Below are 43,246 nucleotides of genomic sequence, written 5' to 3' on the forward strand. Positions count from 1 at the left end.
ACCTCAATGAACATACCTACTTTGCCAAAGTTCACTTGACCTACGCAGACTCGGAGTATACCGTCGATTCACGTCCAAGTGACGCCATCGCCCTTGCGCTTCGGACCCAAGCTCCGATTTTTGCGAGTGAGTCCGTGATTCGGAAGCAGAGCTCGGAAGAACTCGATCAGTGGCTGGAAAACCTGAAGCCCGAAGACTTCGGAAAGCTGGACTCCTGACATACTCTCGTGATTGTGATATGGAAGAGCACGCGCCTCAAACGACCGAACCATTGATACAACTTGAGGTCAATCGAGTCGTAGAAGACTCGACGACGGACACGAGGATCGTCGTCCTGACCCGAGCCGACGGCGCGTCAGACCTGTTCATGGTATGGGTGGGAGCATCGGAAGGTGAAGCGATCAGACGTGCCCTGGATACCTCGACGACGCCACGACCGATGAGCCACGATCTGATCAAGAGCTTCGGCGAACACCTCGGCGTCAAGATGGAACGAGCGGTCCTCACGGATGTCAAGAGCAGCACCTACTATGCAACCGTCTTCCTCGAAAACAAGGGAGTCGTGCGCACCATCGACTCCAGGCCGAGCGACGCGTTTGCCTTGGCGCTCCGCTGCCGCGCGCCGATTTATGTGACGCAGGACGTGTGGACGCGACGCAGTGGTCAGAATCTGGATGCGTGGCTGTCCAAACTGGAAACGAAGAATATCGGGGCCCAAGAAGTCTAACTCTCAAACGACCGGCAACATTGCAACGGTGGAGAACACGATGATGACGTATTTCGAAAATCCGACTCAAGTAAAAGAAACCTGGCATCTGGTGGACGCTGAGGGGAAAACCCTAGGTCGGTTGGCGGCTCGAGTCGCGAGCATCTTACGGGGGAAACATCGCCCGACCTTCACGCCGAATGTCGATATGGGTGATCATGTGGTCATCGTGAATGCGGAGAAGATTCAATTGACCGGCGACAAGATGGACACCAAACTGTACCACCGTCATACAGGGTATCCGGGAGGGTTGAAAACCGCCTCCGCCGCGCACGTGTTTCGGAAAGACCCGACGCAGCTCCTGACCAAAGCGATCAAGGGCATGCTTCCTAAGACCCCACTTGGCAATGGCATGGCGCGGAAGCTCCGCGTGTATGTCGGGTCCGATCATCCCCATCAGGCCCAACGTCCCCAATCTATTTCTCTCTAGCAGGTTGCGGAAAAACTCAGTTGATGCCGACAATTATGGCGGAAACTTTTCGTATGGTGCTAACGCAAGAATAACTTCAGGATGCCCAAACAGGCGGTCCGCAGCGAGTGAAGAGGCGAGGCATACGCTTCGGTACGTTGAGCCTCTGAGCGATGCGATCTGCCTCGCGAAGCCGCTTCGGCAATGCGGGAACGCCGACGGCGGACTTCTTCAGCATCCTGCCGGAGCCATGTCCTCAAACAGAAGGAGACGAGTCGTATGGCAGTGGTGACACAATACGCAACGGGACGGAGAAAGTGCGCAGTGGCCAGAGCCTGGGTCACTGGCACCGAAGGCGATATTACCGTGAACGACAAGCCGTTGGAGAAGGCGTTTCCTCGTCTCACCCTCCGGCAAATTATCCAGCTCCCGCTTGAAATGGCCGGCCTGATGGGGAAGTACTCAATCAGCGCGACCGTCTATGGCGGTGGCCCGACCGGACAAGCCGGCGCCCTCCGTCACGCCATTGCGCGAGCGCTCGTGGCGATGACTCCGGCAACCCGCGGCCCCCTGAAGAAAGAAGGATTGCTCACTCGGGATTCTCGCGTGAAGGAACGCAAGAAGTACGGACAGAAGGGCGCGCGCAAGCGGTTCCAATACTCCAAGCGCTAGGGACCGGGGCCGACGATTCGACAAGGGGAAGGCTCCACGCCTTCCCCTTTTTTATGCCATCCTTATGAGCGTGGATGGTGGTCCAAGACATCGATGGTAGCCCATGAATAAAACATTTCGAATCGCCATTGCCGGAGCCAGCGGATATGCCGGTGCGGAACTTGTTCGCCTTGCGGCAGCCCATCCTTATTTCACCATCGCTGCCGTGACGTCGGAAAAGTCCGCGGGCCAGTCGGTTTCATCCGTATTTCCGAGCTTCAAGGGAATTATCGACCGTCAATTTGAAGCCTTGGCGCCGGAAGCCCTGACGGAGCGAGCGGACGCCGTTTTTCTCGCGCTGCCCCATACAAAATCGCTGGACCCCGTTGCGGCCTGTATCAAAGCAGGCAAACCTGTCGTCGATCTTAGCGCGGATTATCGGCTGAAAGACGCCGGCACCTACGAGAAGTGGTATCACACTTCGCATAGCCATCCACATTTGCTCCGAGACGCGGTATATGGATTGCCGGAACTCCATCGAACCGCCATCACCACATCGAAACTCGTTGCTTCGCCCGGATGTTATCCCACGGCCGCAGTCCTCCAATTGGCACCCCTTTTCGCCGAAAGACTCGTGCAACCGGAGACCATTGTGATCGATGCAAAGTCCGGCGTTTCAGGAGCGGGACGGAGTCCGGCCCTGGCCTACCATTTTCCAGAAGCGCATGAATCCTTAGAGCCCTACAAAATCGGCCAACATCGCCATATTCCCGAGATTGAACAGGAACTTTCCGGACTGATGGGCACCGTCGGTTCCGTGACCGTGACATTTACGCCCCATCTTGTACCGATGAACCGGGGGATCCTGAGTACGGCATACTGTAAACTGACGCGGAACATGCAACTGCCTGACCTTCGAGCCTTATACCGAGAGCACTACAAAGGGGAACGGTTCATTCGGCTCTTCGAAGACGTGACGCCCAATCCGCGTTACATTAAGGGAACCAATTACTGCGACATCGGCGTGTACGTGGATTCACGGGCCGGCTGGGTCGTCACCGTGGCGGCGGTCGACAACCTCGTCAAGGGGGCTGCCGGTCAGGCCATTCAAGCCATGAATCTCATGCTCGGTATTCCTGAGGAAACAGGGCTGACGGCTCCCGGCAGTTACCCATAATTGCAACCATTCAACCATCGCCGCAAGCCGCCGTCCCGTACGCTGCGCATCATCTTATGAAATCAAAGACCGTGGGTATCACTGCACCGCTGGGGTTTCAAGCCGCTGGAATCCATTGTGGGATCAAGAAATCAGGCCTGCTCGATTTGGCCCTCTGCGTCTCCGACGTCAGCGGGCCGATCGCCGGAGTCTTCACAAAGAATCGTGTTGCGGCCGCACCGGTGCTCCTGGATCGGCGCCATCTTCGGTCGCGTCGCGGGCGAGCCATCATCGTCAACAGCGGAAATGCCAATGCCTGCACGGGTGAACAAGGGCTGGGGGCGGCGAAGGCAATGGCGACGGCCGTGGCACAACAGCTCTCCATTCCCACGCACCAGGTATTCGTGGGGTCGACCGGCGTGATCGGTCGTATGCTGCCGATTGATCGCATCACCACGGCCGTCCCAACCTTGATCGCACGTCTCAGTATTTCAGGAAGTGAGCAAGCCGCACAGGCGATTTTAACCACGGACTTGAAGCCTAAAACCGTCGCGGTACAAAGACCCATCGGCGGTCGCGTCGTCACCATCGGCGGCATGGCCAAGGGTTCCGGCATGATCCATCCGAATATGGCCACTATGCTGGCCTATTTAACGACGGATGCAGCGATCGCCCCGGCTGCCCTCCAGCAGGCATTGAGAGCGGCAACCAATCAATCCTTCAACTGCATGACGGTGGATGGCGATACCAGCACGAACGACACAGTTCTCTGTCTGGCGAATGGCCTGGCCAAAAACCGACCGATTCAACAAGATACCAAGCCCTATCGCGACTTCGAGCGACTCTTGACTGATGCCGCGCAGGAATTGGCTCTCATGATCTGTCGCGACGGAGAAGGGGTCACCAAGGTCGTCACGATTCGAGTGCAGGGAGCCAGCACGACGGCGGCGGCAAAACGAGTCGCAGACACCATTGCGACATCAAATCTGGTCAAGACCGCGTTGTTTGGGGAGGATGCCAATTGGGGAAGGGTCATGGCTGCCATCGGACGATCGGGCGTTGCGATCGATCCTGACAAAGTGACGGTGCGATTCGATGACATCGTCATGGTACAACGCGGGATAGGAATGGGACTGGAAGCGGAGCAGAAGATCGCGCAGGTCTTCAAACGGAAGGAGTTTACGATCACCGTCCAGCTTGGGCAGGGGCGCGCCCATGCCCACATGTGGACAACAGACCTCTCGTATGACTATGTCCGTATTAATGCAAGTTATCGATCTTAGCGCAAAGGTAGCTTGAAACCTCCGCAGGACTATGGTAGCGTCCCCGGTCTGGGTCAGATAGGGGGTTGGGTTTGGCATACAGCGAGAACCGCCCCATTCAATAAAATAACCATCAGCGTCGATACGCTGCGCGGCTTGAGATTAAGGGAAGCGATTCCCTCGCCCCATGTTTGGGCGCTCTGCAAGCTTTGAAGGGAGGTGAAGGCATGGGAGTAGTGGCGATTAAGGAGTTGTTAGAAGCAGGCGTTCATTTCGGGCACCAGACCAACCGCTGGAATCCCAAGATGAAGAAGTTTCTATTCGGCGAACGCAGCGGCATCTATATCATCGATCTTCAACAAACCCTCTCGCGGATGGAGCAGACCTATGCCTTCGTCCGAGACCTTGTGGCAGCGGGAGAGTCCGTCTTGTTCGTCGGCACGAAGCGGCAAGCTGCGGAAATCCTCGAAGAAGAAGCCAAGCGGGCCAACATGTATTTCATCAACCAGCGTTGGCTGGGTGGGATGTTGACCAACTTCCAGACCATTCGACGAAGCATCGATAAGATGAAGAAGATGGAGACGACGCTCCTCAACCCCAGCGAACATGGTCTCAAAAAGAAAGAAATCCTTCTCATGCAGAAGGATATCGCGAAACTCCAAAAATATCTGTCCGGCATTAAGAACATGCGCAGCCTTCCGGGAGCCGTCTTTGTCCTGGACACGAGGATCGAGAAAATCGCCGTGCAGGAAGCGAAGCGGCTCGACATTCCGGTCATCGCTATTTTGGACAGCAACTGCGACCCGGACGACATCACCTATCCGATTCCTGGAAACGACGACGCGATTCGCTCGATCAAGCTGATTACATCCAAAATTGCCGATGCCTGTATCGAGGGCGCGCATGTGAAAGCCCAGCGCGAAGAAGCGGAGTTTCAGGCCGCTCCCGTCGGCGGCGACAGGAAGCCCGGCATGCGTGTTCAAAATGTTCCCGTGTCGTAAATTAACCCGATTGATCCATCAACGGCTCATCCTCAGCGACAGAGCGAAGGAATAACGAAATCATGGCAGGATCCAGTCAGCTCGTGAAAGAGCTTCGTGAAAAAACAGGCGCCGGTATTCTGGATTGTCAGAAGGCCCTCAATGAGAACGGGAATGACGTCGAAAAATCCATCGATTATCTGCGGCAAAAAGGACTCGCGGCGGCGGCCAAGAAAGCGGGGCGGGAAACCAACCAAGGGCTGGTCCATGCCTATATTCATATGGGCGGCAAGATCGGCGTCTTGATCGAGGTGAATTGCGAAACCGATTTCGTCGCACGGAATGAAGAATTCAAAGCGTTCGTCAACGACCTTGCGCTTCAGGTCGCGGCCGCAAAGCCGTCATTCGTGAAGCGCGAAGATGTTCCGGCTGAGCTGGCCGAGAAAGAGAAAACGATCTACGAAGGGCAGGCCAAGGAAATGGGCAAGCCTCCCGCCGCATGGCCGAAGATCGTCGAAGGCAAGCTTGAAAAGTTCTACCAGGAAAATTGCCTGTTGGAACAATCATTCATCAAAGATCCGGCCGTCACCATCAAGGATCTCCTCGCTCAGAAAATTTCCAAGATCGGCGAAAATATGAACGTCCGCCGGTTCACCCGCTATCAATTAGGCGAAGCATGAGCTCTGCCAAATACCACCGTCTCCTTCTGAAAGTCAGCGGGGAGATGTTGGCTGGCGAGCAGGGTTACGGCATCCAACCATCCATTCTGGAAAACCTCGCGGAAGAAATTGCCTCCGTCGTCGCCCTTGACGTTCAAGTGGCGGTCGTGATCGGCGGAGGCAATATTTTTCGTGGAATCGCGGCGAGCGCATCCGGCATGGAACGAGCCTCGGCCGATTACATGGGAATGCTGGCGACCGTGCTCAATGCGCTGGCGCTCCAGAATGCGCTGGAGCGGGTCGGAATCATCACCCGTGTTCAATCCGCCATCGAAATGCGCCAGCTCGCGGAGGGGTACATCCGACGAAGGGCAATCCGCCATCTTGAAAAGAGCCGCGTGGTCATTTTTGCCGCCGGCACGGGCAACCCCTATTTCTCGACCGATACGGCCGCCGTCTTGCGCGCGATGGAGATCAGCGCGCAAGTGATCATGAAGGGAACGAAAGTTGACGGCATCTATGATGCCGATCCCGTGACCAATCCATCGGCTAAAAAGTATGAGAGGATTTCATTTCTGTCCATTCTCAATCAGAAGCTCAAGGTCATGGATTCCACCGCGATCAGCCTCTGTATGGACAACAAATTGCCTCTCGTCGTATTCAACCTGAAAGTCAAAGGCAACTTTAAACGCGTGGCATTAGGCGAGCAGCTCGGAACCCTGGTGACGAGCAGCGATCACTGATCCCATTACGAGGTGTCTTCATGTCCAACGCAGTCCAGGTTCGGCAGTCTTTCATCTCGCATATGGACCAAGCGGTCGAACACTTACGGAAAGATCTATCCGGCCTCCGAACAGGGCGGGCTTCCGTCGCATTGCTCGACGGCATTCGCGTCGACTACTATGGAACCATGACGCCGCTGAAACAGATCGCCAGCGTCTCCACCCCCGAAGCGCGGCTCATCACCATTCAGCCCTGGGAGCCGAAACTGATCAAAGAGATTGAAAAATCCATCTCCAATTCAGGGTTGGGTGTGACACCTTCAAACGACGGCAAGGTGATCCGAATCCCGCTCCCCCCCCTGACGGAAGAGCGCCGCAAGGAGCTGACGAAGATCTGTAAAAAGCATGGCGAGGAGACGAAGGTCCAGATTCGAGGTTTCCGCCGGGACGCGAACGAAGAGTTAAAGAAACTCCAAAAAGATGCCGCACTCACCGAGGACGAACTGCGTAAGGCCGAGCAAGAGACCCAGAAGCTGATTGAGCAATATGGTCAGAAAATCGACGACGTGATCAAGAAAAAGGAGCAGGAAATCATGGAAGTCTGATTCCGACTTCCTGATTCTCACGTCTTCGCGTGCCGATTACGCCAACCTTTCTCCCAACCGTCGCCACCGTAGATCTGTCGGCGCTTGCACACAATCTCTCCCGGTTTCGTCGGATTCTCTCCCCTGGATGCGAAGTCATGGCGGTCGTCAAGGCCAACGCCTATGGTCATGGCGCGATCGAAACGTCGAGGACATTGATACAGCATGGCGTCACTCGCCTAGCCGTCTTTTCGACGGACGAAGGGACGGCGCTTCGGCAAGCCGGCATCATGGTACCGATCGTCGTCCTAGGGCCGGTCTTCCAAGAACAATTCGACGACCTCGTCCACCACCGTCTCACCCCGGTGGTAAGCGATCCGTCCGTACTCACGGGGCTGTCGCAGGCTGCGGCATTGCGCGAGACGATCCACCCGATCCATCTCAAAATTGAAACCGGCATGGGTCGGCTGGGTCTGACACAGAATGAACTGGCATCGCTGATCAGTGCTCACAGGTTTCCTCCCTGCCTGCGATTGGAAGGACTCATGACTCATTTGGCCGATGCCGACGGATCCGATTCCGACGCGACCGAAGAGCAAATCCGCCGTTTCCAGAACGCGCTCAAAGTCGTTCTGAAAGGCGGGTTTCAGGTTCCCCTCGTTCATGTATCCAATAGCTGTGGAGCGGTTCGTTTTCCATCCGCTCACTTTTCCCTCGTGCGGCCCGGCATCATGTTATACGGATACCACACTTTTCCCGGCTCGGTTGAGGCTCCGGATCTAAGACCGGTACTCTCACTGAAGACTCGCATCGCCCAGCTCAGGACCATCCAACCAGGAGAAACGGTCAGCTACAATCGGACCTTCACCGCGAGACGCCCCACACGCATTGCCGTGCTCCCGATCGGCTATGCCAGTGGCTTGAGCCGACGGCTTTCGAATCGAGGCTCTGTCCTTATTCGAGGACAACGAGCTCCCATCACGGGATTGGTCTGTATGGATATGGTGATGGTGGATGTCACCGAAATCCCCGGCACCGCCGTGGGTGATGACGTGATACTTATCGGGCGACAGGGCGATGACGAAATCACGGCCTCCGAGATCGCCCAGTGGACGGATACGATTCCCTACGAAGTCCTGTGCGCGATCAGTCCCCAGATTCCGAGACTCTACTGTTCTTCCTGAATCCTTCCCTACGAGTGAGATGCACGGCCTTGACTAGAAACCGATGCGGACGGAAAGCCCACCGGTGTGCGCGGTGTTTTCGTAGAACCCATTGACTCCTGCTCGAATCCCGGTATTCCCCTCGACAGTTCTGGGCTCATAGAGCGACACCTGGTACGACAGGTCCACACCGATGGTTTTCGCTTTTACCGAGCCGATTCCAAGATTGCCGCAGGCTCCCAATCCAAAAAGCGATCCATTCCCCTTACAGAGGAAACCGACTCCCGTTGAAATAATATGAAGGTCGGCCGATGGAGTCGCCGGATTGAAGGTGGAGTCTGGGATTTGTGTTTGCAAATTCGAATAGCCGCCTCGCACTGCTACCTCCCACCCTGGCAGTCGATCCATCTTCAACCATCGATATTCGGTTCCGACTAGGATGGCATAGGTACTTTTCCAATTTTGTGGCTGTTGAAGAATGACCGTTCCGTCAGGTCGTCGAAGATCTAAGTTTCTGACCGATTTCCAGCCTATATAGTCGACATTCAATTCAAGTTTCCACTCGCGTTCAGTATTTCTGATCGGCCACACTGCAAGACCACCGGTGATGACTTGTGGCAGCACCAAGGTTGTCGTCGTATCCTGAACCTTCACGCCGTTGGCCAACTGCACTCCATCCAAATGGAGCGTGGCCTGGCTTCGGTAGACAACGGCAACGTTCACAAGCGGTAATCCATCTGCGTTCCGCAATGCGGTATACAACGTGCCGATGTTAAAGCCAAGGGCTGTATCTTTCCCATTCAACTCAACCCGATTCCCGGGGGGCAGGATTCTTTGGAATTCGGCATGCCCCTCTCCGAACAGGCCGGAAAAGGTGTATATGTCGACACCCGCCCCAATCGAAAGATCCGGAAGAAGCTGATACGCGAACGTCGGCTTGATATCGAACAACGGCAACGCGCTGAATGTCGTGACCGAAGCAAACGGACTCGTGCCCGGCCATCTTGTAGCTGAACCGAACGGAGTCGTGACCCCGACCCCTACCGTGAGCTTGTCAAGCAGGGGAATTCCAAGGCCTTGGAGATTCGCCGTAACATACGTATGCGCCGGGGGCGGCCACGCGACCACGCCATCGTGATCACCGGCCGTTGTGGTCCCGTGGGGACTTCTATGGTTGAACGGCCCACCGACAAGGAGCCCTCCCGCCATGATTTGCACACCACGGAGCTGGGTCATGCCGGCTGGGTTGTAATGCAACGCGGACGGATTGTCGGCCTGAGCGGCAAACGCATTTCCCATCCCGGACGCAGCGGCTCCCTGTCCTTGAATGCGGGGAACCTGAGCGAGCGTCGGTGAAGAGCGCCAGGTGGTGCTGAGAAGAATCAACAGCAGGAAGACCACGCTTATGATGAACTGTCTCGATGGGAACGGACGTCGAATCTTCCGGACGAGCCCGCAAAGGTCATGCACGTCGGAACCACCGCTCCATGGTTTGCTGAAGCTGGCCCGCGTCGAACGGTTTGAGCAAGTAGGCTTGGGCTCCCAACCCAATGGCCTTCACGGCAAGTTCCAGAGATCCCGACGCCGTAATCATGATAATCGGAAGGCGTTGATCCGTGAGACGCACCCGTCGTAGCACTTCCAGGCCGTCGATTTGGCCGATTCCGATGTCGAGGATCATCCCATCGAACGCCCGTGACTCAAGAAGCGTCAACGCGTGACGGCCGTCGAACGCCGAAAACGTCTGGTAGCCTCCGGCCTTCAGTCGGTCATGAAGCAGTTGTTGAATGTCGGTATCATCATCCACGACCAGGATGTGTTGGCCCATCAGGCCGGATTCAAGCAGCGGCAGCGCCTTGACCGCATGGATCGGGATCGTGAAGGACAGTTCTGCGCCGCCCTCGGGACGATTACGGGCCGCTACCTCCCCTCCTTGCAGTTCCACCAGCGTCCTCACGATTGACAATCCCAATCCCAACCCTTTGGGAGCTGTGCGCTGGCCTTGTTGGATGCGGAAGAACGGGTCAAAAATCCTGTCCAGGTATTCCGGAGCAACACCGGGACCGGTGTCCCGCACCAGGACCGTTGCCGTACGGTGATTCGACACCTCGCATGCCACCGACACGGCTCCACCCGGCGGGGTGAACTTGATGGCATTTTGCACGAGATTGACGACCGTCTGAATCAAACGATCGCGATCCGCCCAGACAACGATTTCAGCGTCTGCAGATCGGAAGTCCAATGATTGCTGTTTTGCCTGGGCCAACGGTTTCAACTGTTCGATCACTTCGGCGAGACAGGAGTCAAGCTCGACATCGGCCGGATGCACCTCCAACCGACCCGTCTCGATCCTGGTGCGATCGAGGAGATCCTCGATCATCCGAACCAGCCGATCTGAATTTTCAGACATACGCACGAGATAGCGCTGCTGCTTCTCATTCAGCGGCCCGGTCAGTCCGTCCAGCAGATTTTGAATGAATCCCTTGATGGACGTCAGCGGTGTTCTCAGTTCATGGGACACATGGGAAAGGAATTGCGCGCGCAAACGGTCGGCCCGCTCGAGCGCTTCGGTACGTTCTTTGACCTTGACCTCCAACCCCTGATTCCATTCTTCGATCTGCTGGTAGGCTGAGGCGTTGTCCAACGCGATGGAGACTTGACTCGCGACGGTCGTCATCAGTTCCAAATCATCTTCCGTCACGCTTTGATTGTGTGAACGATCGACCGTCAACATTCCCCAGATACGGTCTTTGGTCTTGATGGGAACCACGACCAAGGCTTTGGTACCGCTCAATTCGGCCAACCGTTGATTGAGGGGGTGGAGGCGGTGCCGTATGGACTCGATGTCCTTGACCAACAGGGGGCGTCCTTGAAGGATCACTGTTCCTTCGGGACTCTCGCAATCAGTGATCGGAATCCGACAGGATTGAGCGAACGTTTCAACCTCCGGAGGCGCGCCGATCAAACGGATATGCTGGACGGCATTCTCACAGGGATCAAACATGGATACCATGGCGCTGTTGTAATTGAGCTCGTGAGTCAGGGTTTCCAAGACCTGGTGCAAGAGCGCATCTCGTTCGAAGGTCGAGCTGAACGAGAGCCCTGCTCGATGGAGCGCCGTGAGTTGAGCGACTTTCCGGCGCAACTCTACCCGCATCTGCTCTTGTTCCAAATAGGCTTCGCGCAATTCCTCATGACGGGATTCGACGAACGTAATCTGTTCTTGGATCAAGGCCTCGCGTCGCTCGCTCTCCCGAAGCAGCCGTCGATTGATCATGATGCCGACGGCGAGGATCGGGCACAGTCCGACTAACAGGACTTCGCCGAGGCTCACGATGGGATTCAGCACACCGACTCCCGCCATGAGAGCGAGCCCCACCACCCCTCCCCATAACAGCCATGTAAAACTCTCTTGTGCCTGGGGCAAGGACTCAACGCGGGCCGCCGCCGAAGAATGTGCCCCCTGGGCATCCTCTACGCCGGCGACTGACCCGCTGCCCAGTCGAGTCGGACGTGTCTGTTCAAGAGGTGAGATCGCTCGCCAGAAACGCTTTCGATACCGGCTTTCGTCCTGCCATCGGATCGTCCATTGACACCAGTCATCGTCATTGCCGATGCAGGACGTCTCGATCGCTTCCGCCTGAGAAAGGCCGTGGATACGGTTGGCCATCGCAACCATGATGCCTTGCGCAGATTGACATACCAGGCAGGCACATCGCCTGCGATACGATCCGAATTGCCGAAGCGTCCGGTCGGTAAACCGCATCCCCACCGCAGCCGTGCTGCTCGTGACTTCCACCACGCGGAACTCCACCGATCCGGACGTAAACTTATTTCCAAAATAGGGAAACATCGTGTAGATCTGCGACAGCGAAAAAGGGCGGGTCAGGGCCAGCATGATGGGAGACACCTTCTCCGCCCCGGCTTTAAAGGCAAAGCGGGAATCGCCCGAGATCCGTTCACAGAACTCATAGAGATATGACGTAAATTCGTACGAGTAGCTGTTCCATGGATTCTTCAACAGCTCCGGAGTCACATGATAGATCGGATCCTTGATGCGATCATTTAAGAAGCTGCACAACCGCTCGACCGCTTCTTTTCCCGCCGACGCTCCTCCCGCGGATGTCACTAACTTCTCCAAAAAAACCGTCACCGCTCTGATGCTGACGCCGCTGAGATCTCGGATCGTGTGCCCCTGTTCATCCAAACCGAACGGGCGAAACACCATGGCGCCCTGTTCAAGAATGGTGCGATCTTTGGGCAACAGTTCGATGCTCGGGAGAGACTTGACCTCGATGCTGTCGAGCGTGCTGCTTGTCATGGCATCATCCCCTCACACAACGGGTCCATGGAACGGAACCGTGCGTGGCATTGAGCGCAGTCAGTCGGTACGGAGGCCAAAAGATTGCACAGCGCCGGAGGTGTTGAGTACCTGCACAGTTCACCTACGGAAATAGCACGTATGGCTCGCGGAGTATATCGACGACTGCGTAAACTTTGCAATACGAAGGTTAAGCCCCTTCCCTCTGTGGGGAGAAACCGGTCAAAAGATGGGATCGTTCTATGAGGGGGAAGGCATAGCTGGGGAGCTGATCATCTCAGGTCGCGGGACAGGGTCTCGGCAGAAGGCCATGGGGCGCCCCTCCTATTGCCTCACGGCTCGCTTGAGCTTCTTTTCAACGCTGCTCACCTTGCTCTGGAGGCGTCCGGAAGAGCCCTTTCGGTAGTCGATTTTGATCGTGCAGGAAATGCGATTGCAATCCTTTTTCATCCGCTCATAGCATCGCTGCACGACGGAGAAGACTTGCTCCCATTCGCCTTCTAAGACCGTTCCCATCGGGTTCAACCGATACGGGACTCCGCTCTTATCGATAATATCGAGAGAACGGGCCACATACTTCCCGACACTCTCACCCTTTCCCAAAGGCGACATGCTGAATTCCAGTAGGACCATCGTTTCTCCTATTGTGGTTTGGCATCAGGTTGCGCATTCGCCGCCGCCTGAGACCGCCTTTCCAACCATACGTTGGGATATCTGACCTTGCCGAGAAGACGAAAACCGTCCAGCGCGTCACGGAGCAGCGCCCGCCGCTTCTCGGCATCCGGCTCGTTCGCCTTGGCCTGTTCACGCAGCTGCCCGAGCCATTCGACGAATTCGATGAATTCCGCATCGAGGATCTGTTCCAGATCCTCCTTCATGAATCCGGACAGGGCCGGCGCCACTCCGCTTGTACTGATCGCGACTCGCACATGTCCCGCTGCCACGACCGCCGGCATCGTGACACTGCTTGCCGCCGGATAGTCGACCGACCAGAGCAGCACCCGCTTTTCTCTGGCTTGAGCCGACAGCATCTGCGCAAAGTCGCGGTCACCGCGAACGGTATTGAGAATGAGAACGGCATGCTCGAGATCCGTGTCGCGAAAATGCCGCCCGCGATGGATAATCTTCCCTGAAGCCGCAAGCAGGCGCAGCGGTTCATTCAGCGTGGGACTGATCACTGTGACTCGCGCGCCGGACTCGAGCAAGCGTTGGGATTTTTCAGCGGCCTCCTCATCGCCGCCGATTACGAGGACCGGCCAGCCCCGGACATCCAAGACCAAGGGAAAACCAGGATTCGCAGCCATGACACCACTCCTGTTTCAAGCAAGTGCCTCAGTATCCGGGAATGTACCTCCATCATGCAAGAAAGATTTCAGGCCTCGTTTCCCATTTTGATCACTCCGCCGCTATAATGCTGGGCACTCGAACGGCTGACATGATTTCATGCACGATGTTGGGAAAATTCCGGGAGAGATCGGTGCGGATCGAATGGCAGCTGTCGATCGTTTTACGCCCGCGCGCTAGGTATCGGCCGGATCTGCATCCAGCTCCATATTCCAATAAAGATAATCGCGCCAGCTTTCCGGCGTGTTGCGAATGCCGATGGTGATGGTAATGACCGGGCTCCATCGAGGTTTCATGGGCCGTTTCTTCAACTTCATGCCGGCTTCTTCCGGCGTGCGCCCGCTCTTCCGATTGTTGCATCGCCAGCATGCCGTGACGATATTTTCCCACGTCTTTTTCCCGCCCTTCGCGATGGGCACGACATGATCGAAGGTCAACTCTTCCGTCCGAAACCTGTGGTGACAGTATTGGCAGCAGTACCCGTCTCGCGTGAAAATATTGATGCGGGAAAACTTGACGGCGCGGTGGCTGTCTTTCAACTTCACCAGCCTCAGCAGTCGCATTACCGCTGGAAGCTTGATCGACAGCGAAATCCCATGGATTTCCCTGTCATAGACTTCCAAGACTTCGACTTTCCCTTGCCAGAGGAGGGCGATCGCTTTTTGCCAATGTACGACCCGGAGGGGTTCATAAGTCGCGTTGAGCAGGAGGGTCATTTCCATATAGGAACCTCATCCCCAATCGGGCCTCCAGATCGCTCAAGGAGCCCATCCGCGGGGGCATGGCTACTCGCAGCTAGTTCTATGCCATAAGGTGGCGTTGAAATCAAGCAAGCGCCCTTCTGATACCGTCTTCGGCGAATCGAGGGAGAAAGACCCATGACGAACGATTTCGTCCGAGTGGCCTTCACGCATGAGATTCCACCCGGCTCGGGACGCACCGTCGAGATCGATGGGATCTGGATTGCCGTCTTCAACGTGGACGGAACGTTTTATGCCATTGATAACGCCTGTCCCCACGCGGGCGGCCCGCTCGGAGAAGGGAAACTGTGCGAAGCAGTCGTCGAATGCCCTTGGCATGGCTGGAAATTCAGTGTCATCTCAGGAGAGCGCGTCGGTAATCCGAACTTTCAGGTGGCCTGTTGCGAGGTTCGCATCCAAGGAGATGAAGTTCAGATCGCCATCCCACCGGCGCTCAGAGAACCGGTCTAACGTTTTGACGAACCAGGCGGTGGGGGCGCCGTTTCTTCATCGACATCAGGGGCTTTCGGCGTGACTCCGTCCGCCGGCAACGAGGCCGCATTGACCTTCTTGAGTTCCAGATGGGCATGCCAAATGAACTCTCGTTCGAACCATTGGCCGCGCACCCCTTGATCGCGAAGCTGCACACGGATCTCATAGATATCGCCCTCGACATGCTTCACCCGCCATTCACCAAGCCGAACCCCCTGCCCACGATCCTTCATCGTACGGACATGCTCATTCATGGCCTGTAGGATTGTCGGGTGGCCGATCGCCTGATGATTCTGCACCAAGGCCAGCGCCTCAGTCTCTCGGCTGTCTCTCGACGGAGGGGTCGACGGCAGTGTGGTCCAGGCATAGTAGAGTCCCCCCGACAGCAGAACTGCGACGACGGCATAGCGGATAACACGAGTGCCGAGCGATTGCGAGAAGGTAGAATTATTGGTCATGTTCACGTGAGGAGTCAGTGGAGAAAGCTCATGTCGTGGAACCGGATTGGTCGCACGGCATCTTAAGAAGGCCTCAACGCCATGTCAATGCAGTATAGAAAGTGGTCCTGCCGTGGGCCGCTTGTCTGGTGAAAAGCCGGTGTGTTACAAGTACACATAGGATTTCAGACGATTTGGCATAGAACGAGTACGGTGCATGAAGTTCTTTTTGTACGGCGATCTCCTCAATCCCTCGCAACTCAAACGGCGAGCCCCGGAACACAGATTTCTCCACCTCGCGACCATCTCGGACCATACCATCAAATTTTGCCGATGGTCGTCACAATGGCGCTGTGGACTGGCCAGCATCGTGCCCTCACAGGGTGAAACGACCTGGGGGGGCGTGTTTGAACTCACCGACGAAGATGTGACGCTCATGGATCGGTTCGAGCAGGATGTGCCGCAAGGCGCGTACCGCCACCTCCAAGTCACCGTCTCGACCGAGCGCGGAGAGAAGGAACTCGTCACCACCTACGCAGCCAACCCGATCGGCAAGTTTAAGCCCAAAGACCACTACGTGGACTGGGTCTTGAAAGGGCTCAAGCAGTGGAAGCTTCCTGAGGAAGTGATCCAGGAGTGGGAGTCCTATCGGCCGCGGTAAATGTGCCGCAGCCAGCAGCTCCATGTTTCATCTCGACTATCATTGAGGAGATTATGCCAAAACCAAAATATCATATCCTTGTCTGTACCAATTCTCGTCCTCCCGGCCATCCCAAACCCTCTTGCGGGTCGGCCGGCGCGGCCCAGCTACTGATGGCGTTCAATATGGGACTGATGCAACGATCCGTTCAACCGGGAGAGGTGTTGGTGAGCGCAACAGGCTGCCTGGGTCCCTGCGAACAGGGTCCGACGGTCGTTGTCTATCCCGACAATACGTGGTATTCCAAAGTCACTGAGGCGGACGTCGCCACCATCCTAGATGAACATGTCGCGAAAGGGACACCAGCCGCGAAGCTCAACCCAGACTCCGTGTGGAAATAAGGTCAGCCACTGGCGGTCGCTTCGAGCGGTCAGGTGAGGCTCCAGCTTGATCGCTGCAGCGGATAGTTGCTCGGAGACTTTTTGACACATGACCATACCAAGTCATCACGAACACAAACACCATGCGCCCAGCTCGATTGGGTGCATGGTCATTACGTGCAGCGACACCCGTACGCAAGAAACCGATGCCAGCGGTCAGCTGATTCGTAAGCTCCTTGAAGAGCGAGGCCATGCGGTGGTCGGGTACCATCTCACCAAAGACGACCCGGCGCAGATCCAACTGTGGATCGCTCGAGGCACGGCCAACGACGCAGTGCAGGCCATCATCATCAACGGCGGCACCGGCATTTCCCGGCGTGATTCGACGTTCGAGGCGGTGGATGCCATGTTGGAAAAGCGGCTCGCGGGATTCGGTGAAATCTTTCGGTTGCTGACCTATCAAGACATCGGCTCACCGGCCATCCTGAGCCGGGCGACCGCCGGCATCATCAAAGACCGCGTTCTCTTCTCTATTCCAGGCTCCGAAAACGCCGTCCGTCTCGCGATGGAAAAGCTCATCCTTCCAGAGCTGGGCCACCTCGTCAGAGAACTCGCAAAGTAACCGTGAGGCATCAGGGGGGAAGAGGGAAGGCTGGAGAGTTTCCCCTGCATTACTTGTTCAAGTAGTCATCGACCGAAAATCCAGCATCTTTCAGAATCCTGACCGCAAGCCTCGGCCGACATCGCACCCGTGTGAACCGGAATCGTCACAGGCACGTTTCGCGCTTCATGCCGAAGCGTGAGGTGCCTGCCGGACTGTCGATCTTCTTCGAATCTGGGGGATTTGAGTAAGCGAACAAGGTTGCGCCATGACCAGGGGCATTCTGCCCATCAAGGCACAGCAACCGTCAACTCTTCGGCGTGAACGAGCCTCTCGTTTTGTGGAATGGCCTGCCCATTAGCCGGAAGAGATCGGTGGCGCTGTTGAATGGCTTCACGGATATTCCGTTTGGCCTCTTCAATGGTTTTCCCATTGCCATGACAACAATGAAAAGGACTACCTCTCGCAGGCGATTGACCCATTACCCTACGCCTCAAATGGGCTTCGACTGGATGCTGCTAGAGTCTCCTGAGATCGCCCATTTTGATATCGCCAACCGATCCCTATAGCGGACGTGAGAAGGATTGAAGCAGAAAGTAGCCTGCACCACGGGAAAGACCGAGCCCACGATCAGGGCCATACGTGGAAAGTTTCAGCAGAGGCAAAAGTTTTTCCCGAAGATCATCTTTGCTTGCCGGTCAAACCTGATTGTCCAGAACCCACCCACCCTGAGGCGGCGCTTCCGAGACAAACAAGATAAAGCGCCGTCGTGGCTCTGATATTTCTGGCCATCATTCACGGAATTCGGCAAATAATGTACCGTCCAAGCTCTCGCACTGCCACAAGTCGAATCAACCGCTGGATATCCGCCCACGTCATTTCATGAATACGAGCAAGACGACCATCAATAGAGATCAGGAATTATGTTCGGAACACCCTTAAAGCAAGGAACCTTGGAAGTGTGACGATAAATGCTATATGATAGTCGCATCCTATGGCCACGCTGACCGAATTTCTCAGAAAACAAAAAGCCGCTGATAATCCGCGTCTGCGCCTTCGACGCCAACGAGAATGGGTATCCGCTCTGGAAGGTCTGTTTGAAACGATTCGATGTTGGCTCGCCGAGGCAGAGCGGGAAAAACTCATCAAGGTTCGCACGGAAAAGGTTCCCCACACTGAAGAAAGCCTTGGCACGTTTGACGTCCCTCGTTTGACCATGACCGTGGATCATAAAACGATCGTCATGAAGCCTATCGGTGCAACAGTCATAGGCGCCGATGGGCGAGTAGACATGGTATCTCCTAAAGGAACTTATATCCTGCTGTATCTTGCCGACCGGGGAAAATGGGTCCATGGATTTGGAAGCAAGCCCTCTGAATTTCCAGGACTTTCCGAAAAAGTCTTTACAGATCTCCTCACACGTGCTCTGGCGTGACCGATCTCGACGCAGTCCTCAATGCCCACCAAGCTTCTCTTGATTGTCTGAACATCGTTGGAGACTTGCTCGAAAAATCAAGAAAGAGCGCCATATTTCACAACACAATATTCTTCAATAAGTCACTGGAGCAGGCGCAACACCTCCTGCTTTCAAGTAAGGAAGAACTGGCCGACTCCGTAATAGTTTCCCTACTCTCGACTTTTGAACGCATTGTGTTCGACCACCTTGGATCGTCCGGCAAGACAAAGGACCAAGGCTTGAACGATGTAATCAAGCACTTCAAAAAACGGGTCTCAACACGAACCTATCGTGACGCCGAACTTCTGTGTGGATATAGACACTGGGTAGCACACGGTAAACGATGGCCCCAACCTTCTGCCGCAGATCCGGCAAATACCCATAAATGCCTGACGGACTTCCTGAAGCAAGCTCGCCTTATGTAACTGATACTTTATTCCCTTAGTCCTGCGAGATCTTCGGTTCCGAATAGCTCACGTCAGCTGAAATCTTCGACTGCGCATAGCGCTTATAGTGCAGCAGGAGGTCGCGCACGGAAACGACGCCGGAAATCTCACCGTTCTTGGTGACGCCGAGGTGGCGGACGCCCAGGTCGGCCATCATGTCCTGCGCATCATCGATCGACTGACTCCCCTCGATCGTGCAAATCGGCGTCGTCATGATCTTCTCGACGGTCAACTTGCCCAACGGCTTTCCGCCCGCGACGGCGCGTCGAACGATGTCCGTGTCCGTCACCACCCCGACCAATCGTTTGCCCTTCTTCACGAAGAGCGATCCCACCCGCGCCGCACGCATCGTCTTGGCGGCGCTGGCAATCGACGTTTTTGGTCCTACGCTCTTGGGGTTTTTGTTCATGATCTTCGCGACTGTGGACATGCTTCCTCCTTTTGAGTTCGAATGGACTTACACGCAAGAACGCCGGCCGCGCTCGCTCTGATTGGATTCAGGGTAGCACAGAATGGCAGGGAGGCTCAAAAGAGTCGCTTGCAAGGTGGAATCACACACTCAACGAGCATGATCTTGTCGGAACACGTTTGACTCACTGGCGGACAGATCTACGACGAGAGCTTCCGTCCCACTATGCTCGGCTTGCGAAATAGCACAACCTTCATTTCTTCTGGCTCCCCTCATATGCAAGGTTTTGAAACGATTCCTGTCAGAAGGAATTTCCATCACTTGTCCACCATGAAAGGGGGGTCTATTCGTCTCCAACTGTGCGCAGGCGACGAGCACCACCCGATCCGATAAACAGTTGATCAGTCCCGCGTGCGCGTCGCGCGAGCCACTGGCGGCTAATGGACCTCCCTTCTTAGATCGTTGACCTATTTTCTCCGTTTCAAAACTTCAACACCCCTTCTACCACCATTACACAATGCCCACCGACCTTCACACCTTGAATCACATCGTCGTCCGACTCAACTTGCACGAGAATCCGTGATGGCCGATCGATTTCGTAACCCTGTTCAATAAGAATCTCCGTCATGGGTCCGACTTCAACGACGCCGTTCTGAACCAGGTACGCGCCCAGTGCGCCGCCGGCGCTGCCTGTGGCGGGATCTTCCAAGATTCCGATTTTCGGAGCAAACATCCTCGCGTGAACGGAGGCGAAGGATTCGACCGTCACCGTCGTAAAGACCATAATCCCGTTAGCCCCGAAACGTTCGCAGACGTTGATGATAGCCGACGCATCAGGATTGATCGACCGGACCGCCGTCAATGTTCGCACCGGCACGATCAAGACCGGCAAGCCGGTCGACACGACTTGAAGGGGCCATTTCGTATCGGCGATCACGTGCTTCGGCAAGCCGAGCGCGCCTCCGACCAGATACACATCGTCGACGGCGGCGATGGGGTCGAGAAATTCCGGCTTGGGTTGCGACATGACGATCCGCGCCACGCGACTCTGTTCAGTATGCAATTCAACGGAAAACAATCCGATATTGCATTCCTGCGTGACATGCGTCACCTGTCCCTGAGTAGCGATCCTCCCGAGTTGAGCCAATACGTAGAATGTGCCTAGCACCGGATGGCCCGCAAAGGGAATCTCTTGAGTCGGGGTAAAGATCCGCAATCGGGCCACGGCAGCAGGGTCGGTCGGCGGGAAGACGAACACGGTCTCCGAGAGATTCATCTCCCGCGCGATCTGTTGCAGCTCGTCGTCCGTCAGACCATCCGCGTCGGGGAAAACCGCGACGGGATTGCCGCCGAACGGTTGAGAGGTAAACACGTCAGCCTGATAAAATTTCAGCGCCCGTTGTTCAGTCATGATCACTCCAGAACTCGATTGAATAGTCACAGGGCACCTGACGGCATCCTGAGAAAACACCCGCCATCATTTGACAGGATTCGTCTTCTTTGACAGACTCCTCCCATGGACTACATCACCGAACAAGACGTCGCCCATGCGTTGGAAGTCCTGGACCTCACGCTCCCCATCACCACCGAAGACCTGGAACGGGCGAAACGCGTGCAACTTTACACCTGGAATCCGACACGGTACGCCGGTCTCGCGAACAATCCCAATACATACATGCAACTGTTTCAGAAAGCGGAATCGATGACCAGGACCGTCGAAGCCGCGTATGCGTTGCTGTCCGCTGTCCTCGTCCCGGAAACGGACGGCTAAACCTCGCCTGTCCTCACCCGACATCGTGACTCGTGACACGCGCCATCCCGTCATCCTTTTGCGGATGAACCACCGGCCAGGTGATCAATCCTGACACTCCCTCAGGAGATCCGACCGGCTGCGTCTGCTGCGCGTAGATTTGGGGCAACCGGTTTGTCTCGAACTTCGAGATATACAGAAAGACATGCTCGCGCGAGTTCACCCGCACGGCCCATGGATGAAAATCCTGCTTATAGAATTCCTCGCAGAGCTGCATCGCATCGAGACACGACAGCGTGCCGGGATCATTCAACGTGTAGTAATAGTCCAGCGGAAGATCGTACTCCTCCTGCCTATGAATGGTAATGCCGAACTTTTCAGGATGGCGAACCATCGGTGTGTGTCGATACGCCACGAAATAGAATAGTTCCAGCGAGTGAATCACCGGCTGGTTCTCCAAAACAAACCGGCGGGTCTCCATCGCTTCATCGAGTGATTCGCCGGGAAACCCGTAGAAAACCATGACATGGTTCCAAATCCCCGCCTTCGCCGCCATCTGGAGATTGCGCTGGATCACACTCTTCTTGGCATGCTTATCCATCAGATTCAAGACACGCTCGTTCGCCGATTCCATTCCATAATAGAGCGTGCAGCAGCCGGCCTTCGCCGCAAGATCCCATACCGCTTGATCTTGCAGCGTCTCTTCAAACCGAATCAGCGTCGTCCACTTGATGCCGACGTTTTGATCGACCAGCAACTGCGAGACCTTCTTGAAGAGCGCCGGCGGATAGGACTCGTCGCTGAACAGGAAGTGCCGACAGTGGTATTTATCGCGTAACGCCTTGATCTGGTCGATCACCAACTGGGCGGGCATCCCACGGTACTGATCGAAGTAGCCCTGGCCATGGTCGCAGAACGTGCAGCGGCCCCAATAGCAGCCACGCGTCGCCAAATAGGGAATGATCAGTTCCGGGACGAAGTAACGATCCAGCGGCATCCCCTCGAAGTCCGGCAAGGGCAGCACGGTCGTCTTCTCGGTATAGACTTCGGTATTTCGATGCAAACCCGACTCATCCCGATAAATCAAGTTGGGCACAGAAGCGAGCGGCCGCTGCCCATTCACTGCTTCAATGAGCCACAGCAGAGCATGCTCGCCCTCATAGAGAATGGCCGAATCGAATACCTCCGTAAAGAATCTCTCGTGATGGATGAGGTCTTCATGCAGTCGAGTAATGACATTGCCGCCCACCACGAGATGGATCTGCGGGAACGTCTCCTTCATCATCTTGGCGAAGGTCAGACCGGCCAACAGCTGCATCTGCGTCCCGATGGAAATGCCGACCACGTCCGGCCGTTCCTTCGCCACCTCCGGCATGACCAGCTGATTGCACAGATCCCGATAGACGTTCACCTGCTCATCCTCCAAACAGGCGAACACTTCTTTCGAGACACCGGGACGATAGCCGAGATTGCTTTCCATCGGATAGAAGACGAGCGAGGCCGGATAATAGGCGGCGGAGATATAGGCCATTGTCTCGCGGAAGGTGTTCAGCGCCTCGTCCAGGAGCTCCGCCTCATAGAACCGCTCGCCGCGCACAATCCGCTTGGCATCTTCCGCCCGGTCCGCCAGGTCGAATACATCGACCGCGTCCGCCTGCTCCGCCACGGCTTTCTGATTGACCTCTCGGTCCGTGAGCAACCCGCCCTTCTCTTTCTCGCGCAATGCCTTCAGTTGCATCCCAAGCCTGGCCTTCACCCAGATCAGGAATTCCATGCTGAAAAAGTGATCCCACATCCCAATGTTGATATCGCGCTGAATGACCGTGTGCCCTGCCTCCCGCAGCACGGCAGTCAGTGAGGGCAGCGCCAAATAGGGCGCCGTCGGGACCCACTCCGGCGGGAACAGGAGCATGACTTTTGATTTTTTACGATCAGCCTTGGTCAATGGGGCAAGACCGTCTACTTGAACTAACCCACTCATTCTTGTCCTTCTTGAAACGTCAGTCGTCGGGGACTTGAGTTCTCGTCTCTAGTTCCACGTTTCATGTTGATCATGTCGGACTCCTGAAATGTAGAGAACTAACTTGAAACGCGAAGCTTGAAACTCGAAACGCTTGCATGAGATACGCTTCACGAGCGACGACTCATCACATTTTCCCCGCTAGCGTCGGCGCCGCTCCTGCCGTTTTGACGGACTGATACTGGAGATCCGGCAGCTTTCCTAATCCAAACTTTGAAATATAGAGAAAGATATACTCGCGGATATAGAGCCGCAGGTCCCAACCAGGATGGTGGTGCCGTTCGAACTGCTCGAACACCCGCTCAGCCTCTTCGATACTCATCCCCTTCTTCACGGTGTAATAATAGTCCAGCGCCAGATCCCACTCCGGATTCTTATAGGCCGTCACACCCCACTTGTCAGGATGCTTGGCCACCGGGTTATGCCGTCCCAAGTCAAACGTGCCGAACCCCAGCGAATGGACATGGCTTTTGTTCTGTTCCAAAAATTGCACCGACTGCCATGCCTCTTCCTTCGTCTCGCCCGGAAAGCCGAAGAACCCCATACAGTGATTCCAGATACCCGCGTTCGCCGTCAACTGCAGATGCTTCGTCATGATCTCCGTCGTCGTCGCCTTGTCCATCAACTGCAGCACCCGCTCGACGCCGGACTCGTAACCGAAGTGGAGATACTTGCACCCGGATTCTTTCGCATCCTGCCATACTTGTTGGTCGAGCAGGCTCTTTTCAAACCGCATGTGGGTCGTCCAGACGATACCCATCCGACTCTCAATCAAGCCACGCGTGAGCTTGCGGAACAGGGCCGGAGGATAGGATTCGTCGGTAAAGTGGAAGTGCTGCGTGCCGTACTTGTCCCGCAGAAACTGAATATCGACGAGAATATCCTGGATCTTCTTGGACCGGTATCCTGCCGTATACCCTTCGCCGTGATCGCAGAATTCGCAACGGCCCCAGTAACAGCCGCGCGTGGCCAAATAGGGCAGGATCCTCGTCGGCACGAAATATTTTTCCAACGGCAAGCCATCAAAGTCCGGCGGCGGCAGCGTCGCGAGATCCTCCGCATAACTGGTCGGCGACGCATGGACTCCGGTCTCGTCCTTATAGATCGCGTTCGGCACCTCGGCGAGACTCCGCTTCGCCCCCACCGCCGAGACCAACTGCACAAAGGCCGTCTCCCCTTCATAGACGACCGCACTGTCGAAGTACTGGAACAGCGGCGATTGAGGCAGCACATCGCGCAAGCGTGTCACCGTATTGCCGCCGATCGTGAGATGGATGTGAGGGAAATGCTGTTTAATGAGGGCACAGAAGGTCATGGTGGACAGCATCTGTTGCTGCAGGACGATCGAGATCCCGACCACATCCGGCTGCTCAGCTTCAATCGCCGGCTTCACGAGATGGTCGAACACATCGCGATAAATATTCACCTGCGTATCGTGGACCGCATCGATCACTTCCGACGAGATATAGACCTTGTACGACAGATCGGTCTCCATCGGCGGCATGCAAATTCTCGCCGGAAAATAGACCATCGAAACCACCGACATTACTTCGCGAAAAACTTGAAGTGCCCATTCCAACTTGTCGATATCATAGAACTGATCACTTCTTATTATGCGCTTCGATTCCTCTGCATTTTGAATCAACTTCGCTATCCGTTGATGGGTCACATCGCACAGCGCGAGCTGCAAATCCATCTCGCCGGCGTCGAGGTCGCGCTTCTTGGAGAGCTTGCGGAGGCGATCGAGTTGTTGCGGCACCCGGCGCAAAACCTTCTTCAAAAAGTCCTCGCTGAAGTACCAGTCCCACATCGCGCAGTTGATGTCTTTTTGAATGACCGTATGGCCTGCCTGGCGAAGGACGGCGGTGAGAGAAGGCAGTGATAGATAGGGTTCCGAGGGAAACCAATCGGGCGGGAAGATCAGCATGACCTTCATCTTCCGGCCACTGGTGGCTTCAAACTGCCGGCGATTGAAGAGAATCAGCTCCTTGGAGGTTCGCTCGCCTTTAGAATATTCGATCTTCACGCCGGCCTAGTCTCCCTCACACTGGCCCAAAGTGACTGCAACACCAATGGGTTAGGCTTGAAGAAAAACATTGTACGGGGACGGAAGAAGGAGATGCAAGGGTGGGAAGGAGCGGAGCGGTCAGGTCGTCCTGTGTGCCCGCTGCGTCCCCACGATGAAACGATGGTCCCTCAATGCGCGCAGTAAAGGACGACCTGACCACACTTTAGAGAGAGACATAAGATAAATAAAGAACGGTGTGGTGAATCAGAGCAGTTTCGTCTGGCCGACCATAGACCTAAGATGTCAAAATGCTTACAATACCCTCGCCTATTTGCTATTTGATCGTTATCCAAACCGTCAATGCGTATGAAGAACCCGCCCCACCCTGGCCTGTCAGTCCGACAGGATTGCCTCGAACCGCCGGGACTCTTCATCGCAGAAGGCCAAAGGGTGGTAGGCTGCAGGCCGGGAATACCTTGGAATAAAGGCTGCCATGTTATCCGACTATGATTTCACCAGACACACGATTCAAGACCCGATTCACGGAGGAATCACATTTGGGCGAATCGAAAGAACGCTAATCGACCATCGATTATTCCAGCGACTCCACGGACTACGTCAAAACTCTCTTCTCTACCTCATCTTTCCTTCAGCCAACCACACGCGGTTCGATCATAGCGTCGGAGTGATGCATCTTGCGGGAAAATTCCTGGATGCAGTTCTGAGCAATCAAAGAAAAATCTGCAAGGCAGGATCCGGCCGTCAAACCTTTCAAGGCCCCTACAGACTGGATGACCATGGAATCACGGAAACTTTCAGAGTTCTTGGGGATGACCAGTACTTCAGGCTCCTTCTCCGCATGGCCGCATTATTTCACGATATTTGACACGGCCCGTTGAGCCATCTATTCGACAAGTTTTTCCCAACTGTTAATGAGATCACCACATTTATAGAAAGTACTGAATATGCCTTCGTATCTCCAACTCTAGCCGCCAATAGGTCTGAAGATGCAGGCAAGCCAGTGCGACATGAGATTATTTCTTGCATTGCTGCTACACGCATTATTCTGGACTCCAAAGTCGAATTCGACCGCATGGGATTAGACGCATCAAGTGTTGCCAGAGACGTTTGCGCTATCATTGATGACCGAATTACGCCCAGCAGCCTAATGCACGCAGGCTCCTACAGTGTTCAAAATCTGTTTCACGACATCCTATCCAGCGATCTCGACATAGACCGAATGGATTATTTACTCCGTGACTCGCACATGTGTGGGGTTAATTATGGCTTATATGACCCCGACAGAATTCTCAAAAGCATGTGTACATACGCTCGAACAGATACAAAAAAACTCAGGATCTGTATCCGCTACAGCGGCATTGGAGCATTGGAAGACCTACTGATATCACGGTATCAAATGCATGCGCAGATTTATGGCCACAAAACTAACCGCGCATGTAATGCTATGCTGGAGCGTATCCGAGAGCGGCTTAGTGAAGTTAGATGGAGCTGGTATCGAGACTGTGCCTCTATCGAACACCTACTAAAAACCTTCGCCGCCCTTGATGACCGTGCCTTTGTGAACAATTGCTTAATCCTGCGTTAGACAATGGCATCGGAAAGATCAGCGAGATAGCGTCCAAATTATTCATGGAGCGTAAAATCCTGAAAAGGGTATTTGAAGAACGTGCTGGCGGATTAGACAAAGTACAGCCTGATTCGGCACAAGCACGATGGTCTGAGCATAAGAATCGATTAGAACGGGAAAAGATTTGGACAGCTGAAGATATCTTTGAGAACAAAGGCCCTAAGATAAATAGGCCTGACTATCATCTGAAGGTTTTAAGAAAGCATCCCATCGAAGGATGGTATCAAGTGAAGGAACTTCGGGACCATTCCGGGGTAGCACATTTTCTTCCTGAGCGTGAATGCACATTCCGCTTATTTTGCAAAGAGTCCCATGTCACCAGAGCCAAACAGCTTCTACCAGATTGAGGAAACCATGCTGTTGTCCCAGGATGACATCCAAAGCGCCGATCTATCTTTTGATCCCCCAATGACCAGGATGGCGGCAAACAGAAAAGTTCATCTCATTGCAGCACGTGGAGCCATACTTGAGGGAATCAAGTATTCCAAGCACAAAGGGTTATCCATTCCCGATATTCTACTGGTGAAAAACAAGACGGAGACTCTGGATTCTCCTGCCTTGGAACAACTGATAAGCCCTATGACAAGAGATGTTCTCGCCATACGAATTCGCGAAGAATTGAGCAAAGGTGTTCCACTTTGGCCACGGTAGCGAGAAGAGTGCCATCAAATGGGCGCCCATCTCGAAGACAAAAAATGGGTCGGGATTCTTTAGTATGACAGAGGTGCAGCAAATGCGTTAGAAGCTCCGGCATGTCTCGCCGTCCCTGATTAGCTGCTGGACACCTCCCCTATCACATCCTGAAAAGCGCCGTCCTAGACAAAGATACCCGATTCTTTTTAGTCCGCTCGAAGAGCTGTTGCCGGTTGACATACCTACGAGAGATAATGTGTCCCTGAATGAACAACGCACATTGGGTCAATCAGAGAATTCGCACAAGCCCTCTCTCCCTTGCTTCTTTCTGAGGGAGACATGAAGAGTGACAATGATGGAAGGTGGAGTATCGATCACTCATGAATCTGAAGGTAGAAGAACAACGAACTGAACCACGAGTTGCTGTGCGATTTCACGCGATGGTGTCGGGCTCCGTGGAGTCGGAAGGGACGGGCATCATACGCGATCTCTCACGCAGTGGGTGCCGGCTGGAAAGCCCGCTCCTCATGTTGCCTGGCCTCTCGTTAGAACTACGCATCGCCGTGCCAGGCTTAGAGTGGGCGCTGATGATCGATGGGGCTGATGTGCAGTGGGCCGACGATGAAACCGCCGGGCTGGCATTTGTTCGAATCAGAGAGGCTGAACGCCAGCGACTCAGCAACGTGATGACAACTTGGCTCGCAAGGAAGTCCGAAGACGGCGGCAAAGAACAGGTCGAGCTGGTGCCGTTTGAGTTCCAAGGACTGGAAGCCGTGCTTTCCAAAGATCCTGAGCTCGCCGTCAGCAAGGGACTGGCGTGGTTCGTTCAAGACCGGGCGGAATTCCGCTTTCGAGGAGGGAGTCTCATCAGCAGAGCGTTTCCCACATGCACACCCGAGTTCGCGGCCGCGCTCGGCGAGTTGGTCAAGGCCGGCGGCGACACGGAGGCAGATTTCTCCCTGGCTCTTCTCCAAAACTATCTTGGTTCGACATCCACCGACGGCGTTTTGAAGGAGATTGTGTCGCGCCTTTCCCATGACGATCGCAGAATGGGCGGAGTGCGGGCCAACATCAATAGCACCCGCATGACCTCAGTCTCCGGTGAATTCTGGTTGGCGGACGCATGGCGGATCAAGAAAGAGTCGCTGACGCGCTGGCTGACAGACGAAAGACAGGCGGTCAAGGTGTTCGCTGAGGAGCACATTGCAGAGCTTGACCGAATGATTGCGGCAGAGCGACGCCGTGTGGAGGTCGAACGGGAGCTGCGAGAGAGGAGCCGACATGAAGACGAGTCAGGCCACGATCATGGGTACAGGGCCAAACCATTCTGACAGCAGAAGAAGAGAACACAAAGGGGGGTCGCATTGATGAAAGGGGTCGGGAATCTTTTTCCCGTAACTGTTCAATAAATCATGGCAAAGCAAATGGGAAGCAGCTGTTCCCATGGCTTCGTGGACTGCTCTATACCAACAGCATCAGCAGACGGCCCGTATCAGAAGCCCTTGCGTTCGAGCATTTCCGAGATATACGTTACAGAGAGATCACGCTGAACCATGACGGGAGATTAAACAGATGAAGACCAACCTATTTGTGACCATGTTGCTCTGTTGCACCACGATCGTTTCGGCAAGCTATGCCGAGGAAATTGGGAGTGTGGACACGGAATTCAAATGGTTGGGGCCAGATCACAAAATTGTGGTCGAGGCCTTTGACGACCCCAAGATTGAAGGTATCACGTGTTATCTGAGTCGATCAAAAAAAGGCAGCCTGAAAGGGATGGTCGGATTGGCGGAGGAAACCTCCGATGCCTCACTGGCCTGTCGTCAAGTCGGTCCTATTCGCGTGGTGAGTGAGCCAAAAGAAGGAGAACGGGTGTTCAGTGAGAGTCGATCCCTGATTTTTAAGAGCCTCCAAGTAGTCCGTTTTTTCGACAAGAAACGCCAGACCTACATTTATCTCGCCTATAGCGATCGAGTCATCGAGGGTTCGCCACAAAATGCCATCTCCACTGTGCCGATCCAATCCTGGCCCGGTCGATAGAAGCCAGGAGAGAATTTTGCCAAACGCCGGTCAAGTGGAAGCAGGCGAGTTGGTCCGGATTCCGTGGCCAGCCGAAGAATGGGCACAACGGTTTCCGTGAATCGACATCCCGCGCCTCCCCTCTCGATCACGGACATAACCTGCTTGTTTGTTATACTCCAAACTGTGGGACGACAGTATCGCATCAGCTCCGCCATCACGCTCACCTGCGCTGTCTCCACCCTGCTTATTCTGACTGGATGCCACTCTACACCACCTCCCTCCGGCGTCCACTTTCCCATCACCAGCGGCTCCCATACCCGTTTGCCCAGTGCGCAGCAGCGCATCCTTATCTGGGGAGATCCTCTCCTTGCCCGTATGGCTGAGGAATGGCTCCGGTCGCACCACTATATACACATTCTGATGCCATCTCAGGTTCGCCATCCTGTATCGAATCATCAGGTGGCGCTGGCGATCGCGGCAGAGGCGAATGCAGAGCTTGTGCTCATTCTGGAGCGGCAAGCACTCAAGGAAGGGGCATTGATCCAGGCGAGGTGCGGCGCAGGCTTCAACATTACCGTCGAGGTGCGAGGCCTTTCAGTAGAACACGGAGGAAGCGTCCTGCGGGGCAACGCCCATTACCCACATTGCGTCGAATATAACGACCAGACCGTTCAGAACCTGACCTGCCAAGCCCTTGCCACCGCGTGGGCTTCCGCTCAGCCGGGCAGCTTGAGATCCCCTCACACTTGGCATGCACAGCCGGCCGGAGCGCCCACGTGCCAAACCGTTAGATCCACATAGAATTAAAAGGGTCGGGACTCTTTTATTACTACTCGCGTTCCAGAATAAGCCTTTATTAAAGATTCCCGGCCCTCTTCTCTCGCGTACAAGCTGACAAAACATTGACAAGTTGACATCTCGCGCACCGTCAAAGTTTTGAAAATGACCTCGCCCGGCCAACTACGTAAACATTAAGTCGTTGAAATACTTAAGTATGCCGATCTGGTTCGATTTTTGCTTAACTCGCCGTCAAACATGAACCTGCTTACCCTGGGAGGGATCAATGGAATGTCCGAAGTGTAAGGGGATGATGATGTTGGAGCGGTTTTCAGATTTCTTTCTCGTGTTTTATGCATGGAAATGCATGAATTGCGGAGCGCTCATCGACCGCACTATCTCAAACAACCGCCGAAAGAGTCTGGCCGGCCGAGAATCCCAGACGGCTGCCGCGCGCTAAGTTTGTTTAAACAGGGTCGGGAGTCTTAACTTGACAGCCTTGTCACGGGTCCGCTAGAAGATTCCCTATGCCACGTCGTCCCCGACTCGTTGCCGGCGCCCTTGCCTACCATGTCTTGAATCGTCGAGTGGGGCGCCTCCCCCTCTTTGAGGAACCCACCGATTACGCCACGTTTGAAAAGATTCTCGCCGAAGCCCGTGCCAATTCTCGCATTCGCATCGCCGCCTATTGCCTGATGCCGACTCACTGGCATCTCTTGCTCTGGCCTCGGCATGACGGCGAACTCTCCGAAGTGCTCCGCTGGATCACCGTCACCCACACTCAGCGCTGGCATTCCCAGCATGACACGGCCGGCACCGGCCCAGTCTATCAAGGTCGCTTCCGGTCATTTCCAGTCCAAACCGATGCGCATTTCCTGACGGTCGCCCGCTACGTGGAACGTAACGCGCTGCGAGCCAAGCTCGTCAGGCAGGCTGAAAACTGGCGATGGTCCAGCTTGTGGCGACGCTCCCAAGGCGATCCCAAACTCACGACCTGGCTGAGTGACTGGCCGGTGGACCTGCCGCGAAATTGGGTCGCACGGGTGAATCGTCCTGAAACCGGCGAGGAATTGGACGCGCTCCGGTTGAGCGTACAGCGTGGCCGCCCCTTCGGTGAAGAAGGCTGGGTGCGACGGATGGCGAAACGGTTCGGCATGGAATCAACCTTGCGCCCGCGGGGACGCCCAAAAGGCTCTTGAACACTGACGTCGTCGCAGTTCATCTTCAATATTTGACTGGACATGCCCCGTGACAGAAACCTTGATCCTCTTCCAGCGATGGCTATCGTAGCATCTCACCGCATACCGATCTGATTCTCCTCCTTGCCTTCCCTCGCGGCTCCCCCATCGACGCAGGAATGATGGATTGGCTTCCGCCTTTGCAGTAAACTTGCCGGAACGGACATACATGGGTAAAAATCATAGGAGCCGCATGGCGTCATCACGCAGTCGGCCATGCCTACTCTCGCCAAGGTATGGGAAAAGAAATGGAGATGCCAAGCAATGTCTGCGGTATAGATTGCGGCCAATACCGCCAATGGCAAAATGCCCGCCTATCCAACACGGATTCAGCGGTGCCTCATGAGCTACATGAAGCCTAGCCGGACAAAGAATGCATCAGGAATCATGTTCGGTCGGCCGGCTGCAACCCATGCATTCGGGTACTTTGGTTTACTTGTAAGTGGTTCAAGCTGCGAATGAGATCTTGCTGAAGGAAGATTCCTGATCTCCATAGTGTAACAATTCTGTTGAAAGGTGGGTGATCGATGCGGCGCGTTTTCTGTGCACTACTCTTGGCTCTGACCTATGCAGCAGGCGCGAGTCCACAGCCCGTGGTGGCTGCAGATTCTCTTGAGGATGCGGAATTTGCGTATGAGCGCGGCGAGTATACGCAGGCGGCTCGCCTCTTCAGTCCTCTGGCGGAGCAAGGCGTGGCATCAGCTCAGTTCTATCTGGGCTTGATGCATGAAAAAGGACGGGGCGTCCGACAGGACAACTCGACGGCACTGGCGTGGTTTCGTAAAGCAGCGGCGCAGGGCTATGCTGGTCCACAGAGCAATCTGGGCCTGATGTACGAGAGGGGACGGGGTGTCCGGAAAGACTTGGTTCGCGCGCTCATGTGGTACCACATCGCCGGTGCCATGTTGAAAGGCGATGAGGGGAAGGCAGCCGTGAAGCGTCGAGACTATCTGACCTCACACATGACCGCCGAGCAGATTGAGCAGGCGCAAGAAATGGCACGGCGTTGTCAGCAGTCTCAGTTTAAACAATGCGACTAGTTCAGGATCTTGCAACAGGAAGAGGACACGCACGAGGTGTTCATTCTCGGTTGGAGAAAAGAAAAAGGAGACGGCAACTGTTTTTCTTTACTGGCAAGAGTTTACGAAGGTATTTTAGAGTCACCGGCAAACCATCCCATACGCAATCGGTCTAAATAATGACTCGCGCCGTCGAGTTTGGCTCTCCGAGGGTGCGGATTCTTTCGGCATGCTCCCCTTCTCAGTTATTTTAATCGTGGGGGATCATACACTCACTTCCAAATTCCATCTTTTCATGAAGATGGTTGCCTTGATGCTCCAGGCCCATCCAATTGGCGACAATCATTAAAGCGCCTGGCCTTCAAATCAAAACGCGGCAATGTACCATGCGGAACAATCTTCACCGCCACGCGCAATGTCAGAGCGTTTCGAATTTCATGAGCAATTGCAGCGGCAATAGCTTCAGCATCTCCTGTGGTCACTTCCACTCGAAGCTCCATCTCATCCAACTCGCGGGAGCGGTACACGTCCACGGTGAATTCTCCGACTTCCGGAAACTGCCTCACGATATTTTCAATCGCGCTTGGGAAGACATTGATTCCACGGATGACGATCACGCCATCGACTCTACCGATAACGCCGCCCTCCAAGCGATGAAAGGTTCTCCCACAGTCACAGCGACCAGTATTCAACCTGACCCGATCACCGGTCCGATATCGGATGACCGGCATTCCCACTCGCCCGAGGTTGGAGATCACCAATTCACCTTCTTGAGCAAGATTCCCTGTCACCGGGTCAATGACTTCACAGATAAATTCACCTTCATTGATATGAGGACCTTGTTGAGCCAAACATTCAAAGCCCCAGGCTCCGACCTCCGTTGCTCCGGCATGATCGTAACATTTCGCTCTCCAGATCGACTCAATGCGCTTCCGTGTCCCGGGTATGCTCGCCCCGGGCTCTCCTGCATGGATGTTGATTCTGACGCTTGAATTGGAAAACTCCATTCCCTCTTCCTTGGCAATTTCCCCCAAATGCAGCGCATAGGTGGGAGTACAGACTAAAACCGTCACCTCATGGCTGAAAATAGCTTTTACTCGTTGCTGAGAAGACATCCCTCCACCAGGAATGGACATCGCACCGATCACTCGTGCTCCTTCATGAGCGCTCCAAAATCCAATGAATGGGCCGAATGAAAAGGCGAAAAAGATCCGATCATGCGAGGAGACTCCGGCAGCTCTGTACACCATCGCCCAACAGCGAGCCCACCAACTCCAACTCTCCTCCGTATCCAAACAACGCAATGGTTGTCCTGTGGTGCCGGACGTTTGATGGATTCGAGTGTACTCCTCACGCTTAAACGTCACATTTGTCCCATAGGGCGGATGAAGGGACTGGTCATTCGACAACTCTTCTTTCGTTGTAAAGGGAATCTTTCGATAATCATCGAATGTTTGGATGTCATTTGCCTGTTTAATTCCTGCCTTTTCCAACTTCGATCGATAGAAGCTGTTGCTTTTCAACACGGGACCCAACATTAATTGCAGCTTTTTTAATTGAATTTGCTCTAGGGCTTCACGCCCCAATGTCTCAATAAACGGATCCAGGTATTCGAAATTCATGCGAACTCCTTTCTAGGCACCCTACCGTTCCTCAGGCGTGTGTCACACTTTCGAGCTGAGCAATACAAACGTTCGTTCGTACCGTTAGATCCCAGACATCGATTAATGATGCGCGGGCATTGCATCTCCATGAACAGGAAATTTTTCGTTTATCAACATGATGGGCCTTCCACCCGCAATAATGCGGTAGGTCCTGCTGAGTGCTTCTACCCCGGCCATGTTGCGAATGGCATCGGGAACATTCTTGAGAGTCTCTTTGCCCCACCAGAGCAATTCACGGTGCGTCTCCCAACGGTTGCCATAGAGAATGCGGCCGATTCCGCCACCCTCCAATTCGAGGCCTTCTTTGATAAACTGGGGCAGTCGATCCAGGATAATCAACGACGGGGCATAGGCATAACACGTATAACTCCCTTTCCCACGCAACAAGACCTGGCGCATGAGCACCGTGCTTCCTTTTTCTGCTTCCAGCCATTGATTATCAACAGTTAACGGCCTGACTTCCTGGCCTAACCTTACGATTTCAATTTGCTCCATGGTATAGGCTTCGATAAATTTGGTGACAGTCCCATCGATTACCATGAGAGCCCGTTGAAACGGAGTTAATGTTCGAAGATTGAGTTCGCGTAAATCTGCGGGTAGCGCAAATTGAGCCGTGAGCAAATCTTCCATTGGATTAAAATCATTGATCTTTTGCATGGGTGTTCCCTAAAAACGGACGGTGAAATTTTTCCTCAGCAAACCAGGGATATCCTGGTTACCTTTCATGAAAGACGGTGGGATTCACTTCCAACTTCGCTCTCAGCAATTACAAATAGGGAAGATCTAAACTTTTAATTCTTTCCACATCATAAGATGCCCGGAAACGAGTCAACACGGATTCCATCGCCGGACGAACCTCATGCAAAAAGGAAGCGGCCTGAAGAAGCCCGACACGAGCTGCCCCGAGATCTGCGGTACGCAAAATGTTCTTTGCCTCCAGAGATTCCCGCCTCCCCCAAATATCGGGGTGATTATTCAGTCGAAAACCAGCTTGCAGGAGCGCAGGCCCGCGACTCTCCGGAAAAATGAGCGCATAATCATGCAATAGGGCATAGTCTTCTTGGAACCCATCCGTGCCGGGCAAAATGAGATAGTACGGTACCCGTACGCGCATGACCTGAGTTTCAATGGTCGACTCTGCTCCTGTTTCATCTATGATTCTGGCTTTGCGAGTTCCATCCAAATATAAATTCGGAAAATCCACCAGATCCTGCACATGATGCAGAAAGCTATGGATGTGAGTATTAATCATGAGGATCTTCCCGTTAAACGGAGCGAGGCGACCAAACGGGGTTTCCAGCCCAAAAGGCCTGGCCGAGTGATGATGCCCATCCAAAAGATCCTTTGCCAAGCGGCCCTTCGCTGCGACCGAGTTGGTGGGATGGAGACTGCGTCGTACGCCGGGCCATTTCCGAAAAGTCTCGGTAACAGCTCCGACTTTTGAGGGAGTCTTCCCGACATCAAATACCTCTCCGGATTCGAGGTAGGACAGCATGCTGCTGCCCATGGAAAATGTCGGCATCATGATAGTCCCTGAGGACCCCACTACCTCTTCTAAAGCTCTTATGAGGGTTTCCGGACCACCCTCCACATATCCTAGCGAACTGAAACTACTATGGACGCAGACGACATCCCCGGTCGAAAGCTCCAAATCTCTCAGCGCGCTCACGATTTTTTGTTGAGTCAGAGGACCCGAGGCCTGATAGGTATAATACCTACCGCGTTTCACCAAATATTTCTTGAGGGCACGTGAAACGTTTCCATTTCTCAGAACACTCAATGCCTTGTGAAAAACCCTCCTCATTCTCGTAATCCCCTACACATGTTCACGTTCAACTTACAACCCAATTTCTGACCATGACGACAGCCCTGTCTCTTTGCAAGCTCTCACGTCAAGATGAGGCCTTACTAAGAAGACCGTCTGGCTTGCTTCCAAGATAGCCTGGCAGTCGCTCCGCCGGGCGGCTGAAGATATGCTCTCAGGACGCAGATCCTCTGGGCCGCAGACTGCGACGCATCGCTCTCGATTGTAAGTCCTGTCGCACACTTTCACCCAGAACATTGAAGGTTGGGAATAGCTTACACCACATTGTGATTCGGAACGACTTCCAAATGGTCAACAGGACCGGATCAGCAACCGTGTCTTTGTCTGGCGGGGAGATTCAACCGCAGGACACAAGAGACCCGCCACGGGTGTGTGTGATTCCAAGAATAGCCGGTGCGTCGTAACCAAGCCACCCCTTTCCAGACTCCCCACCGCCGAACAGGCAACCGAATCGAAAGACCCTGTCCCGTGATGAGCCGGCTAGAGGGCTCCTATGCCGAAAGATTCTCCTACTCCGTCTCGGTTGAGCGGGGAGCTCACGCGTTCGCTGGACGCATTTTTATGTCGCGAATGGTTCCTTGATATATCGAGGAAAAACCCCACAAATTAGCGACGCTGGAACCTTGCCTGCAAGCATCTGGGCCAATGCGAGGTTATTTCTCCCAAGAAGAAAACTTCTGCTGACACATCAGAGCATCAAGATAATATTTCGTAGCCCAATTGGGATACCCCAACATCTGATACCCCCCGACGATAGGGAAAGAACCTGAGAGGGCCCCCTGGACTCCGGTGATAGGTGTATCGATCAATTGAAGCGCCTTCAAAAGATTCAGAAGCGAGTCGGCTGCCCCACGATACTTCACATCTCCGGTATGTTCAAACAACCGGTAACAGACGACTGCAATCTGCGCAGAACCAGTCAAACAAGAAGAAAACGCAGCCGGCTTCCAATCCGAATAAAAACGCCCAGGGAGGAAGCCATCGGAACTCATTTGCACAAGAAGAGAATCGATGCCTCGTTGAACTGCATCGACAAAATCATCGCGTTTGGCGAAGATCCCTACTTCGAGTATGCCCTGAAGGGTATAGCCAATGGTGTGAAGAAGCGGAGCCTCATGACGCGAGAGACAGTTATTCGCAAACCATCCATTACCCTGCTGTTGTTTAAGAGCGGCCTCCACGATTTTTATAGCCGCGATTCGGTAGCGATCATTCCCTGTATCTTCACTCAATCGGCACAGGGGCCAGGCGCACAAGCATGTAAAGGTTTTTATCGAACGCAACGCCTCGTTTTTACCATGAGACTGGAGATAGCCCTGCTCATTCATATCCCCGACCAGAAAATCTCCCGCACGTTGTCCGGCTTTCAGAAAGCGTTCATCCTGACTAAACCGAAAGGCGGTACTCCACCCATCCAAGACCATACCGGTATTAAAAGCAGCGGCAACCTGGTCCTCCGGAGAGCAACGCGCATTTGCTTGAACAGCTCCGGATTTCATTTGGACGCTTACTTCCCAGCGGGCCATCCTCAAAGCCGCTTCGGCAAATCGCCCGTCCCCGGTAGTTTTCGTATATTCGATGAGTGTCGAGATGATATACCCCGTCGTCTCCGGATACGAATTCCTCCAACCATTGCCGCTCCCATAGGGGAAGTACCCGTATGATACGCCATCATCCGCGGTCGCAGCCTGCGCACGAAGAAGCCAACCCGCAGCCGCCTCGGCACGTTCCAGCGTTTCCCCTCTGATCGGTTGAACAGTCCAAAGCATGAACCGCATGGAATCGTTAAGCAGGAGACGAACAAATGGATAGCGATCAATTCGACTTAATCCAAAACATTTCACTAAAATTCCGCGCATGTCAAAACAGAATTTGCGGAATCCTCTATTGATAAAAATATCCCGCAAAATCCGAGTGGTAGATGTCTTTACGGTCGAGGTGCTAGGGCCAAACATGTCACGAATACCTTTCACAGTGGATCATGACAGGTACCTGCCAATCTCGGTGCCTGTCTGGTGACTTACGCAATAATCTAAAATATGGTGGTTTTTCAATTCGATCAGACACTCACACGCCGACATCCGGCATCCGCATCATTGATACGGCATGGGAGGGAGCATGACGACCCTTCCTGGAGCAATAATGCCGTGATGTACGCCCCCCGTCAAGAGGATAGAAAAGGAGTCGTCCTGAACCTAACCCAAAGTATGGATGGGACACATCGAACAGCATCGGCTCGCGCAACAGGTGACAACCTGTCACAGATCCTTTTGGCTGAAGTCTTCGAGATGGACAACACTTGCACTAGACTTCGACTACACCGACAGTCTGGGTATGTTGATCTTGGGAAAACAGTGCATTATTATTGAATCTATCCCATGATGAGCAGGTAGCGACTCGTTTCTCGGTAGTTGGCCGGCTGAGGCTGTCGGTTTCTTGGGGAATGGAAAATAGATGTGTATGGACAACTGGACAACATGTACTCACTTCATCCATATGATGGAATGCAAGACACGTTGTCCTCTGCCCATTAATCGCTGTGGTTGATTTAGAGATTGGAGTCTAAACCGGAGCGATGACATTCTCAGAGAGAACCAATTGCTTTTCCTTGATTCAGAGTACGTTCACTCTACCATCCTCTGTATTGAGTCGAACGTGCTTAGCCATTCTGACCTTATCTATTTGCCTGGTCTTGCAAGTGCTCGGCACACCGGTCGGGTTTATCGACCTGCTCGCGTCCGATTCACCAGAGGAATCCTCGCTCTCCGAGGGCTTCTCAATTCTTGCTGAAACACCTGTAGTAAAAAGACCCACCGATCCTCGTTTCTCCAACGAAGCGACCTCCACCTTGTATCGTATGCTCCTGAGTGATTTAATCTTTCGTCCTCCTCAATAACCGCGATTCTCCTGACACCCAAACACCCGAAAAGCGCCTGAATAATTCGTTCCCTTTCGGGCCGGACTTCGGTGGATTCCATTTTGGAGAAACGTCTTCATGAGCCGAAAAATCTTCACGAGTGCCAAGGAGTCATTCCCCGGCCGAAACGACGTCTTGCGGATCGGCGTAATCGGAACCGGGGCATTTGCCCAGCAATGTCATTTGCCAGGGCTTCAGACCCATCCTCAGGCCAAAGTTGTGGCCATTGCCGGTCGTCGGCAAGAACGGCTTCAATCTCTCGCGGCCCAATTCAATATTCCCACCGTCTACACCGACTATCACGAACTATGCGCTCGAACGGATCTCGATGCGATCACAATTGTCACGGCAAACAGCGAACATGCCGCGCAGGCCACAGCCGGCTTGGCCTCGGGAAAGCATGTCTTCTGCGAAAAGCCGTTGGCAACGACCGTATTACAAGCTCAAGAGATGGTTCGCGCGGCGGAACTGAGCGGGAAGGTCCACCAGGTTGCCTTTACTTATCGCTACCTTTACGGATTACAAGAGCTACGGCGTCGGATCCAGCGCGGGGACATTGGCGAACCCTATCACCTACGCGCTCAACATAACAGCTGGGATGGACTCCTATTCAAAGGTGATGGTGTCCTTCATGATGTGGGATCACATCTCTTCGACCTGGCACGATTCCTGTTCGGTCCTCTCCAGTCAGTCACTGGGTTATACCGCCATCTTCCTCAGATTCATCACGACAGAAAAGGCCAGCGCGCCAAGTCACCGGCTCAGGCAACTGATGACCTGGCAACGGCCTGGTTTACGCACAAGTGTGGCGTACAGGGTCAGTGGCATGTCAACCGAGTCGCGCCATCATATGGCGGCAAGGCCCATATCGAAGTGATCGGACGAGAAGGGGCGCTCCGCGCCTCGCTGAGCAGGGGCAGTATCGACACGTTGCAGATGGTACGTCCACCAAGCTCACAGTGGGAAGAGTTACCGCTGCCGACCGAGGCACGTAACGAATCTCCCAGCGCCCTCGCCATCATGATGCGGAGCTTTGTGAATGCCTGTCTGAGAGGGAAGCTCGATCCCGATGTCGATGCATCCTTTCATGACGGCCTCGCCGTTCAACTGGCAATTGATGCCGTGGAAACAGCCTCTTCGAGGCTCCCATGGATACCCGTCGAGACAACAGACCACCAGACAAGGCGGAAGAATTCTGTCTTCTTCCCGACCGCGTTCCAAACAGTCGGCCGCAAACGGCCATCATGAGCTCCTGCCGTAGCTCGTATGAACGATCAGCGAGTATGAGAAGCGAGAGAGGGAACAGGTGCCGGGTCCTGGGATTCCACCCTCCTTGGTTACAGGTACGATTTTAGGCTATCGATGAAGCAATTCCCGGACTCAACGCTCCACAGCATCCCTCGCAATCCCTGATAGATTCTGGGTCGAGCATGAGATCAGATCACCGACCCGGGCTGGTTGGTATATCTGACCAAGCGCGAAACACCCATCTATCACTGTCGAAATGCACTGACAGCATTCCTATCCTACCTGTGTAGGATATCCCGTGGCGCAGTAACCTAGATACAATCTGCCGCCTCACTCTAGACCGAAGGAAACTGACCACACTTTTCACGAGTTAACAACAAGCTCTTTTCGATATACGCGACATGGACTCCGGTGACATCAATTCGGTGAGGCAAACAGGGGCTTTTCTGTGCCGGAATTCCCAGCAAGGAATGTGTCAGGAATGCCAGGTAGCATCAACAAAGTGGTCGTGAAGTTGAAAGGCTTGAGCCACACCGATTCCGATGATCTTGATATCCTGCCGGTGGGTCCGGGAGGACAAAAGTCCTGCACATATCCTATGCCGGTGGGGCAGCCGATGTGGTGAACACCAGGCCGACCTTTGAACCGTGAGCCGGCTTTCATGCTGACCTGTGCGTCCCTTGTCTCATCAATTCGTTCGTCATGTCAGTCCGTACAACAAGGAGGACTCATCATGCGCGCGTCGACCTGCACAGTGCTCGCCCTCATGGCTTGTCTTGCCGTACTCCCCACTTTGTCGGCCCTTGCCGAAGACAACCGCGGCGACTCCACAACAGCTCTCAAAGGGACATTTCGGTTCAGCACCGTCAAAACCTGTACTGACAGCGCAACGGGCTCCATGGCTCACTTCTACATTGAAGGAACCATCGTCTACGATGGTCAGGGCTCTGCCCAGCTCACACAACAAGGCACACTGGTTGTTCCTGGCCCAATCTCCACGTCATTCGAAGAGACGGCTGAACTCACCTATACCGTGAAGCCGAACGGAAGTTTTAGCCAAGAGGGCACCTTCCGCGCAGTTGATCGGTCCTACACCTTGACGGGTGGTAAAATGAATGGGCACATCGATCCTGACGGTTCCGTCGTAATATTCAGCGCCGCCATCCCTCCGGAAAAAGAAACGGTCACCATGCCAGGAAGAGGCTTGTCTGAGTATCTCTGTGGCGCCTCTGGAACGGCGGTCCGGATACGCTAGGCATCGGATGGCTCCGGCGATCGAGGTGAACCCGGGCCACCATGCTTGTTCGACTCTCCTGAGTATCTGGCAATATGGAGAAGATTCCTGCTTGCTCTCCCAAGGAGAATACCGCACACACGGTCAACCCAGTGCAATCAGCGACATCCCGGAAAACGCATGGCGCACGCCGCTCACACACGCACCTACAAACGATGTCCTTTCATGCTCCACTGATCGAGCCTAGTAATGGGTCGGGAGTCTTATCTCTCGCCACAGTTTCGTTAGAAGATTCCCTATGCCACGTCGTCCCAGACTCGTCGCCGAAGCCCAGGCCAATCCTCGTTTCTCATCGCTGCTTTCCACGACGATCACGCGCGCGAATAGTGTGAACCCGGCAAGATATGGATTGATTGAAGTTCAAGCGACCATGCGCGAACCATTTCGTGAAGCCTGCCAGGGCTTGAACTCTGTGAAGGGTGAAGAGTCGGCATCAGCAACTCATGGCGGAGTGGCGGCGTCCGGCAGGCTTGCTGTAGAATACCCCTGCGTCAAGTCACCCTTCTGATGGAGGCGCGCATGATGCGGAAGAGCCAAGAGCAGAGCTACCGGGCACGGGCGCTGAAACTATTCCCCTGGGTCTGTGCCCACTGTGGGCGCGAGTTCGATGGGAAGAAGCTGAACCAACTCACGGTCCATCACAAGGACCACAACCATCAGAACAATCCTCCTGACGGCAGCAACTGGGAGTTGCTCTGCCTCTACTGTCACGACAATGAGCATCAGCGCGATCAGGTCGCCGGCGCGTCGACAGAATCTCTGTCGAGTGCTGAACCAGACCGCCCCTTCACCCCTTTTGCCCGGCTTGCCGATCTGTTCAAACGCGACACTGTAGCCTGATCGCAACAGGTCCTCAAGAACTCACGGCCGGGGACAGACAGGCCGAAAGTCAGCGGCCGGGCGTGTATGGATCACCCGCGCCTCCCCGCTGCGATCATCGAAGTCGTGCCGGTCATGCCGCCGCTCTCAGGAAGCCCACTTGTAGAACTCGACCGCAACCGGTACTCTGCCCCCACGCAAGGCCATGTCATCCATGAACCAACCGCGCTCCATGACCCATCCCCGCGACCCCTTGCATGGGATGACATTGGAAACCATCATCACGACCTTAGTCGCGCGGCACGGATGGGCGAAACTTGGCGCACGCGTGCCTATCCGCTGTTTCCGCCATCACCCGACGATCCGGTCGAGCCTGACGTTCCTACGCAAAACGCCGTGGGCACGTAAGCGAGTTGAACAGATGTTTATTGCGGAACTCCCCTGATACTCAACGCAATGGCTTCGAACGCGACCATCTACAAGGCCTTGCTGCAGATCGCCGATATGGATCGCCGACACTTCCAGGACCATGCGATCACCCTCGCGCGCCATCCATCTGAGACCGAGGAGCGCATGATGGTACGAGTGCTCGCCTTCGCACTCCACGCAAGCGAGACCTTGTCATTCGGCCGTGGCGTGGGCACTGAAGATGAACCGGCTTTGTGGCGGCGAGACTTCACGGGGGCGATCGACTGCTGGATCGAGATCGGCCAGCCCGACGAGAAAACCTTGCGTCAGGCCTGCGG

45 protein-coding genes and 1 pseudogene (1 of these 46 running past the window's edge) are annotated in these 43,246 nt (G+C 54.5%); 31 read left to right on the forward strand and 15 right to left on the reverse strand.

From position 1 onward, the window contains the following. The 11 genes from COMA2_RS07385 to alr all read left to right on the forward strand — a co-directional run. Positions 1 to 218, forward strand: the end of a protein-coding gene (locus tag COMA2_RS07385; protein WP_090896001.1) for a bifunctional nuclease family protein. The gene continues 238 nt to the left of window position 1, outside the view; 218 of the gene's 456 nt are visible here — the last part of the coding sequence; its start codon lies off the left edge, out of view; its stop codon occupies positions 216 to 218. A 20-nt stretch (positions 219 to 238) separates the two neighbouring features. Further along, positions 239 to 727 (forward strand): bifunctional nuclease family protein, encoded by a 489-nt coding sequence (locus COMA2_RS07390; protein WP_090896003.1) that lies wholly within the window; start codon positions 239 to 241, stop codon positions 725 to 727. Positions 728 to 767: 40 nt separating this feature from the next. Beyond that, a complete protein-coding gene (gene rplM / locus COMA2_RS07395; RefSeq protein WP_090896005.1) occupies positions 768 to 1,196 on the forward strand; it encodes a 50S ribosomal protein L13 in 429 nt (142 codons plus the stop codon). Positions 1,197 to 1,454: 258 nt separating this feature from the next. Then, complete coding sequence (gene rpsI / locus COMA2_RS07400) at positions 1,455 to 1,847, forward strand: 30S ribosomal protein S9 (protein ID WP_090896006.1); 393 nt, start codon at positions 1,455 to 1,457, stop codon at positions 1,845 to 1,847. 103 nt (positions 1,848 to 1,950) lie between these two features. Then, positions 1,951 to 3,003: an N-acetyl-gamma-glutamyl-phosphate reductase gene (gene argC / locus COMA2_RS07405; RefSeq protein ID WP_090896008.1), complete on the forward strand. Its 1,053-nt coding sequence runs from the start codon at positions 1,951 to 1,953 to the stop codon at positions 3,001 to 3,003. Positions 3,004 to 3,059: 56 nt separating this feature from the next. Beyond that, positions 3,060 to 4,265, forward strand: coding sequence for a bifunctional glutamate N-acetyltransferase/amino-acid acetyltransferase ArgJ (gene argJ / locus COMA2_RS07410; RefSeq protein ID WP_090896010.1), 1,206 nt, complete (start codon positions 3,060 to 3,062; stop codon positions 4,263 to 4,265). Positions 4,266 to 4,471: 206 nt separating this feature from the next. Further along, entirely contained in the window at positions 4,472 to 5,245 is a 774-nt protein-coding gene (gene rpsB / locus COMA2_RS07415; RefSeq protein ID WP_090896012.1) for a 30S ribosomal protein S2, read from the forward strand. A gap of 62 nt (positions 5,246 to 5,307) precedes the next feature. Then, on the forward strand, positions 5,308 to 5,904 hold the full coding sequence (gene tsf / locus COMA2_RS07420) for a translation elongation factor Ts (protein ID WP_090896014.1): 597 nt from the start codon (positions 5,308 to 5,310) through the stop codon (positions 5,902 to 5,904). Continuing rightward, positions 5,901 to 6,626 carry a UMP kinase gene (pyrH, locus tag COMA2_RS07425; protein ID WP_090896016.1) on the forward strand — a complete coding sequence of 242 codons (726 nt, stop codon included), beginning with the start codon at positions 5,901 to 5,903 and terminating at the stop codon, positions 6,624 to 6,626. Before tsf ends, pyrH begins: the two co-directional genes overlap by 4 nt. Positions 6,627 to 6,646: 20 nt before the next feature. After that, on the forward strand, positions 6,647 to 7,210 hold the full coding sequence (gene frr, locus COMA2_RS07430; RefSeq protein WP_090896018.1) for a ribosome recycling factor: 564 nt from the start codon (positions 6,647 to 6,649) through the stop codon (positions 7,208 to 7,210). Between the two features lie 29 nt (positions 7,211 to 7,239). Further along, the gene (alr, locus tag COMA2_RS07435; RefSeq protein ID WP_090896020.1) at positions 7,240 to 8,373 is read left to right on the forward strand and encodes an alanine racemase; all 1,134 of its coding nucleotides are present in this window, start codon (positions 7,240 to 7,242) and stop codon (positions 8,371 to 8,373) included. A gap of 33 nt (positions 8,374 to 8,406) precedes the next feature. Here alr and COMA2_RS07440 read toward each other — a convergent pair whose 3' ends face one another. The 5 genes from COMA2_RS07440 to COMA2_RS07460 all read right to left on the reverse strand — a co-directional run bounded on the left by COMA2_RS07440 (position 8,407) and on the right by COMA2_RS07460 (position 14,739). Then, a complete protein-coding gene (locus tag COMA2_RS07440; RefSeq protein WP_245630927.1) occupies positions 8,407 to 9,822 on the reverse strand; it encodes an OmpP1/FadL family transporter in 1,416 nt (471 codons plus the stop codon). After that, positions 9,815 to 12,673: a hybrid sensor histidine kinase/response regulator gene (locus tag COMA2_RS07445; protein WP_090896022.1), complete on the reverse strand. Its 2,859-nt coding sequence runs from the start codon at positions 12,671 to 12,673 to the stop codon at positions 9,815 to 9,817. Before COMA2_RS07445 ends, COMA2_RS07440 begins: the two co-directional genes overlap by 8 nt. A gap of 324 nt (positions 12,674 to 12,997) precedes the next feature. After that, on the reverse strand, positions 12,998 to 13,306 hold the full coding sequence (locus COMA2_RS07450) for an MTH1187 family thiamine-binding protein (RefSeq protein ID WP_090896023.1): 309 nt from the start codon (positions 13,304 to 13,306) through the stop codon (positions 12,998 to 13,000). Positions 13,307 to 13,314: 8 nt separating this feature from the next. Next, complete coding sequence (locus tag COMA2_RS07455) at positions 13,315 to 13,977, reverse strand: precorrin-2 dehydrogenase/sirohydrochlorin ferrochelatase family protein (protein WP_090896025.1); 663 nt, start codon at positions 13,975 to 13,977, stop codon at positions 13,315 to 13,317. A 216-nt stretch (positions 13,978 to 14,193) separates the two neighbouring features. Next, entirely contained in the window at positions 14,194 to 14,739 is a 546-nt protein-coding gene (locus COMA2_RS07460; RefSeq protein ID WP_090896027.1) for an HNH endonuclease, read from the reverse strand. 156 nt (positions 14,740 to 14,895) lie between these two features. Here COMA2_RS07460 and COMA2_RS07465 point away from each other — a divergent pair, with 156 nt between their 5' ends. After that, the gene (locus COMA2_RS07465) at positions 14,896 to 15,228 is read left to right on the forward strand and encodes a Rieske (2Fe-2S) protein (protein ID WP_090896028.1); all 333 of its coding nucleotides are present in this window, start codon (positions 14,896 to 14,898) and stop codon (positions 15,226 to 15,228) included. Here the strand turns inward: COMA2_RS07465 and COMA2_RS07470 are convergent. Further along, on the reverse strand, positions 15,225 to 15,707 hold the full coding sequence (locus COMA2_RS07470; protein WP_090896030.1) for a hypothetical protein: 483 nt from the start codon (positions 15,705 to 15,707) through the stop codon (positions 15,225 to 15,227). The genes COMA2_RS07465 and COMA2_RS07470 overlap by 4 nt on opposite strands. A gap of 196 nt (positions 15,708 to 15,903) precedes the next feature. Here COMA2_RS07470 and COMA2_RS07475 point away from each other — a divergent pair, with 196 nt between their 5' ends. From COMA2_RS07475 to COMA2_RS07485, 3 genes are all read left to right on the forward strand, one after another. After that, the gene (locus COMA2_RS07475) at positions 15,904 to 16,347 is read left to right on the forward strand and encodes a gamma-glutamylcyclotransferase family protein (RefSeq protein WP_090896031.1); all 444 of its coding nucleotides are present in this window, start codon (positions 15,904 to 15,906) and stop codon (positions 16,345 to 16,347) included. Between the two features lie 53 nt (positions 16,348 to 16,400). Continuing rightward, positions 16,401 to 16,727 carry a (2Fe-2S) ferredoxin domain-containing protein gene (locus COMA2_RS07480; RefSeq protein ID WP_090896033.1) on the forward strand — a complete coding sequence of 109 codons (327 nt, stop codon included), beginning with the start codon at positions 16,401 to 16,403 and terminating at the stop codon, positions 16,725 to 16,727. A gap of 88 nt (positions 16,728 to 16,815) precedes the next feature. Then, complete coding sequence (locus COMA2_RS07485) at positions 16,816 to 17,328, forward strand: MogA/MoaB family molybdenum cofactor biosynthesis protein (protein ID WP_090896034.1); 513 nt, start codon at positions 16,816 to 16,818, stop codon at positions 17,326 to 17,328. Between the two features lie 65 nt (positions 17,329 to 17,393). On the opposite strand, the pseudogene COMA2_RS21295 reads toward COMA2_RS07485, so the two are convergent. Next, positions 17,394 to 17,564 (reverse strand): annotated as a pseudogene (locus tag COMA2_RS21295) (type II toxin-antitoxin system HicA family toxin); the annotation flags it as partial. A 737-nt stretch (positions 17,565 to 18,301) separates the two neighbouring features. Here COMA2_RS21295 and COMA2_RS07495 point away from each other — a divergent pair. After that, on the forward strand, positions 18,302 to 18,742 hold the full coding sequence (locus tag COMA2_RS07495) for a hypothetical protein (RefSeq protein ID WP_090896037.1): 441 nt from the start codon (positions 18,302 to 18,304) through the stop codon (positions 18,740 to 18,742). Beyond that, on the forward strand, positions 18,739 to 19,188 hold the full coding sequence (locus tag COMA2_RS07500; protein ID WP_090896039.1) for a hypothetical protein: 450 nt from the start codon (positions 18,739 to 18,741) through the stop codon (positions 19,186 to 19,188). Before COMA2_RS07495 ends, COMA2_RS07500 begins: the two co-directional genes overlap by 4 nt. 16 nt (positions 19,189 to 19,204) lie before the next feature. Here the strand turns inward: COMA2_RS07500 and COMA2_RS07505 are convergent, their stop codons facing one another. Together COMA2_RS07505 and COMA2_RS07510 are read right to left on the reverse strand one after the other, a co-directional pair. Further along, on the reverse strand, positions 19,205 to 19,639 hold the full coding sequence (locus COMA2_RS07505; RefSeq protein ID WP_090896040.1) for a CBS domain-containing protein: 435 nt from the start codon (positions 19,637 to 19,639) through the stop codon (positions 19,205 to 19,207). 460 nt (positions 19,640 to 20,099) lie between these two features. Beyond that, a complete protein-coding gene (locus tag COMA2_RS07510) occupies positions 20,100 to 21,029 on the reverse strand; it encodes a PhzF family phenazine biosynthesis protein (protein WP_090896041.1) in 930 nt (309 codons plus the stop codon). A gap of 105 nt (positions 21,030 to 21,134) precedes the next feature. Between COMA2_RS07510 and COMA2_RS07515 the strand changes: the two genes are divergently transcribed. Beyond that, the gene (locus COMA2_RS07515) at positions 21,135 to 21,389 is read left to right on the forward strand and encodes a hypothetical protein (RefSeq protein WP_245630928.1); all 255 of its coding nucleotides are present in this window, start codon (positions 21,135 to 21,137) and stop codon (positions 21,387 to 21,389) included. Positions 21,390 to 21,402: 13 nt separating this feature from the next. Here COMA2_RS07515 and COMA2_RS07520 read toward each other — a convergent pair whose 3' ends face one another. After that, entirely contained in the window at positions 21,403 to 23,349 is a 1,947-nt protein-coding gene (locus COMA2_RS07520; RefSeq protein WP_090896043.1) for a B12-binding domain-containing radical SAM protein, read from the reverse strand. A gap of 166 nt (positions 23,350 to 23,515) precedes the next feature. Next, on the reverse strand, positions 23,516 to 25,414 hold the full coding sequence (locus COMA2_RS07525) for a B12-binding domain-containing radical SAM protein (RefSeq protein ID WP_090896044.1): 1,899 nt from the start codon (positions 25,412 to 25,414) through the stop codon (positions 23,516 to 23,518). A 1,300-nt stretch (positions 25,415 to 26,714) separates the two neighbouring features. Between COMA2_RS07525 and COMA2_RS21300 the strand changes: the two genes are divergently transcribed. The 8 genes from COMA2_RS21300 to COMA2_RS07570 all read left to right on the forward strand — a co-directional run bounded on the left by COMA2_RS21300 (position 26,715) and on the right by COMA2_RS07570 (position 32,754). Beyond that, positions 26,715 to 27,002: an HD domain-containing protein gene (locus tag COMA2_RS21300; protein ID WP_407919010.1), complete on the forward strand. Its 288-nt coding sequence runs from the start codon at positions 26,715 to 26,717 to the stop codon at positions 27,000 to 27,002. A gap of 354 nt (positions 27,003 to 27,356) precedes the next feature. Continuing rightward, positions 27,357 to 27,695: a hypothetical protein gene (locus tag COMA2_RS07540; protein WP_090896052.1), complete on the forward strand. Its 339-nt coding sequence runs from the start codon at positions 27,357 to 27,359 to the stop codon at positions 27,693 to 27,695. Positions 27,696 to 28,057: 362 nt separating this feature from the next. Beyond that, positions 28,058 to 29,008: a PilZ domain-containing protein gene (locus tag COMA2_RS07545; RefSeq protein ID WP_139077174.1), complete on the forward strand. Its 951-nt coding sequence runs from the start codon at positions 28,058 to 28,060 to the stop codon at positions 29,006 to 29,008. Between the two features lie 241 nt (positions 29,009 to 29,249). Beyond that, positions 29,250 to 29,717: a CreA family protein gene (locus COMA2_RS07550; RefSeq protein WP_090896056.1), complete on the forward strand. Its 468-nt coding sequence runs from the start codon at positions 29,250 to 29,252 to the stop codon at positions 29,715 to 29,717. 144 nt (positions 29,718 to 29,861) lie between these two features. Beyond that, complete coding sequence (locus COMA2_RS07555) at positions 29,862 to 30,500, forward strand: hypothetical protein (protein WP_139077176.1); 639 nt, start codon at positions 29,862 to 29,864, stop codon at positions 30,498 to 30,500. Between the two features lie 262 nt (positions 30,501 to 30,762). Further along, positions 30,763 to 30,936, forward strand: a complete 174-nt coding sequence (locus COMA2_RS20115) for a hypothetical protein (protein ID WP_090896060.1) — start codon at positions 30,763 to 30,765, stop codon at positions 30,934 to 30,936. Between the two features lie 67 nt (positions 30,937 to 31,003). Next, a complete protein-coding gene (locus tag COMA2_RS07565; protein WP_090896063.1) occupies positions 31,004 to 31,675 on the forward strand; it encodes a transposase in 672 nt (223 codons plus the stop codon). A gap of 566 nt (positions 31,676 to 32,241) precedes the next feature. Beyond that, positions 32,242 to 32,754, forward strand: a complete 513-nt coding sequence (locus COMA2_RS07570; RefSeq protein WP_090896066.1) for a tetratricopeptide repeat protein — start codon at positions 32,242 to 32,244, stop codon at positions 32,752 to 32,754. A 272-nt stretch (positions 32,755 to 33,026) separates the two neighbouring features. Here the strand turns inward: COMA2_RS07570 and COMA2_RS07575 are convergent, their stop codons facing one another. From COMA2_RS07575 to COMA2_RS07590, 4 genes are all read right to left on the reverse strand, one after another. Further along, on the reverse strand, positions 33,027 to 34,355 hold the full coding sequence (locus COMA2_RS07575) for a phenylacetate--CoA ligase family protein (protein WP_090896068.1): 1,329 nt from the start codon (positions 34,353 to 34,355) through the stop codon (positions 33,027 to 33,029). 102 nt (positions 34,356 to 34,457) lie between these two features. After that, a complete protein-coding gene (locus COMA2_RS07580; RefSeq protein ID WP_090896071.1) occupies positions 34,458 to 35,054 on the reverse strand; it encodes a chorismate--pyruvate lyase family protein in 597 nt (198 codons plus the stop codon). Positions 35,055 to 35,163: 109 nt separating this feature from the next. Continuing rightward, positions 35,164 to 36,201 (reverse strand): AAC(3) family N-acetyltransferase, encoded by a 1,038-nt coding sequence (locus COMA2_RS07585; protein ID WP_090896073.1) that lies wholly within the window; start codon positions 36,199 to 36,201, stop codon positions 35,164 to 35,166. Between the two features lie 674 nt (positions 36,202 to 36,875). Then, complete coding sequence (locus COMA2_RS07590) at positions 36,876 to 38,195, reverse strand: glycoside hydrolase family protein (RefSeq protein WP_139077178.1); 1,320 nt, start codon at positions 38,193 to 38,195, stop codon at positions 36,876 to 36,878. Positions 38,196 to 39,217: 1,022 nt separating this feature from the next. Here COMA2_RS07590 and COMA2_RS07595 point away from each other — a divergent pair. The 5 genes from COMA2_RS07595 to COMA2_RS07620 form a co-directional block, all read left to right on the forward strand. Further along, positions 39,218 to 40,387, forward strand: a complete 1,170-nt coding sequence (locus tag COMA2_RS07595) for a Gfo/Idh/MocA family protein (protein WP_090896077.1) — start codon at positions 39,218 to 39,220, stop codon at positions 40,385 to 40,387. Between the two features lie 733 nt (positions 40,388 to 41,120). Continuing rightward, positions 41,121 to 41,642 carry a hypothetical protein gene (locus tag COMA2_RS07600; RefSeq protein ID WP_090896078.1) on the forward strand — a complete coding sequence of 174 codons (522 nt, stop codon included), beginning with the start codon at positions 41,121 to 41,123 and terminating at the stop codon, positions 41,640 to 41,642. A gap of 558 nt (positions 41,643 to 42,200) precedes the next feature. Beyond that, entirely contained in the window at positions 42,201 to 42,521 is a 321-nt protein-coding gene (locus tag COMA2_RS07610; protein ID WP_342672602.1) for a YajD family HNH nuclease, read from the forward strand. Between the two features lie 211 nt (positions 42,522 to 42,732). Next, positions 42,733 to 42,945: a VF530 family DNA-binding protein gene (locus COMA2_RS07615; RefSeq protein WP_090896087.1), complete on the forward strand. Its 213-nt coding sequence runs from the start codon at positions 42,733 to 42,735 to the stop codon at positions 42,943 to 42,945. Between the two features lie 11 nt (positions 42,946 to 42,956). Continuing rightward, the coding region (locus COMA2_RS07620; RefSeq protein ID WP_139077181.1) for a YaeQ family protein at positions 42,957 to 43,246 on the forward strand (290 nt) is incomplete at its 3' end.

The organism is Candidatus Nitrospira nitrificans (assembly GCF_001458775.1).
In the GTDB taxonomy this organism is placed as follows: domain Bacteria; phylum Nitrospirota; class Nitrospiria; order Nitrospirales; family Nitrospiraceae; genus Nitrospira_D; species Nitrospira_D nitrificans.

Bases quoted from the DNA above. Each gene is read 5' to 3' on its own strand.
- COMA2_RS07390 (WP_090896003.1), top strand. From the start codon at position 239: ATGGAAGAGCACGCGCCTCAAACGACCGAACCATTGATACAACTTGAG.
- rplM (WP_090896005.1), top strand. From the start codon at position 768: ATGATGACGTATTTCGAAAATCCGACTCAAGTAAAAGAAACCTGGCAT.
- rpsI (WP_090896006.1), top strand. From the start codon at position 1,455: ATGGCAGTGGTGACACAATACGCAACGGGACGGAGAAAGTGCGCAGTG.
- argC (WP_090896008.1), top strand. From the start codon at position 1,951: ATGAATAAAACATTTCGAATCGCCATTGCCGGAGCCAGCGGATATGCC.
- argJ (WP_090896010.1), top strand. From the start codon at position 3,060: ATGAAATCAAAGACCGTGGGTATCACTGCACCGCTGGGGTTTCAAGCC.
- rpsB (WP_090896012.1), top strand. From the start codon at position 4,472: ATGGGAGTAGTGGCGATTAAGGAGTTGTTAGAAGCAGGCGTTCATTTC.
- tsf (WP_090896014.1), top strand. From the start codon at position 5,308: ATGGCAGGATCCAGTCAGCTCGTGAAAGAGCTTCGTGAAAAAACAGGC.
- pyrH (WP_090896016.1), top strand. From the start codon at position 5,901: ATGAGCTCTGCCAAATACCACCGTCTCCTTCTGAAAGTCAGCGGGGAG.
- frr (WP_090896018.1), top strand. From the start codon at position 6,647: ATGTCCAACGCAGTCCAGGTTCGGCAGTCTTTCATCTCGCATATGGAC.
- COMA2_RS07445 (WP_090896022.1), bottom strand. From the start codon at position 12,673: ATGACAAGCAGCACGCTCGACAGCATCGAGGTCAAGTCTCTCCCGAGC.
- COMA2_RS07450 (WP_090896023.1), bottom strand. From the start codon at position 13,306: ATGGTCCTACTGGAATTCAGCATGTCGCCTTTGGGAAAGGGTGAGAGT.
- COMA2_RS07455 (WP_090896025.1), bottom strand. From the start codon at position 13,977: ATGGCTGCGAATCCTGGTTTTCCCTTGGTCTTGGATGTCCGGGGCTGG.
- COMA2_RS07460 (WP_090896027.1), bottom strand. From the start codon at position 14,739: ATGGAAATGACCCTCCTGCTCAACGCGACTTATGAACCCCTCCGGGTC.
- COMA2_RS07465 (WP_090896028.1), top strand. From the start codon at position 14,896: ATGACGAACGATTTCGTCCGAGTGGCCTTCACGCATGAGATTCCACCC.
- COMA2_RS07470 (WP_090896030.1), bottom strand. From the start codon at position 15,707: ATGACCAATAATTCTACCTTCTCGCAATCGCTCGGCACTCGTGTTATC.
- COMA2_RS07475 (WP_090896031.1), top strand. From the start codon at position 15,904: ATGAAGTTCTTTTTGTACGGCGATCTCCTCAATCCCTCGCAACTCAAA.
- COMA2_RS07480 (WP_090896033.1), top strand. From the start codon at position 16,401: ATGCCAAAACCAAAATATCATATCCTTGTCTGTACCAATTCTCGTCCT.
- COMA2_RS07485 (WP_090896034.1), top strand. From the start codon at position 16,816: ATGACCATACCAAGTCATCACGAACACAAACACCATGCGCCCAGCTCG.
- COMA2_RS07495 (WP_090896037.1), top strand. From the start codon at position 18,302: ATGGCCACGCTGACCGAATTTCTCAGAAAACAAAAAGCCGCTGATAAT.
- COMA2_RS07505 (WP_090896040.1), bottom strand. From the start codon at position 19,639: ATGTCCACAGTCGCGAAGATCATGAACAAAAACCCCAAGAGCGTAGGA.
- COMA2_RS07510 (WP_090896041.1), bottom strand. From the start codon at position 21,029: ATGACTGAACAACGGGCGCTGAAATTTTATCAGGCTGACGTGTTTACC.
- COMA2_RS07515 (WP_245630928.1), top strand. From the start codon at position 21,135: ATGGACTACATCACCGAACAAGACGTCGCCCATGCGTTGGAAGTCCTG.
- COMA2_RS07520 (WP_090896043.1), bottom strand. From the start codon at position 23,349: ATGAGTGGGTTAGTTCAAGTAGACGGTCTTGCCCCATTGACCAAGGCT.
- COMA2_RS21300 (WP_407919010.1), top strand. From the start codon at position 26,715: ATGTGTACATACGCTCGAACAGATACAAAAAAACTCAGGATCTGTATC.
- COMA2_RS07540 (WP_090896052.1), top strand. From the start codon at position 27,357: ATGTCACCAGAGCCAAACAGCTTCTACCAGATTGAGGAAACCATGCTG.
- COMA2_RS07545 (WP_139077174.1), top strand. From the start codon at position 28,058: ATGAATCTGAAGGTAGAAGAACAACGAACTGAACCACGAGTTGCTGTG.
- COMA2_RS07550 (WP_090896056.1), top strand. From the start codon at position 29,250: ATGAAGACCAACCTATTTGTGACCATGTTGCTCTGTTGCACCACGATC.
- COMA2_RS20115 (WP_090896060.1), top strand. From the start codon at position 30,763: ATGGAATGTCCGAAGTGTAAGGGGATGATGATGTTGGAGCGGTTTTCA.
- COMA2_RS07565 (WP_090896063.1), top strand. From the start codon at position 31,004: ATGCCACGTCGTCCCCGACTCGTTGCCGGCGCCCTTGCCTACCATGTC.
- COMA2_RS07570 (WP_090896066.1), top strand. From the start codon at position 32,242: ATGCGGCGCGTTTTCTGTGCACTACTCTTGGCTCTGACCTATGCAGCA.
- COMA2_RS07575 (WP_090896068.1), bottom strand. From the start codon at position 34,355: ATGAATTTCGAATACCTGGATCCGTTTATTGAGACATTGGGGCGTGAA.
- COMA2_RS07580 (WP_090896071.1), bottom strand. From the start codon at position 35,054: ATGCAAAAGATCAATGATTTTAATCCAATGGAAGATTTGCTCACGGCT.
- COMA2_RS07585 (WP_090896073.1), bottom strand. From the start codon at position 36,201: ATGAGGAGGGTTTTTCACAAGGCATTGAGTGTTCTGAGAAATGGAAAC.
- COMA2_RS07595 (WP_090896077.1), top strand. From the start codon at position 39,218: ATGAGCCGAAAAATCTTCACGAGTGCCAAGGAGTCATTCCCCGGCCGA.
- COMA2_RS07600 (WP_090896078.1), top strand. From the start codon at position 41,121: ATGCGCGCGTCGACCTGCACAGTGCTCGCCCTCATGGCTTGTCTTGCC.
- COMA2_RS07610 (WP_342672602.1), top strand. From the start codon at position 42,201: ATGATGCGGAAGAGCCAAGAGCAGAGCTACCGGGCACGGGCGCTGAAA.
- COMA2_RS07615 (WP_090896087.1), top strand. From the start codon at position 42,733: ATGACCCATCCCCGCGACCCCTTGCATGGGATGACATTGGAAACCATC.